General features: G+C 71.6%; 23 protein-coding genes (1 of these 23 running past the window's edge). 8 read left to right on the top strand and 15 right to left on the bottom strand.

Translation table 11 applies throughout. The features are described 5' to 3' along the window. Nucleotides 1-281, bottom strand: the 5' portion of a protein-coding gene (locus ABZS51_RS14835) for a hypothetical protein (protein ID WP_355440335.1). It extends 223 nt beyond the left edge of the window; only the first 281 of its 504 coding nucleotides appear in the window; the start codon lies at nt 279-281; its stop codon lies beyond the left edge, outside the window. Further along, the gene (locus ABZS51_RS14830; RefSeq protein ID WP_310708272.1) at nt 274-780 is read right to left on the bottom strand and encodes a hypothetical protein; all 507 of its coding nucleotides are present in this window, start codon (nt 778-780) and stop codon (nt 274-276) included. Before ABZS51_RS14830 ends, ABZS51_RS14835 begins: the two co-directional genes overlap by 8 nt. Before the next feature lie 26 nt (nt 781-806). Here ABZS51_RS14830 and ABZS51_RS14825 point away from each other — a divergent pair, with 26 nt between their 5' ends. The 6 genes from ABZS51_RS14825 (at nt 807) to ABZS51_RS14800 (ending at nt 42,305) form a co-directional block, all read left to right on the top strand. Then, on the top strand, nt 807-1,670 hold the full coding sequence (locus ABZS51_RS14825; RefSeq protein ID WP_355440331.1) for an SseB family protein: 864 nt from the start codon (nt 807-809) through the stop codon (nt 1,668-1,670). Continuing rightward, complete coding sequence (locus ABZS51_RS14820) at nt 1,667-2,050, top strand: hypothetical protein (RefSeq protein ID WP_355440328.1); 384 nt, start codon at nt 1,667-1,669, stop codon at nt 2,048-2,050. Before ABZS51_RS14825 ends, ABZS51_RS14820 begins: the two co-directional genes overlap by 4 nt. Before the next feature lie 81 nt (nt 2,051-2,131). Next, nucleotides 2,132-2,533 carry a YbaB/EbfC family nucleoid-associated protein gene (locus ABZS51_RS14815; protein WP_355440325.1) on the top strand — a complete coding sequence of 134 codons (402 nt, stop codon included), beginning with the start codon at nt 2,132-2,134 and terminating at the stop codon, nt 2,531-2,533. Further along, nucleotides 2,530-2,871, top strand: coding sequence for a hypothetical protein (locus ABZS51_RS14810; protein ID WP_310708276.1), 342 nt, complete (start codon nt 2,530-2,532; stop codon nt 2,869-2,871). Before ABZS51_RS14815 ends, ABZS51_RS14810 begins: the two co-directional genes overlap by 4 nt. Nucleotides 2,872-2,886: 15 nt before the next feature. Next, the gene (locus tag ABZS51_RS14805) at nt 2,887-41,727 is read left to right on the top strand and encodes a hypothetical protein (protein ID WP_355440322.1); all 38,841 of its coding nucleotides are present in this window, start codon (nt 2,887-2,889) and stop codon (nt 41,725-41,727) included. Between the two features lie 17 nt (nt 41,728-41,744). Continuing rightward, nucleotides 41,745-42,305: a hypothetical protein gene (locus ABZS51_RS14800; protein WP_355440319.1), complete on the top strand. Its 561-nt coding sequence runs from the start codon at nt 41,745-41,747 to the stop codon at nt 42,303-42,305. A gap of 9 nt (nt 42,306-42,314) precedes the next feature. On the opposite strand, the gene ABZS51_RS14795 is transcribed toward ABZS51_RS14800, so the two are convergent. From ABZS51_RS14795 to eccD, 8 genes are all read right to left on the bottom strand, one after another. Beyond that, on the bottom strand, nt 42,315-43,094 hold the full coding sequence (locus ABZS51_RS14795; protein WP_355440316.1) for a hypothetical protein: 780 nt from the start codon (nt 43,092-43,094) through the stop codon (nt 42,315-42,317). A 1-nt stretch (nt 43,095) separates the two neighbouring features. Continuing rightward, nucleotides 43,096-44,229 carry a hypothetical protein gene (locus ABZS51_RS14790; RefSeq protein ID WP_355440313.1) on the bottom strand — a complete coding sequence of 378 codons (1,134 nt, stop codon included), beginning with the start codon at nt 44,227-44,229 and terminating at the stop codon, nt 43,096-43,098. Next, on the bottom strand, nt 44,230-45,615 hold the full coding sequence (locus ABZS51_RS14785) for a hypothetical protein (RefSeq protein ID WP_355440310.1): 1,386 nt from the start codon (nt 45,613-45,615) through the stop codon (nt 44,230-44,232). It abuts the gene before it with no gap. Nucleotides 45,616-45,629: 14 nt separating this feature from the next. After that, nucleotides 45,630-46,040: a hypothetical protein gene (locus ABZS51_RS14780; protein ID WP_355440307.1), complete on the bottom strand. Its 411-nt coding sequence runs from the start codon at nt 46,038-46,040 to the stop codon at nt 45,630-45,632. Between the two features lie 61 nt (nt 46,041-46,101). Continuing rightward, nucleotides 46,102-46,395: a WXG100 family type VII secretion target gene (locus tag ABZS51_RS14775; RefSeq protein WP_310708283.1), complete on the bottom strand. Its 294-nt coding sequence runs from the start codon at nt 46,393-46,395 to the stop codon at nt 46,102-46,104. A gap of 10 nt (nt 46,396-46,405) precedes the next feature. Next, nucleotides 46,406-46,753: a WXG100 family type VII secretion target gene (locus ABZS51_RS14770; RefSeq protein WP_310708284.1), complete on the bottom strand. Its 348-nt coding sequence runs from the start codon at nt 46,751-46,753 to the stop codon at nt 46,406-46,408. 124 nt (nt 46,754-46,877) lie between these two features. Beyond that, entirely contained in the window at nt 46,878-47,321 is a 444-nt protein-coding gene (locus ABZS51_RS14765) for a YbaB/EbfC family nucleoid-associated protein (protein WP_355440303.1), read from the bottom strand. Between the two features lie 25 nt (nt 47,322-47,346). Continuing rightward, nucleotides 47,347-48,741 carry a type VII secretion integral membrane protein EccD gene (gene eccD, locus ABZS51_RS14760; RefSeq protein ID WP_355440300.1) on the bottom strand — a complete coding sequence of 465 codons (1,395 nt, stop codon included), beginning with the start codon at nt 48,739-48,741 and terminating at the stop codon, nt 47,347-47,349. Nucleotides 48,742-49,179: 438 nt separating this feature from the next. On the opposite strand from eccD, the gene eccCa reads away from it, so the two are divergent. Then, nucleotides 49,180-53,157 carry a type VII secretion protein EccCa gene (eccCa, locus tag ABZS51_RS14755; RefSeq protein ID WP_355440297.1) on the top strand — a complete coding sequence of 1,326 codons (3,978 nt, stop codon included), beginning with the start codon at nt 49,180-49,182 and terminating at the stop codon, nt 53,155-53,157. On the opposite strand, the gene ABZS51_RS14750 is transcribed toward eccCa, so the two are convergent. The 5 genes from ABZS51_RS14750 to ABZS51_RS14730 form a co-directional block, all read right to left on the bottom strand. After that, complete coding sequence (locus tag ABZS51_RS14750) at nt 53,151-54,347, bottom strand: transglycosylase SLT domain-containing protein (protein ID WP_355440294.1); 1,197 nt, start codon at nt 54,345-54,347, stop codon at nt 53,151-53,153. The two genes, eccCa and ABZS51_RS14750, sit on opposite strands and share 7 nt — an antisense overlap. Beyond that, nucleotides 54,344-54,631: a hypothetical protein gene (locus ABZS51_RS14745; RefSeq protein ID WP_355440291.1), complete on the bottom strand. Its 288-nt coding sequence runs from the start codon at nt 54,629-54,631 to the stop codon at nt 54,344-54,346. Before ABZS51_RS14745 ends, ABZS51_RS14750 begins: the two co-directional genes overlap by 4 nt. 50 nt (nt 54,632-54,681) lie before the next feature. Further along, the gene (gene mycP / locus ABZS51_RS14740) at nt 54,682-55,842 is read right to left on the bottom strand and encodes a type VII secretion-associated serine protease mycosin (protein ID WP_355440288.1); all 1,161 of its coding nucleotides are present in this window, start codon (nt 55,840-55,842) and stop codon (nt 54,682-54,684) included. Nucleotides 55,843-55,905: 63 nt separating this feature from the next. Then, nucleotides 55,906-56,700 (bottom strand): hypothetical protein, encoded by a 795-nt coding sequence (locus tag ABZS51_RS14735; RefSeq protein WP_355440285.1) that lies wholly within the window; start codon nt 56,698-56,700, stop codon nt 55,906-55,908. Between the two features lies 1 nt (nt 56,701). Beyond that, nucleotides 56,702-57,010, bottom strand: coding sequence for a hypothetical protein (locus ABZS51_RS14730; protein WP_355440282.1), 309 nt, complete (start codon nt 57,008-57,010; stop codon nt 56,702-56,704). A gap of 141 nt (nt 57,011-57,151) precedes the next feature. On the opposite strand from ABZS51_RS14730, the gene ABZS51_RS14725 reads away from it, so the two are divergent. Then, the gene (locus tag ABZS51_RS14725; RefSeq protein ID WP_355440279.1) at nt 57,152-57,592 is read left to right on the top strand and encodes a YbaB/EbfC family nucleoid-associated protein; all 441 of its coding nucleotides are present in this window, start codon (nt 57,152-57,154) and stop codon (nt 57,590-57,592) included. Nucleotides 57,593-57,671: the final 79 nt, after the last annotated feature.

Here is a 57,671-nt window from a genome sequence, read left to right as displayed (position 1 = left end):
TCCTCGCCGGCGGCGACCCCGAGGTCGTCGTGGACGGCCCGGCGCGCGTACTCGAGGGCGATGAGGTACCACTGCCCGGCGTCGATCAGCTCGGACAGGCCGAACCCGAATCGCTCACCGGCCCGGCGGGCCTCCGCCTCGCCGGCGTACGGGATCTCGACCTCGATCTCGCCCGCGGTCATCGTCCACGCCTCGGCGCCCTCCGTCAGCTCCGGCTCCACGTCGCCCGCGGAGAGGTTGACGAAGAGCGCGGCCTCCGTCAGCGTCCTGGCCCTACGCATCGCGGTAGGTGTCCCTCACCACGAGCAGCCGCTCGACCCGGAACCTGCCGGGCTCGGCGGCGTGCACCCGGAGCCCACGGTCGGTCCAGAACGCCTGCTCGGGGACCCTGTCCCGGCCTTCGGGAACGAACTTGAGCACCTCCTCGACCGCGGCGCGCGCCATCGCCAGCGCCCGCGCGCCTTCCTCCGGGTCGGGCGGCACGCTGCTCCCCACCTGATCGGCGACCCACAGCCACTCGCCGGCGTCGATGAGCTGGGACGGCTCCGCCCCGCCGAACGTGGGCCAGCCGTGGGGGGCCGTCTCCTGCTCCGGCAGCCCGAACACGTACTCCCGCTCGGCGCCGCAGTCGGCGCAGATGCCCGCGTAGGCGACGGCGAGCTCCTCCGCGACCCCGACCACGCCGCTCTCCCAGGGGGTCTCCACCGATCCGCATGCGCACGGGGTGAGGTCGAGGTGGAGCAGGGCCTCGTCCCGGGTGCGCGCCACTGGCAAAGTCACATGGATCAACCTACTAGGGTGACGCCATGCACGTCGCGAGCTCGTTCGAGGAGGAACTCGGCCGGGCACACGCCCGCGGCGACCTGGCCACCTGCTTGGCCCTGCTGCGCACGACCGCCTTCGCCTGCCCGGTCAGCGATGAGGCGGCGGCGGGCGAGACGCCGGTGCCCTGGCCCACGTTCAGTGACGCCGAGCGCACGTGGGTGGTCGCCTTCACCTCGCCGGAGGCGATGGGTGAGTCGGCCGGACGGTTCTTCGTCGTGACCCTGCTGGACCTGGTGGCCGGCTGGCCGGACCCGTCCTGGGGGCTGGCCGTCAATCCGGGCCGGCCGGTCTGCTTCTACCTGGAGCCCGGCACCGTGGCGCGACTCGCCGTGCCGTCTCTGCTGGAGGACGTGGCCCTGGGGCGGGCGTCCCGGGTCCCGGTCATGCAGAAGCTGCTCCGGCCGTTCGACGTCCTCGAACTGCTCACCACGGGAAGGCCGAGGGTGTCCGGTTACTGCCACATCGCGGCGGACGTGGCGCACCTCACGACTCCCACGGCGCTGACGGAGGCGCTGTTCAGGGATGAGGCGCTGACGCGCGACGGCACGGTGAACATCCTGCGCTGGCCGGCCGTCGGGCTGTCGCTGTATCGCACCCCGTACGGCGGGACGGACGAGGAGAGCATGAAGGCCGTCGCCGGTTGGGTCGTCGAGGAGCCGCCGTTCGGCGGGATGGGGCTCGTGCCCAACGCGCACGAGATGATCCGGGAGTACAAGATCGACGGCATCCTGCTCCCGTACGGGGCGGAGATCGTGGAGCTGGGCGCGGACGGCGAGGAGCGGCTGCGCGCCCAGTTCGACGCCGATCGCGGCAAGTGGCTCGTGCACGAAGAGGATCCCGCGTGACCTACCTGGCGTGCTGGGCGGGAGCCGTCTTCGAGGCGGCGCCGCAGCTCGGCGAGGGTGGCCTGTGGATGCGGCTGCGGAGCACGTCGCCCGCCGACGGGTTCGAGCGGCTGGAGGACGGCCTGTACGTCCACGCCGTCCCGGCGGCGGAGTGCGCGTGGGTGCGCCACGTCATCACCGTCTGCATGTGGCGGGGAGCGCCCTTCCTGGTGTGCGCGGAGCGGGAGGACGAGTTGCTCGTCGAGTACGTCGGTGCGCACGTCACCGTGGCGAGGGAGCTTGACCTGGACCGGATCGACCGCGGGGTCCACCGGCTGTGGGTGCGCCGGGCCGAGGTTTCGGAGCTGCAGGAGCTGGCTGTGGAGATTGATAACAAGTAACACCCATGTTAAATCTGCCCCTTTTGTGCAGAGTGGTGTTCTTGGTACGTTCACCGAAAGACGCTCTTGGGGGATGTGTCGATGGACGTTGACGCAGCTGGCCTGCAGGCTTACGCCGACGAGCTCCAGGCCCGATTCATGGCGCTGCAGAGCGAAGCGCTGGATCTGCACGAACGGACCCGCGCGGTCGAGGTCACGGAGAAGTCCGCCAACGGCCTCGTCTCCGCCACCGTAGGGGCCGGCGGCGAGCTGATCAGGCTCGACCTCGACCCTCGCGTGTTCCGCGACCCCGACGCCCGAGGGCTGGCCGACACGATCACGGACACCATCCACCGGGCCGCGGCGAAGGCCCAGGACAAAGTGGTGGAGATCTTCGAGTCTGTGGTTCCGGCCGACCAGATGCGCGCTCACCTCGACGGTGACATCGAGACCGTGATGAAGCAGCTGGCCGGGCAGATGGTCGAAGGGGACGATCGCCGGTGAGGGACGAGGAAGGCGTCGAGATCGCCGAACCCATCTCGACCGGCATCGGGCAGCTCGAAACCATGGCCGGCGACCTGGACACCGACTTCCGGTCGGACGAGGCGACGCTGCGCGGGCTGCTGGCGTCGCGAGTCTGGGGCACCGGGCCGGCCGGCACCGCTTTCTTCCAGGCCCTGCAGGTGTTCGGCGGCCCGGAACGGCTGCTGGACGACACCAAGGAGCTCGTGCGGGAGATCGGCAAGACGCCGCAGAAGTTCCGCAAGGCGATCACCCATTCCCTGAGCACCAACGAGGCGGTGGCGCGGCAGCTTGCCCATACCCTTCTCGGCCGCGACTGACGGGAACTGCGGCAGATGGCTGGCAAAAGGCCGGTAAATCCCAACTACGTGCCCGGCGAGGGCACCTCGGTCAGGCGGGTTCCCACCACCGAGGTCCGTCCCGCATGGGAGAGCTCGGCGTTGCCCGACTGGGTGAACTACACGTTCATCCCGCTGTTCATGGCGGGCGAGCCGTGGCCCGACTCCAAATCGGTGGAGACGGGCCAGGCGGCCCTCATCCTCGACTCCATCGTGGCCAGCATGGGCGGGGCGGTGGAACGGACCGGCTCGGCCATCAGCACCATCGACGCCGGATACACCACTCCGGCCAAGCCGCCGGCGTTCACCCACATCGCCCAGCAGTTCGGCGACCAGACCGGCGTGGTCGCCAAGGCGAACCTCGCCGCGCAGTTCGCCGAGCGCTTCGGCTACTTCTCGGTGGAGGACGACTACACCAAGCGGTCGATCAACATCGCCTTCTGGGTGTCGGTCATCGCGGCCGCGATCGGCGTCGTGGCGGTCAGCGCCCCGTTCGCCGCGCTGGTCATCCGTCTCGCGGCCAAGATGGGCAACGCCCGGGCCCACCTGCTGATGCAGCGGCTCATGCTCGCGGCCACCCGCATGGGGCCGGTCGTCAACAACGCCCGGAAGACCGAGCTGGCGGCCAACGCCGCCACCCGCTACCTCCACTGGCAGCTCATGACGGAGCTGCCCGAAGAGATCCTGGAAGAGCTGGCCAGCGAGAAGGCCCAGTACGACCAGATCAAAGAGGGCCTGAAGGACAAGTGGGACTGGCAGAAGACCAAGGCCATCCTCGTCGGCACCGTCGTCGGCACCGTGGGCGGTGTCTGGCTCGGCAAGCACATGGGCAAGATCGTCGACGACATGCCGGGCATCCGCTCGCTGAACCGGATGGCGGGCGACCGCACCGGAGTGCTCGCCGCGTTCCAGCGCTATCCGGGGCGCATGATGATGACCGGCCTGCCGAACATGTTCGCCTCGCCCCTCGGCAGCGTCATCGCCAACAAGGCGGTGTACGGCCAGTGGGGTGACTTCACCCTGCAGTCGATGGTGGGCGGCTTCGCTGCCGGCGCCGCCAGGACGGGCACGATCAGCCCGTTCAACGTGGACCATCTGGGCGCGGCGGCGGTGCGCCCGATCACCACGCTGTCGAACTACGCCCGGAGCGTGGGGAGCCACCTGGCGGGCGACGGGACCACCACCATCGCCTCGAACACCACCGCGGGCGGCGGCCCCAACGGATCCGGCCCGACCACGGCCGGCGACCGGCCGTCCACCGGCGGGCCCGGACCGACCGGCCCCGACTCCACATCCGCGCAGCAGCCTGCGCCGCAGCCCGTCATCCCGCACCAGCGGGCGACCTCCGACGTTTCGGCCCCGCCGGCGACGAGCACCCGCGCTGACGCGAGCCAGCAGCGGACCCCCACGGGCGACCAGCAGCGCACGCCCACGGGCGACCAGCAGCGGGCACCGGCAGGCGACCAGCCGGGGGCGCGCCGGCAGACCGCGCCCGACCAGCCCGCCGTCACGGCGCAGGCCGACCGGAGCGGCACGACGCCGGGATCGCACGCGGCGCCGGACCGCGCCACGCCGTCCGCCGCGCAGCAGTCGAGCGCCCCGGACCAGCGGACCAACGACCAGCGGACCAACGGCCAGCGGAACCCCGACCAGACGCAGGTCTCCGATCCCGCGGACGCGCACGACCAGCGTCAGGCGGCGCCCCAGGCCCAGGCCGCGCAGCCGCACACGCAGGCCCAGCCGCAGGCCACGCAGCAGCCGAGCCAGGCGCAGGACACGCAGCAGGGACCAACCCAGGCGCGGGACACGCAGAACCCGGCACAGGCGGCGCAGCCGCAGAACGCCCAGGACCAGAACGCCCAGCCGCAGACGCAGCCGCAGGCCCAGACCACCCAGCCGCAGAACGCCCAGACGCAGCCGCAGGTTCAGGCCGCCCAGTCGCCGAACGGGCAGGTTCAGGGCCAGGCCGCCGCGCAGGCGGACACCGTCACCACTCCCGCCGCGCACATCCAAGCCGTGCAGAACGGCCAGGTCGCGCCGGACGCCCGTGCCGCGGCCACCGCCGCCGTCACCGCCGCCACGGCTCCCGCGGACTCCGCGACGCCCAACGGCGCGCCCGCCCAGGCCACCCCCGGCGGGCTCACCGCGACGGGCCCGATCGCGCCGATCCGGGCCGAGTCCGGACGGCGTGCCGACTACACCCTGGTGACGGCCAGGCCCGTGCGCCGGTCGCAGGAGGAGCGGTCGCGGTTCGTGGTCAGGCGGCGGCCCGCCGGCACTCCCAGGATGACCACGGGCGAGGTCCGCGCCCAGTTCCTCACCAACGCGGACCCCTCCGACATCACCGGCGTGCGCGGATGGACGTGGAGCGCCGACGACACCGACCTCGTCGTCCACCACACCACCCTCGGCGACATCCACTTCCGCGTCGAGCGCCCCGGCCGGCTCATGGTCCGCCGCCACGGCATGCGCCTGTTCCGGCCGCTGGCCCGCACCAGGGTCCTCGCCGGCACCGCCGAGCAGCCCCACGCGCTGCGCCCCAACCGGAACGTCGCCTCCGACCAGCTCGCCCGGCTGGTCGTCCACGAGATCTCCGACAGCCTCCAGGCCCAGCAGGCCCGCCAGGCCGGCGCCCACACCCAGCGCCGCCTGCTCGCCCCGCGTACCGGCGGCCACGACTTCTGCCTCGACACCCGCCACAGCGAGTACAGGCTCCTCAGCCGGCAGCTCGCCGAGGCCACCGGCGACGCCCGCCGCGCCGAGCTCCAGCGGGAGATCGACCTTCTTGTGGCCGAGCTCCGCGACCACGGCCACCCCCTGCCCGATGACCGGCAGGACCGGGACGCCATCACGTCCCCGCGCGCGTCACAGCCGGAGCCCGGGGCCGCGCTCGCGGAGCTGCGGTCCCATCTGGAGGGGCAGCAGGCGGCCGTCACCACGGCCTTGTCCGAGCTCATGCAGTCGATGACGGACCGGGCGTCCGCTCTGGACCAAGCCGACATCGACCTGAACAGGATCGGCATCCGCCATTACGAGGCGTCCATCCAGCTGTCCGAGCAGGCCACGGCAGCCTTCAGGAACGGCGACCTCAGCACGGCCAACGCCCTGATCGCCGCCGCGCGACAGCGACACGGGACCGCCGACGCCTACCAGGCGGCGCGGGCCGCCGCGGCGACTGCCCGGGCCGCGCACCGGGCGGCGGCGGACCTGATGACCACCCGCCCGCTCCGGAGCGTGGACCTCGCCGACGCCGTCAGCAAGGCCCAGCAGGCGTACGCCGGCTACCGGCAGGCACTGCAGGACTCGTTGCCGTTCTCGGCACCGTTGCTGGACGTCGCCTCCGGCAACCTGCGGTCGGCCGTGGCCGCGCGAGCGGCCACGCTGACCGTGCCCGCGATCGACCTGTACACGGCCGCCAGGGAGAACTCCGACGCGGCGGACCGCGCCTTCGAGCAGGAGCGGACCGCCCGCACCGCCGGCGACACCGCCGCCGCGGAGGCCGCGCACGCGTCCGGGATGCGGTTCCGGCAGGCGGCGACGGCATACGGCGACGCCGCGGCCTCGGCCTACCGGGCCCGCGCGGTGTACCAGTCGCTGCTCAACCGGTTGGGGGTCTCCAACTCCGAGATCGCCCAGGCGCTCCAGCTCGGTCAGACCCTTGAGCGGTTCGCCCTGATGACGGTCGACCTGACCGCCACCACGCCGGACCCCGCGGCATCGCTGGCCGACCTGCGCGCCGCGCTGGAAAGCCGGACCAGGGCGATCGCGGAGCTGCGGCAGACGCTCGGGCGGCACATCACCGCGCTCGACCTGGCCGCCGCCGACATGCAGGAGGAGTCCGGCCGCTGGACGGACGAGTCGCTGGCGGCCTTCGGCCGGGCCCGCGACGCGATCGCCCGGCAGGAGCTCGCCGAAGCCCTGCCGTGGCAGACGGCCGGCACCGAGCTGCAGCAGGCCGCCGAGGCCCATGACGAGGCCCGCCGGCTGGCTGACCGGGCGCGCCGGGCCTATCAGGCCGCCGCCGACGTCCTGCCGTACGTCAGGGATGAGGGCACGCTCGACGTCGGCGTGCTCGCCGAGCGCATGCGGGAGGCGGAGGAGGAGCACCGGCGTTACCAGGAGGCGGTCGACGCGCTTCCGTCGCCGCAGACTCTCCCCGCAGCACCGGAGCAGCCGGTCGTCAGGGAGTTCGGCGAGCTGGCCGAGCGCCGGGCCGCGGTGCGGGAGCAGATCGCCACGCTCACCCAGGAGGCCGAGCGGCTCGGCCGGCTCGGCACCCTGTACGTGCAGCGGGGCGCGGAGGCCACCCAGGACATGCAGAAGGCCTACGAGGAGGCCGAGAAGGCGGTCGAGCAGCGCGACGACGGGGCCGCCGGACGGCGTGCCGACGCGGAGGCCGAGGCCGAGGGTCAGGCCGAGGTCGCCCGCCGGCAGTTCCGGATCGCCCAGCGTTACCAGGCGGCCGCCGAGGCGGCGCGGGCCGCCGCGCTGGCCCAGACGACGCTGCTGGCCCTGCTGAACGAGACGACCTCCGCGGGGCCGCTGTCGCCGGAGCTTTCCCGTGGCGTCGCGGACGCCAACAAGGCCTACGAGAACTATCTGAAGGCGGAGGAGACCGCGCTTCCGCCGCGGGCGGGAATGTCCGCCTGGCTGCCGGTGAACGGCCCGATCGCCAATCAGGACAGGCTGGCCGCCGTCCTCAACCGCGAAGGGGATGCCGACTTCAGCCCGGAGGACGCCGCACAGTTGCTGCGTCGCGACTTCGGCGACGTGCTCTCCCCGGACGGGGTCGTGCTGAAGCTGGACAACGGCCGGGAGATCCTGGTCCGGGGACGTGTGGGCCACCTGGCGGAGATCCCCGGGGGCCACACGGAGGCCTCGGAGCTCATGGTCGGCAACTTCGCGGAGGACGGCGCGTCGGTCTCGGCCACGGCGCGCGGCTCCGAAGACGTCACGCCGAAATGGGACGCCGCGGCCGCGGCCAAGCAGTTGCCGTCGGAGCGCGCCCAGGCGGTGGCCGAATTCGTCGTGGCCGAAGGCTCCTACGGGCGGGGCACCAGCGACAGCCAGCGGGCCTCGGCCGGCAACTACGCCCAGCGGGCCTCCGTGATGGACAACCGGGGCCCGTCGACCAGGTACCAGGGCGCCTTGGTCCTGGAGGTGAGCCACCGGACGGCCACGGGCGACTGGGCGCCTCCCACCCGGGTGACGGGCGACGAGCTGCAGGACTTCTGGGTGCCCGCTCCCCTGACGGAGCCCGCTCCGGACAACCTCGTACGGCTGGACGAGAACGCGGGTCTGGACGGCGCCTTGCCGGGGCACGTCGCGATCGGCTCGACCGGCCTCGCCGAAACGGCGGACGACATGGTCGCCCACCTGGTGGAAGCCGGCTACGGGCAGGCGGCCCAGGACCACGTGCGCACCATCATGACCGGGCAGGTCCCGGTGCACTGGTCGGAGGTCACGAGCGCGAACGGCTTCGCACGTCACTTCTCCGACGGCCGCCGGGAGGGCACCCTCCGGGTCCACGGCAGGGTGGTCCTGGAAGAGGTGGTGGGCCCGCCCAGCAACAAGCTGCACCTTGAGCAGGACCTGCCGATCGGTTTCAGCTCGGCGTGGCAGGGCCGCTCGGCGGGCACGTCCGGGCACTTCAACGTCACAGTCGGGGGGAAGCTCCCGCTGTGGAAGTGGGTCCCCAGGCTGACGTTCGGGTTCTCGCGGGCCCGGTCGCACTCCGAATCGACGAACGTGGGCGGCACCGCCGTCATGCCGAACGTTCCGCGCTGGGCGGGCGAGGTGCAGGCGTACCGCTTGCGGGTGGTGTACACGGCCGTCCTGGAGCTGCATGACGTGCCCCGGAAGGGCTTCTCCGGTGAGAGCAGGGCACTGTTCCTGCTCCCGGAGTCGCAGGCGTACCACTACAACCTGCCGGTGGACGCGGCGGCGATCGTGGGGCGGCGGCCCGACGGCACCCCCATCCTGCGCGACGACCCCTCGCCCGAGCCGCCGCCCGGCCGCAAGCTCGAACTGCCCGACCATATGAAGACCGGCAGGGTCCGCGGCGCCGGCCATGCCCGGATCGACGACGTCGCGGGCGCCGACCTGGTGTGGCAGCAGACCATCGAGGAGCTCCGCGACAAGGGGCTGCTGCCCAGACTCGTGAACGGCGTCCGCGTGTACTCCCGCGACGCGCGCACGGAGGCCAGCCAGCGCCGCAACGAGACCATCATCGAGCAGCAGCTCACCACTCACCGGCTGAAGGAGGGCTACAACCGGGCCTCCCAGCACGGCTACGGCATCCGCCTCACGCTGCAGCGGACCGGCATGGCCACCGAGCACTTCCGGCTGCGCGTCCACGTGGACCAGGACATGGACGACGTGACACCCGAGGGCGTGGTCCGGGCCCAGCCGGGGGTGAAACTGCCCATCGGCTCGCTCGGCGCCTCGCGGACGGAGAGCACGGGCAAGTCCTGGGACGGCTCCGTCGGGGCGGGTCTCGCGGCTCCGGACGACGATGGCGTCGACACCAGCGGTGGCGGGGTGGGGTTCAAGCGCTCCTCCAGCCACGACCTGAGCGTGAAGCAGGGCGTCCAGATCAACGAGGTGGGCCTGGACGAGACCGACTCCGCGGCGTTCCTGATCGGGGGCAGGCTGCGCACCACCCTCGACGGTGAGCGGCTCGCTGAGGACGAGGTCAGCGCCCGCGTGCTCATACCCGTCGCCGAGCTGCCCTACGCCGACGACCGCCCGAACGGGCCGGAGCACCGGACGTCGGTGGAGGCGCTCAAGCGCGGCAGGACCGTCGCCCTGGACCTGGACGACATAGCGGGCATCGTAGCAGCGGAGCTGAAGGTGCCCAGGGAGGCCGTGTCCCTGGACCAGGTGGACGAGCTGTTCAGCGAGCCGGGCATGCTGGCCCATCCGGAGGCGTTCTTCAGCGACCTGCGGGTCGAGGTGATCGTCGACCTGCCCGGGCACGGGAACGTGCGCGTCCCGGTGTCGCTCCGGCTGGAGGCCGGCAAGTCCCGGGTCTTCTCGGCCGGCAAGTGGGTCGGCGGCAACATCCTCATGTCGATGATCGTCTCGGGTACGTCGTCCTCCGAGTCGACCACGCACAACGTCGACGGATCGACCGGTCTGCAGCTCCCGGGCACGCCGAGCGGCGAAGCCGGTTTGTCGGGGTCGCGCACCGTCTCGCAGGGACGGGAGCAGACGGTCATCCTCGCGGGCGAGGACCTGGACATCGACACCGGCGTGCAGTACCTGTCGGAGACGGACGTCGTCGCCCACATCAGCATCGGCGCGTCCTCCCTCGGTGCGGCACGCGAGCTGACCGGCGGCGGCACGGCCGTCCGCCGCAACGCCGAGCGCGACGCCCTGGAGCTCTACAGCCGGGGCGAGATGCCGCTCTCCCTGCACCATGCGGCCGACGCGGCCGAGCGGCTGCTGAACGGCACCCTCGAGCTGAACCGCCGCGTCGCGCTCCCGTTCGTGCGCCGCTACCTCAAGGACCTGAAGCAGGCCCGCGGTGAGCTGAGCGTCCGCGAGCGGCTCATGAGCTCTGTCGGCGTGCCGCACGTCCCGCTGACCAGCGAGCACACCAAGCGGCGCTTCGCCGAGCGCATCGAGGAGCTGATCGACAAGAAGGCCACCGCGGAGCTGACCCCGCCCGGCGAGCAGCCGAGCGGCTCGCGCAAGGCGAAGCCGCACCGCAGGCTGCGCGAGATGCTGTCGGACGCGCGTCTGCTGGAGCGGCGGGCGGAGCGCGTGGTGAAGCCCGACGGCTACGACGAGGCCATCGGCATGAGCCTCCTCGGCCGCACGCGGCTGCACGCCCCCGGAGAACCCGAGCAGGAGATCGAGCTGCTCGAAGGCGTCACGACGGCCATCGACAAGGTCCTCCCCGGCGTTGTGGAGGGGGACATCGGCCTGTACCGGGAGCTGTTCGCCAGGTACGCCGGCGAGCGCTGGAAGGGCGGCCTGGACGACATGCTCGCCCCGGAGCCGCCGCCCGAGATCATTGCGGTCAGCATCGGGGGCCGCGCCCAGCAGCTCGCCATCACCATACGCGCGAGCTTCGGTGAGACCGCCGACCACGGGGAGGTCTACGACAAGGGCTCCATCAAGCAGAGATACCTCTACGGGGAGCTCAACGAGTCCACGTCCGTGAGCTGGAGCGCCGGCGGGAACGTCAAGGGCGCCGACGACGGCAGCATGGCGCTGTCGACCGACCGGGACCATTCCGGCTCCGCCAGCCGGAACAACCAGACCACCCGCGTCAACGGCGCGGCCCGCTTCAAGGGCGCGGAGCCCAGCGTCCTGGAGCACCCGACGTTCGTCATCGAGGTCCAGCCCATCATCGACGGCAAGCCCGGCCCGGTGGCGAAGGTGGCGTTGCAGGGCACGATGGAGCGTGTCCTGCTGTCCGGTCTGGCCACCCGCGAGGAGAACGCGCCTTCCCGGGCGCCGGCGCTGCCCGACCCGCGGCCGGTGTCCCTGCCGTCCCTGTCCGGCGGCATGCACGTCGAGTGGGCGCGGGTCGACGGGCTGGCCGAGGCCGTCATCGCGCGGGCGCAGCAGAAGGACGTCTTCGGCAGAGAGCTGACCTTCGCCGAGAAGGCCAAGGTGCGCAAGATGCTCGGTCGCGTAGCCGTCAGGGACAGCCTGGAGGCGATGGCCGGCTCGCGGGGGCATTTCGCCTTCAGCCTCCAACTCGACCCGAACCGGGCGGACCGGGTGGTGGACGTCTGGGTGCAGACCACCCTGACGGACCAGGACGTTGTGGTCGGCGACCTGGACGACACCGAGATCAGGACCGTGGACCGGCGGCGGGAGAAGTGGGAGGTCTCGGCCACCCGGGGACATCTCGTGCCGGTGGGCGTCTCCCTCAGCGAGGATCACAAGGCATCCGGGGCCGCCGTCAACGTGGCGCTGCACCAGCAGTCCGTCGACAACGCCTCCGTCAGCGGCGGACGCCGCACGGAGAACAGCGTCTTCGAGAAGGGCGTCGCCTCGTTGGTCGACTTCCGGGTCGACGCCGGTGTGCGGCTGGAGGTCCGGAACGTCAGGCGAGGCGAGACCGAGCGCACGGTGGAGATGCCGTACGCCGCGACGGGCAGCGCCCGCATCATGCTGTTCAGCCAGTCGCTGACCGACAACCGGGCCGAGGCGGAACGCGAGCAGGCGCATGCGGCACTGCCGGCACCGGCTCCCGCCGCCGCCCCGATGTCGCTGGAGCGGCTGCTCAACTCTCCCGCCCCGATGTCGCTGGAGCGGCTGTTCGACCAGGCCGCCCGGCACGCCGGCTTCGACCCCGCCCGGCCGTACGTGGCGGCCGCGCGGACGCTCGACGCCGGGCGTCCGGTTCGCCTGGTCGCCGACGCCGACCCGACGCGGCCGTACGGGCAGCTCCAGCAGGCTCGGCTGCTCGCCCGGGAGATCGGCGCCGACGTCACGATCGACGTCACGGCACCGGACGGGACCAGGCACACCTACGTCGCCGAGCCGGGCGGCGTGCTGCACGGCGACACGTTCGCCCCCCGGTTCGCCGCCCTGCCGTCCGAGCTGATCCTGGTCGCCGACCAGCAGGGGCTCGACCTGCACGCGCTGCACGATCGGACGGCCGGCCGGGACGGCACGCTGGCCGACCACATCCGGTCGGAGCTGCGCAGGCGCGGCATCCCCGAGCTCACGCCGCCCGCCCCCGCCTGGCCGGTCAAGAGCATCCCCGACGCGGGCGACGAATCGGTGCACAGCGTGCAGCCCGTCACGGTGACCGCCCGGCCCGTGCGCGGGTCGCGGGGTCAGCGGTCGCAGTTCGTGGTCAAGCGGCGTCCCGCCGGCACACCCAGGATGACCGTGGAGGAGGTGATCACGGAGTTCATGAACGGGGCGAAGTCCTCCGACATCGCCGGCGTGGACGGACGGGTGTGGAAGGGCAGCGGCTTCATCACCCTGCACCATCAGGAGCTGGGCGACGTCCATTTCCAGGTGGTGCCGCCCGGCCGGCTCATGCTGCGCCGCCACGGCCTGCGCCTGTTCCGGCCGCTGGCCCGCACCAAGGTGCGCGCCGGCACCGCCACGCAGCCTCACCTGCTGCAGCCCAACAAGAACGTCGCGCGCGACCAGCTCGCCCGCGTCCTCGTCCACGACCTCTCCGACGCCCTGCAGGTCCAGGAGGCACGCCAGAACAAGGTCCACACCCAGCGCCGTCTGCCCTTCCGCCGCGAAGACGCTCACGACGTCTGTCTGCAGTCCCGCCACGCCGAGCTGCGCCTCCTCACCCACCAGCTCGCCGAGGCCGACACCGACGCCCGCCGCGCCTACCTCCAGAACGAGATCGACCTGCTCCGGGCCGAACTCCACAGCCACGGCCATCTGGCGCCCGGCGACCAGATCCCGGTCAGGGTGCTCGGCGACGTGCTGGTCGCCGACGACGGGCAGCCCAGGCTGTTCGATCTCACCGTCGATGAGGCCCTCGACGCCTTCAACGCCCGGGTCAGGCTGAGCGACTTCGGCAACCGCGCCTCGGACTGGAGCTGGACCGACGACACCACCCTGCTCGTCGGCAAGCAGCACATCCGCTTCGAGGTCGGCCCGGTCGACGGCGACGCGCCCGCCCTGATCCGCCTCGGCACGGGCACCGCCCAGGACCCCCACCTGGCGAGGCTGGCGCCCAGCATGACCCCCGACCAGGCCGCCCTCGCCGTCCTGGCCGTCGCCTCCGACGCCGTCCGGCCCTCCACCGGACACCCCAACGCCGCCGACCGCAGCATCTTCCGTCTGCTGTCCCGCGAGTTCCGCTCCACGCAGAGCCCCGTCCTGCGCGCCCAGCTCGACGCCTTCTACACGGCTCTCGCCGAAGTCATCCCCGGCGTCGAGCCGACACGGCCACGCAGCATCGACTTCAACCCCGACACCCGACCGCCGCTGCTGCCGCAGTACGACAACCACACCCTGGCCGCACTGCGCGACCGCAACGCCTACGACATCGACCCGCAGAAGGCGGGCAGAGCGTCACAGTGGGCCAGACTGCGCAACGGAGTCCCAGGAGTCCGCGAGCGACTCCGAGGCGACAAGGTCGACACACGGACCCCCTGGAACAACAACCACTCCACGCTCGAGGTGCGCTCGGTGTGGTTCAACGAGGGCCGCAAGAACCACCGCATCACCGAGTTCACGTTGCGGGTGCGGTACCGCCGCCATCCTGAGCTGAGCGAGGCGGCCCTGCTCGCGGAGCTGTCGAACGCCTTCGACGCGGTGGACGTCTACTACAACCACCAGCACCGCCTGCGCGACGGCACCCAGCTGCACGTCCGGCTGGAGTTCGTGGAAGCCAAGAGGGACGAGCCCGCGGTCATGATCCGCCCGGACACAGGGGGACGGGCCAACGCCACGAACTTCTATGCGGGCGACGGACTCGTCGTCTGGGCCCACGAGCTGGGCCACCATCTGGGCTTCGCCGACGAGTACGCCGAGGCGGAGACGCGTGATCGGCGTACTCTCGCCGACGCCCTGGTGCAGCGGGACGACTCCATCATGGTGATGGATGAGCTCCTGTGGACCGATGGGACCGTCCGCGACCTCGGGGGACATCCCTTGCCCGCCCGGGTCGGCCTGCGCGACCGTCACCTCATGCAGCTGTCCGACCTGGCGGAGAAAAAGCTCGTTTCCGTCCCCGGGCGGCCCGACGATCCGAATCCCCCGGCACGGGTGGACCAGGAGGAGTGGCGGCCACGTTCCCTCTCGACCGTCATGGGTTCGGCGGCACCCGCCGTTCCCTTCGGAATCCACCGCCCGGTCATGCCCACGGCGGACAACACGCGACTGCCCGAGCACGTGCGCAGGCTGCTGAAGAGGTTCCCCGTCAGCGGGCCGGAGTTCTTCCAGCACGCGCTGCGCCTCGACCGGATGACCGCCGTGTACAAGGGCACTCCGGTCTCGCGTCTGACCCAGCGTCATCTGGATTACACCGACGCGCTGGTCTCCACCGTGACCACCGTCTACAGCGCGTCGCCCGACCACCCGTTCACCGGGGTCGACCTCAGACGGATCAAGTCCCTGGTCGACCTGCTCGCCGGCCAGGACGGCCGTCTCCCCACCCCGCATGGCTTCCTCCGCCAGGTGGCGGAAGCCATGGACCAGCACCCCGAGCTGACCGATGTGGAGGGGCTGGCCCGGTTCGTGGAGTGGTACCAGGCGACACGCGGCCGGCGTTTCCCCGGCGAGCAGGGCGTGCCCGCGCTCCAGCGCGCGGCCGCTGAGCTCTTCGGCGACGTGGAGAGCACCGAGGCCGTGGCCAGGGTCGCCCAGCTGTTCGCGAACGCGGCGCACAATTCCGAACACATCGCGCTCGGGCCCGCGGGCAAGCGGTGGACCCTCGTGGCGGACAAGATCGCAGAGGCGCTCGCGTCGGGGACCCGCGGGAGCCAGGATTTGACCGACGCGGTGGAGAACGCGTTGAAAGCCGCGAGCGCCGTCGACGTGGACGGGAGCGGCGCCCAATCCGCGCAGGAACGCGTCCAGCCCGTCACGGTGACCGCCCGGCCCGTGCGCTCGTCGGGGGGGCGACGGTCGCAGTTCGTGGTCAAGCGGCGCCCTCCGGGCACGCCCAAGATGACCCCGAACGAGGTCACCAAGGCGTTCTTCGACAACGCGGACACCTTAGACATGCCCGGCCTGACGGGGTGGAGACAGACGCCGGGTGACACCATCGTGCTGTTCACCCTCGCGCACGGCGACGTCCACTTCCGCGTGGAGAAGCCGGGCCGGCTGATGGTGCGCCGCCACGGCCTGCGCCTGTTCCGCCCGCTGGCCCGCACCAAGGTGCGCGCCGGCACCGCCGAAGACCCCCACCTGCTGCGCCCCAACAAGAACGTCGCGCACGACCAGCTCGCCCGCGTCGTCGTCCACGACGTCACCGACACGCTCCAGGTCCAGGAGGCCCGCAAGAACGGCGTGCAGACCCGGCGCCGCCTGCTCTCCCACCAGGAAGACGGTCACGATTACTGCGCGCAGTCCCGCCACGCCGAGCTGAGCCTCCTCAGACGCCAGCTCGCCAAGGCCGACACAGACGCGCGCCGCGCCGACCTCCAGGGCGAGATCGACCTGGTGGTAGCCGAACTCCGCCCCCACGGCCGCCCCCTGCCCGGCGATCAGGTCCCGGTCAGGGCGCTCGGCGACGTGCTGGCCGCCGAGGGGCGGCGGACCGGGCAGGACGACCTCACTGTCGCCGCGGCACGCGCCGCCTTCCAGTCGCGGGTCAAGCCGAGCGACTTCGGCAGCTGGCGCACGAGCTGGACCGACGTCGGCAGGTGGTCCGCGACGCGGCACTGGAGCGGCGCCGACACCCTGCTCATCCAGCGCCGATGGGTCCGCTTCGAGGTGGGCCCGATCGACGGCGGCGCACCCGCCGTGACCCTGTTCGGCACGGGCAAACCTCATGATCCGCACGTGGTACGCCTGTCCCCCCACCTCGCCCCGGACCAGGCCGCCCTCGTCATGCTGGCCGCCGTCTCCGACACCCTCTGGCCCTCCGGCGGCCGCCCCACCACCGCCCACCAGGACGTCTTCCGCCTGCTGGCCCGGGAGTACCTCGCCACGCGGGACCCCGTCCTGCGCGCCCAACTCGACGCCATGTGGACCGCGCTCGCCGACGCCACCCCCGACGCCGAGCGGCGGCCACGCAGCCTCGACTTCAACCCCGACACCCGGCCGCCGCTGCTGGCGCAGCACGACCACAGATCCCTGGCCGTGCTGCGCGACGGCAACGCCTACGACATCACCCCGCGGAAGGCGCTCACAGCGGCGCAGTGGGCCGGGCTGCGCGCCGAGCTCGAAGGCGACGAGGTCGACACGCGGAAGGCCTGGAACAAGGGCAGCTCCACGGTCGAGGTGCGTAAGCTGTCGGCCGCCGAGGTCGACGCGACGGGCGACAGCACGAACCACCACATCACCGAGTTCACGCTGCGGGTGCGGTACCGCCGCCATCCGGAGTTGAGCGAGGCGGCCCTGCTCGTGGAGCTGTCGAACGCCTTCGACGCGGTGGACGTCTACTTCAACCACCAGCACCGCCTGCGCGACGGCTCCCAGCTGCACGTCCGGCTGGAGATGGTGGAGGCCGCCAAGCATGAGCCCGCGGTCACGCTGCACCCGAACGAAGGGAAGCGGTCCGACGCCCTGAACATCTACGCGGGCCAGGGACTCACCCTCTGGGCCCACGAGCTCGGCCACCACCTGGGCCTCGCCGACGAGTACGCCGAGGCGGCGAAGCGCGATCGGCGCACTCTCGCTGACGCCCTGGTGCAGCGGGACGACACCATCATGGCCCGGCGCAAGCTTCTGTGGACTGACAGGCTCGTCACCGACCCCCAGGGACGCTTCTTCCCCTCCCGGGTGGGCCTGCGCGACCGTCACCTCATGCAGTTGTCCGACCTGGCGGAGCCGAAGCTCGTCTCCATTCCCGGGCGGCCCGACGACCCGGATCCCCAGGCACGGGTGGACCGGAAGCAGTGGCGGCCGGGTCTCTCGAGGATCATGGGAACGGCGGAACCCGCCGTTCCGCATGACATCTACCGCCCGGCCGTGCCCACCGCGGAGAACACGCAACTGCCCGAGCACGTGCGCAGGCTGCTGAAGAGGTTCCCCGTCAGCGGTCCGGAGTTCTTCGAGCACGCGCTGCGCCTCGACCGCATGGCCGCCCTGTACCAGTACCGCCCCACCTTCCTCATGACCCAGCGTCATCTGGACTACACCGACGCGCTGGTCTCCACCGTGGCCACCATGTACGAGGCGTCGCCCGACCACCCGTTCACCGGGCACGAACTCAGACGGATCAAGTCCCTGATCGACCTGCTCGCCGGACAGGACCGCCGTCTCCCCACCCCGCATACCTTCCTCCGCCAGGTGGCGGAAGCCATGGACCAGCACCCCGAGCTGACCGATGTGGAGGGGCTGGCCCGGTTCGTCGAGTGGTACCAGGCGACACGCGGCCGGCGCTTCCCCGGCGAGCAGGGCGTGCCCGCGCTCCAGCGCGCGGCCGCTGAGCTCTTCGGCGACGTGGAGAGCACCGAGGCCGTGGCCAGGGTCGCCCTGCTGTTCGCGAACGCGGCGCACAATTCCGAACAGATCGCGCTCGGGCCCGAGGGTGACCAGTGGACCCTCGTGGCGGACAAGATCGCAGAGGCGCTCGCGTCGGGGACCCGCGGCGGCCGGGATCTGGTCAAGGCCGTGGAGGACGCGTTGACGGCCGCGGGCGCCGTCGACGTGGACGGGAGCGGCGAGCGCGCCGCCGAGTCCGCGCCCCACAGCCCCGCCGACCCGCGGCCTGCGCACGCGCCGGCACCGGCACCGGCACCGGCACCGGAGCCGGGCGGACGGCAGATCCCGGTCAGGCTGCTCGGTGACGCGCTGCCCGCCGGCGGACGGCAGGCCGCCCTGGACGACCTCACCGTCGCCGAGGCACGCGACGCCTTCAACACCCGGGTCAGACCGAGCGACTTCGGCAACCGCCCCGTCACCTGGAGCTGGACCGACGACACCACCCTGCTCATCGACGGCCAACACGTCCGCTACACAGTCGGGCCCGTCGACGGCGGCGCGCCCGCACTGACCCGCCTCGGCGCAGGCACCGCCCAGAACCCCCACCAGGAGACGATGGCCCCCCGCATCGCCCCCGACCAGGCCGCCCTCGCCGTCCTGGCCGCCGCCTCCGACGCCATCCAGCCCCCCACCGGACACCCCAACGTCTCAGACCAGACCGTCTTCCGCCTGCTGTCCCGCGAGTTCCGCTCCACCCAGGACCCCGCCCTACGCACCCAGCTCGACACCATCCTGAACGCCCTCGGCTACGGCACCCCCCACCAGGCAGGCGAACAAGCGACACAACAGCTCGGCTCCCCGTCCGAGCAGCCCAGGTCCCCGGCAACCGACGGTGAGCCGGCACGGCCGAGGAGCAGCGACCTCAACCCCGACACCCGGCCGCCCCTGCTGCCCCTCCACGACGACAAGGCCCTGGACGCGCTTCGCGACCGCAACGCCTACGCCATCGTCCCGCAGAAGGCGATCAGGGCAGCGCAGTGGGCCGGCCTGCGCCAGCGGGTCCAGGGGCAGGAGGTCGAGGAGCGGACCGGCTGGAACAAGAGCCGCTCCACGATCGAAGTGCGCTCGCTCCACGTCACCGACGAAGCCGGCACCACGCACCCGGTCACCGAGTTCACCCTGCGGGTGCGCTACCACCGCCATCCCCAGCTGAGCGAGGATGAGCTGCTCGTCGAGCAGTCGAACGCCCTCGACGCGGTGGACCTCTACTACAACCACCAGCACCGCCTGCGCGACGGCTCCCAGCTGCACGTCCGGCTGGAGTTCGCCGAGGCCGCCGAGCACGAGCCCGCGGTCATGTTCCGCCCGGACATGCCGGGACGGCCCAACTCGGAGAACATCTACGCGGGCTGGGGGCTCGGCCTCTACGCCCACGAACTGGGTCACCACCTCGAGTTCGGCGACGAGTACCTCGAAGAGTCGAGAGGCGCTCGGCGCACCCTCGCCGACGTCCTGGTCAAGCGGGACCCGAGCCTCATGGCGATGGAGAGGCTCATATGGACCGCCGGCGCGACCGTGCGCGACCTGGCGGCACGACCCTTCCCTGCCCTGGTGGGCCTGCGCAACCGCCACCTCAGGGAGCTCTCCGATCTGGCGGAGAAGAAGATCGTCTTCGTCCGCGGGCGTCCCGGTGACCCGTCGCCCACGGCGCGGGTGGACCGGAGGGAATCGCGGTCACGTCACCTCCCGATCGCCAGGGGCCTCGCGAGCCCTGCCGTGCCGTACGAGACGATGCGCCTGGCCACCCCCACGGCGGAGAACACGCAGCTGCCCGAGCACGTGCGCAAGCTGCTGAAGAAGTTCCCCGTCAGCGGGCCGGAGTTCTTCCAGCACGCGCTGCGCCTCGACCGGATGACCGCCGTGTACAAGGGCACGCCGGTCTCGCGTCTGACCCGTAAGCACCTGGACCACACCGACGCGCTGGTCTCCACCGCGGCCGCCATCTACAGGACCTCGACCGAGTACCCGTTCACCGACGTGGACCTCAGGCGGGTCAAATACCTGGTCGACCTGCTCGCCGGCCAGGACGGCGGGATGCCGACCCCGCAAGGCTTCCTCCGCCAGGTCGCGGAGGCCATGGGCGATCGTCGCTACTCCGTGAGCGATGTGGACGGGCTCGCACGGTTCGTGGAGTGGTACCGCGCCACGAACGGCCAGCGCTTCCCCGGCGAGCAGGGCGTGCCCGCCCTCCGGCAGGCCGCCGCCACCCTGTTCGGTGACGCGGACAGCACCAGGGCCGTGGTCAAGGTCGCCCAGCTGTTCGAGAGGGCGGCGCAGGATTCGACGCACATCGCGTACGGGCACGGGGGCGACCGGTGGGCCTTCGTCGCGGACAAGATCGCCGAGACGCTCACCTGGCGGACTCGCAAGGCGCTGCGCGGCGCGGACCTCGTCAAGGCGGTGGAGGACGCGTTCAAGGCCGCGAACCCGCCCGGGCTCGACTCCGGCGCCAACGCGTCCGCCCCCGACGACTCCGCCGACCCGCGATCTCAGCACACGCCGGCGCCGGGCGGTCGGGAGATCCCGGTCAGGCTGCTCGGAGACGCGCTGCCCGCCGGCGGACGGCAGGCCGCCCTGGACGACCTCACCGTCGCCGAGGCACGCGACGCCTTCAACACCCGGGTCAGACCGAGCGACTTCGGCAACCGCCCCGTCACCTGGAGCTGGACCGACGACACCACCCTGCTCATCGACGGCCAACACGTCCGCTACACAGTCGGGCCCGTCGACGGCGGCGCGCCCGCACTGACCCGCCTCGGCGCAGGCACCGCCCAGAACCCCCACCAGGTGACGCTGGCCCCCCGCATCGCCCCCGACCAGGCCGCCCTCGCCGTCCTGGCCGCCGCCTCCGACGCCATCCAGCCCCCCACCGGACACCCCAACGTCTCAGACCAGACCGTCTTCCGCCTGCTGTCCCGCGAGTTCCGCTCCACCCAGGACCCCGCCCTACGCACCCAGCTCGACACCATCCTGAACGCCCTCGGCTACGGCACCCCCCACCAGGCAGGCGAACAAGCGACACAACAGCTCGGCATCCGCGGCAGGAAGCCCAAGCCCTCCGTGCCGGTCCACGGCGAGCCGGAACAGCCGCGCAGCGCCGACCTCAACCCCGACACCCGGCCGCCCCTGCTGCCACAGCCCGACGACGAGGCCCGCCAGGCACTGCGCGACGACCACGCCTTCGGCATCGAGCCGCACCAGGCGATCAGAGCATCGCAGTGGGCGCACCTGCGCACGCCGGACGCGGGACTGGAGATCCGCAAGCACGTCGGATCCAGGATCGAGGCGCGCTCGATCCATGTGGTCGACGAAGAGGGCACCACGCACCGGATCACCGAGCTCACGCTCCAGGTGCGGTACCGCCGCCACCCAGCCCTGAGCAAGGCGGGCCTGCTGGTCGAGCAGTCGAACACCCTCGACGCGATGGACGTCTACTTCAACCACCAGCACCGCCTGCGCGACGGCTCCCAGCTGCACGTCCGGGTGGAGTTCGTGGAGGCCAGGAAGAACGAGCCCGCGGTCACGTTCCACCCGAGGATGCCGGGACGGGCCGATCACATCAACATCTACGCGGGCTTGGGACTCTCCCTCTACGCACACGAGTTCGGCCACCACCACGGCTTCGCCGACGAGTACGTCGAGGCGGCGAGGAGGGCTCGGCGCACTCTCACCGACATGATGGTCAAGCGCGACGCGCAGAGCGTCATGGCGCTGGACAGGCTTGTGTGGGCCACCACCGGCGATGTACTGGACCTGCAGGGACTGCCTTTCCTCGCTCCCACGGGCCTGCGCGACCGTCATCTCATGGAGCTGTCCGACCTGGTGGAGAGCCGGGCGGCGCACCTGCCGATCACCAGTGGCGCAGCGCGGCCCGCCGTGCCGCACGAGATCCACCGCCCGGTCGTGCCCACGGCGGACAACACGCGACTGCCCGATAAGGTGCGGGAGCTGCTGAAGACGTTCCCCGTCAGCGGGCCGGAGTTCTTCCAGCACGCCCTGCGCCTCGACCGCATGACCGCCGTGTACAAGGACACGCCGATCTCGGACCTGACCCGGCAGCACCTGGACTACACCGACGCGCTGGTCTCCACCGCGGCCGCCATGTACAAGACGTCGACCGACTTCCCGTTCAGCGACACCGACCTCAGGCGGGTCCGTGACCTGGTCGAGCTGGTCGCCGGCCTGGACGGCGGAGTGCCCAGCCCGCATGTCTTCCTCCGGCAGGTGGCGGAGGCCATGGGCGAGCACGGCTACTCCGTGCGCGATGCGGACGGGCTGGCACGGTTCGTGGAGTGGCACCGCGCCACGAACGGTCAGCGCTTCCCCGGCGAGCAGGGCGTGCCCGCCCTCCGGCAGGCCGCCGCCACGCTGTTCGGTGACGCGGACAGCACCAGAGCCGTGGTCAAGGTCGCCCAGCTGTTCGCCGACGCGGCCCAGGATTCGGAGCAGATCGCGCTCGGGCAGGCGGGTGAGCGGTGGACCTTCGTGGCCGACAAGATCGCCCAGGTGCTCGCCTGGCGATCCCGCGGAAAGACGACGCTGAGCCTCGATATCGCCAGGGAGGTGGAGCGCGCGTTCGAGATCGCGCGCCCCACCGGCCTGCATCAGAGTGCCCCCGACCGTTCGGAGTCCCGCCAGGCCGCCCCGCGACGCGCCGTCCGGCCGATCGGGGACTGGTTCGTCGCCGGCGGCCGGCAGCCCGGCCTGGACGACCTCACCGTCGCCGAGGCGCGGGCCGCGTTCGACGCCGAGGTCAGGCCGAGCGACTTCGGCAACCCGTCCATGACGTGGAGCTGGACCGACGACACCACCCTGCTCATCGACGGACGGCACATCCGCTTCGAAGCCGGGCCGATCGACGGCGACCCGCCCGCCCTCACCCGGCCGGCCTCGGGCACCGCCCAGGACCCCCACCACGTGACGCTGTCCCCCCGCATCGCCCCGGACCAGGCGGCCACCGCGGTCCTGGCCGCCGTCTCCGACATCCTCCAGCCGGCCGCCGGACACCCCAGCGCCACCGACCAGAACGTCTTCCGCCTGCTGTCCCGCAAGTACCGCTCCGCGCAGGCGACCGAGGCCGGGGCCGCCCTCCGTACCCGGCTGGACACCGTCCTCACCGGCTTCGCCGCCCCGGAAGGCGAGCAGGCACCGGAGTCGAAGGAGCCGAAGTCGCCCGCGCCGGTCGCCGGTGAACCAGCGCGGCCGCGCAGCAGCGACCTCAACCCCGACACCCGGCCGCCGCTGCTGCCCCTGCACGACGACAAGACCCTGGAAGCGCTGCGCGACCGCCCGGCGAACGAGCGCCGGCGGGACAACGCCTACGCCATCAAGCCGGAGCAGGCGATCAGGGCATCGCAGTGGGCGCGGCTGCGCCAGTTCGCGGGCGAGGAGGTCACGGAGCGCGATCCGTGGGAGAGGAGCAGGTCACGCTTGGAGGTGCGCTCGCTGGGCGTGGTCGACGAGGCCGGCACGACGCACCGCATCACCGAGTTCACCCTCATCCTGCGGTACGCGGCCCATCCCACGATGAGCCAGGCGGAGCTGCTGGCGGAGCAGTCGCACCTGCTGGACGCGGTGGACGTCTACTACAACCACCAGCACCGCCTCCGCGACGGCTCGCAGCTGCACGTCCGGCTGCGATTCGTGGAAGCCCAGGGGAACGAGCCCAGGGTCACCCTGCACCCCAGGACCCCCGGCTCCCGTCCCAACGCCGAGAACCTCTACGCGGGCTGGGGACTGTCCGTCTACGCCCACGAGCTCGGCCACCATCTGGGCTTCCGCGACGAGTACATCGAGGCTGCGAGGCCGGACCGGCGCACGCTGGCCGGCCAGCTGGTGAAGCTGGACCCGACCCTGATGGGCACGGAAAGACTCCGGTGGGACGGAGACCTCGTCACCGATCTGGACGGGATCCCGTTCCCCGCGCGGGTCGGCCTGCGTCACCGTCACCTCATGCTCCTGTCGGACCTGGCCGAGACCACCGAGGTCCCCGTCCGCCGGCGGGCCGGCGGCACCCCGGATCTCTTCGCGCCGCTGGTGGAGAGGCGACCCCGCCGCCTGCCGGTCGTCACAGGCCCGGCGGAGCCCGCCGGGCCGTACGAGACCATGCGTCCGGCCGCGCCCACGGCGGACAACATCCGGCTGCCCGAGCAAGTGCGCGAGCTGCTGGCGAAGTTCCCCGCCCACGGCCCGGAGTTCTTCCGCCACGCGCTGACTCTCGACCGCATGGCCGAGACGCACCGGGAGATCGCGATCCCGGACTTCACCCGCCGGCACCTGCTCTACACCGACGCTCTGGTCTCCACCGCGGCCGCCATGTACGGGACCTCGACGGACTTCCCGTTCAGGAGCGCCGACCTCAGGCGGGTCCGCGCGCTGGTCGAACTCGTCGCGGGCCAGGACGGCGCGGTCCCCAGCCCGCATGCGCTCCTCCGTCAGGTGGCGCAGGCCATGGGCCGTGACCGCCTCACTGTCGGAGACGTGGACGGGCTCGCGCGGTTCGTGGAGTGGTACCGCTTCACCGGCGGCCAGCGCTTCCCCGGCGAGCAGGGCGTGCACGTGCTGCGGCGCGCCGCAGCGGAGCTGTTCGGCGACGTGCGGACCACCAGGGCCGTGGTCGAGGTGGCGAAGCTGTTCTCGGCCGCGGCCGAGAACTCGGAGAACATCGCGCTGGGGCACGTGGGCGACCGGTTCGCCGAGGTGGCGGAGAAGATCGCTGAGGTGCTCGCCGGACGAGCGCCCGGGGAGTTCGTCTCGGGCTACGACCTCGCACAGGCGGTGGAGAAGGCGCTCGCGGCCGCCTCCACCGACGGTGACACGCGTGGACAGGAGCCGGCCGCGGGCCGTACCGGCTCGGAGGACGCCACCACCCGGCCGGCCGGCCGGGCCCGGCCGGCCCCGGACACCACCGCGTTCGCGCCCGAGACCCCGATCGACCCGCTCACCGGGACGCGCGTGCGCGGCGCCGCGGGGCGGGCCGGAATCGCCGGGCTGCCGGACGGAGGGGTGACGTTCCACAACGCCCCGGACGCGCCCAACCCGCGCGGGTGGGAGGCCGGCGACGAGGGGTTGCGGCGGGGCCGCCGGGTCGCCGCCGACATGGGCTGGAGCGGGCTGCCGGATCTGCGGCTGCGGCAGGTGGGCCAGATCGACAGCATGTTCGAAGCCTCCCGCGAGGGTTTCCGGGCCGAGCAGAGCGCCCAGTCCCGGCTGGGCGGCAGTCGCGGCGTGTGGGAGACCGCGCTGGAGGCGCTGAACACGGGTGACCCGTCGCTCAGAGCGGCCTTGACCACGAGCGACGTCGACGTGGTGACCGCCGCGCTGGTGAACTACGCCACCGCTGCGGAGCTCCACGCCAGGGAGGGGTCGGCGCTGGCCTCCCAGGCGGGGATGGCCGAGCTGTCCGTGCAGGAGCTGCGCTCGATCGGCCTTCTCGCCATGCGGTCCGGACTGCGGACGTGGCGATCGGCGGCCGACCCGATCGTTCATCAGCTGGTCCAGCAGCGGGGGCTGCGGGCCACGCTCGAGGCGTTCCTCGACCTGGAGCGCAAGGGCGCGTACGCCGCCATGGACATGGTCCACCAGTCCGCGGACCGGCTCATGCAGTACATGGACCTGACCGGAGACGATCGGCTCCGGTGGGTGGGGCAGGCCGTGAGCCGCCTCGCCGAGTACCCGAGCGGGGTCTGGCCGGTGCTGGGCCGGCTGGCGGAGGTTGGCGGGCCGGAGCTGTTCGGCGGCCGGCTCGCTCCCGAAGGGGCCACCCCGCTCTCCCGCCTGGTCACCGGCAGAGGGCTCAAGCCGTTGGTCGACCTGTACCTCGCCGCGGTCCGCGACGGCTTCCGGCCGGTCATCGGCGCGGCCACTCCTGACGAGCTCGCCATCGCGCTGCAGCAGGCGGACGGGCGGGGGGACGCGACGACCGCACGAGGCAGGGAGATCGCGGACCGGCTGGGATGGCGAGGGCTGCCGGAGAGCTCGGCGCGCCGCCTGGGCGAGATGGCGGAGATCTACCACCCGACCGGCACGGCCATGACCGCGGAGCGCCATCGTGCGCGGTTGGCCTGGGAGCGGGCCGGATACGACCTCGGCAGCGAACGCGGTGTCTACGCGACCGCGCTGCGCGCGTTGGGCCAGGGCGATGAGGCGGTCCAGGAGGCGCTGGACGGAGGCGACCCCGACACGCTGACCGCCGAGCTGGTGCAGTACGTGGAAGACGTCGACCTCCACCTGGACGCCGGGCGGAGCCTCGCCGCCCGCGCGGGGATGTACGGCCTGACCGACCAGGAGCTGCGGGCCGTCGGCCGGCTGCACATGTGGGTCGAGTTCGGTCAGGAGGGCGCCACCGAGCCCGCCATGGACGGGCTGGTCCGGGAGCACGGCCTCACGAAGACGCTTGAGGCCTACCTGGACCTGGAGCGCAAGGGCTCGTACACCTCCGTCGACCTGATGTACGACGCGGGATCGTGGCTCAAGGAGTACATGGACCGGACCGGAGACGATCGCCGTCTCTGGCTGGGTGAGGCCGCGAACCGCGCCGTGGCCCCCTGGAACGACATCCGGGCGGAGCTCGGCCTCCTGGTCGAGGTCGCCGGGGCCGAACTGCTCGGCGGCCGGCTCGCCTCCGAGGAGACCACCCCGCTCTCCGCCCTGACCGCCGCCAAGGGACGTCTGCAGCTGATCGAGCTGTACCTGGAGGCGGTCCGGGACGGCTTCCGGCCGGTCATCGACGCCACCACTCCCGACCAGCTCGCCGCCGCCCTGGAGCAGGCCGAAAGGCGCCACGAGGCACCCGCCGTCGCCCGCTCCGAGAAGACGGCCGATGTCGCCCGCCCCGAGGAGAGGACCGGCGAGCCGGTGGCGCAGGTCGCGACGGCGCCCCGGAGCGCGACCGCGTACGACATCGAGACGCTGCTGACCCAGGGCTACCGCGTGACCGGCTGGCTGGTCAGCGAGCTGTCACTGGCCCATGACCTCATCGAGCCGTTGCTCTGGGAGGCGCACGAACAGGGACAACTCGTCTGGGAGCCCGAGCCTGGGCAGTCCGACAGGTTCACCAAGGAAGTCGCGCGTGACCTGCTGAAGGGTGTCATAGCGCAGGACCCGGACCGCTGGCTGGGCGAAGCCCTCGCGCTCGGGCTCGACCTCCACGGCCTCGAACCCGCCCAGGCCCGCGCCCTGGCATGGGTGCAGCGGGCGTACGGCGGCGGTTTCCAGACGATGGAGGAGCTGTCCCGGCAGCTGTTCGACCTCGCCGACACCGCCGGTCTGTACTACCCGCCGAACGTCTCGCGCCAGATTCTCGACGTGATCGCCGACGGGCACCGGCTGGGGCTCATCCCGTCCCGCCCGTCACGGGCGGCGCTCGAACTGGGCCTGCGGCTCCTGGCCGAGAACGGCGGGAACACCGGGAACACCGAAGACGCCGGGAACAGCCGGATCAGCGAGAACACCGAGAACGCGGAGAGCACGCGGACCGTCGAGGGCACGGAGAGCACCGCCGGCACCGTGAGCGAGCCGGTCACCCACGAGGTCGGCCACGCGTGGGCGGACGGGCGGTTCGCGAGCACCGGCCTGGCGACCCGGCAGGACGTGCGCGAGTGGCTCCACGTCACCGAGTACGACCAGCTCGTGCGTGAGCTGCGGGACCTTCAGGCCGCGGACCCCGAGCTGATCCGGCGGCACGCCGCCGGCTTCGACACCCGGCCCGAGGGCGTCGTCATGCTGCGCGCCTTCACCGCCGGACACGACGCGGAGATCAACGCGGCGATCGGTCAGGGGCTCCGCCCCGGCCGGGACCCGATCGGGGGCTCGGTCGCGGAGATGTGGGCCGCGTGGCAGGAACTGCCGCCCCTCGCCGGCCCGGTCTCCTCCTGGCTGGATCTGACGCCGCAGGAGCTCGCCGGACGGATCGCGGAGCCGGAGGTGGTGCTGTCCGAGTTCACGCTCGTGACCGCCGAGACGGACCCCCCGGCGACGAGCGTGCCCGAGGGCAAGGTGCGCGTCCGGTTCGACTTCGACGTGGCGGACGCGCGCGAACTCGGGCCCATCACGCGGCAGGCGGGCCTCCGCCAGGTGCTGGCCGCGCCGGGGACCAGGCTTCGCGTCACCTACGTCGCGGAAGAGCAGCGGGTCGTCCTGTCCGGCGGCCCCGCCGCGCCCTCGGCCGCCCTGACGTCCGCCGCACCGTCGCCGGCCCTGACCGCGCCTGCGGACGGCCCCGTGGCCGCGCCATCGGTGGCGCCGGAGCAGCCGGACACGCTTCCGGCGGCGCGGAGCGAGGCGTCAGGCGACGGCCGGCCCGTCCTCACCCCCTTCGACCCTCCCTCGTACGCGCCGATGAGGGAGGATGCGTGGAAGGAAGGCGACGGCTGGGTGGCGTCGACGGAGGGGCGAGGGGAGACGCTCCGGCTCTACCGCCGGCTGCCCACCGGCGCCGTCCTCGACATGCACATCGCCGACGGCGTCCTGCACGTGCTCCGGAGCAACGGATGGTCCCGGGTCGAGCAGACGGCCGACGGCCCGCAGCTGCGCAGAGTCGAAGACGCCCACCTCCTCCCGGAGATGTCGGAGATGGCCGCCAGGGCGCAACGATCCGGGTCGCACGGGTACTTCGGAAGCCTTTACAACTTCAACGTGACGGTGCACCAGGAGCCGGGCCTGATCAGCCGGCGCAATGCCGACGCGGACGTCATCGTCACCTTCTCCGGGGGGCACCTCGTCGGCCTCCACGTCCCGGTACGCGACGAACAACTGACGACACTGCTGACGCCCGCCACCGCCTTGGGCACGCTCACCCACCCGGCGACCGGGCTCAAGGGCGTCAGGGTCGACAACGGCTGGATGGAGTTCACCGTTCTGGAGGACGCGTCGGTCGTGGACGCCGAGATCCGGCCCGTGGACCTCACTCCGGAGCTCGTGGGGCTGGAGCGCACGAAGGTCGTCAGCGAGCCGACCGGGTTCACCGTCGGAGCCGTCAACGACGACGCGACCATCGCCCGGCTCCAGGAGTTCGGCGGCGTGCCGAAGGCCGAGATCGAGGAGCGGCTGCGGGAGGCGGCCCTCCTCGGCCGCGCCGAGGACCTGACCGACGCGCTGGTCAGGGACAACACGCTGGTGCTTGCAGCGAACCTGACGCACCATGACCTGGCTCAGCCGCTCCGCCTCGCCGGCTACGTGTTGGGGTACGTCGACGAGGCCCGGATCCGGCTCCACGGTCACGAGTACGACGTGCGCGCGGTGCACCGGTCCGGACTCGCGGACAACCCGTTCGGCGGCGCCGCGCCCGCCACCTCGATCGAGGTGGTCAACGTGGCGACCGGCGAACGGCTGACCTTCGATACGGTGATCGCCGAGACGGCCTCCTCGCACGGCTTCTACGGAGGCAGGAGGTCCCCTGCGCGGGTCTCGCCCGAGCAGATCATCCGCGTGTTCACGCACCTGAACGACGCTCTGCCGGACGGGCATCTGGACCAGCTCGCCAGGTACGCCGACAGGGACCTGGAGCGACCCACCGGCGAGGTCGTCGTCGCCGCGGCGCACACACCGCCGAGCGCCCGCGCGCCGGAGCTCCCGGCCCTGCCCGACGCGGTCACGACCCTGCCCGAGGGCCTGGAGCCCCTGGGCGGCAGGTTCGCCGGCAGCGACGACATGGTGATCGAGTTCGGCGACGACGGGAGGCGCTTCTACGCCCGGCTGGGCGAGGGTGACGCGATCGCCCGCATCGGTGTGGACCGCCTGTCCGCGGACGAGGCCCGCGTCATCGTGGAAGACGACATGCGGCATGTGACGCGCTGGTCGGTCGGTACGCACGGAACCACGACGGCCATCGACTTCGCCACGGACGACCGGCTCGTCCGACCGACCGAGAAGCAGCTGCGCCGCCTCGGTTTCGCTCCGCTGACCGACGCCGGGGAGCGACTCATGCGGTTCGAACACGGCACCACGACCGTCATCGCCGTGCTCGACCACCGGCGGCGACTCGCCGGCCTGTACTCCAGCGTCTCCTTCAGCCCCTCTCAGCAGCGGCTGGTCGACGCGGCCACGATCCGGCCCAGCGCGGGCGACTTCACGATGGAGATCAACGGGCTGCGCTTCAAACTCGCGGCGAAGCGCGAGCAGAAGTCCACGCCGGGCAGGCCGTTCGAGACCATTCTCTGGAACCACGAGTCGACGCTGGGGATCGGCGGCAGTGTCCGTGTCGACCTGCCACCGGTTTCGTCCCCCCGGCCCCGTCACGCGGTGCCCGACGAGGCGGCGGAGATCGCGGAGTCGCTCCGCCAGGTGACGGCCTCGCCCGCTCACCTGCCCGGGTTCGAGCAGCTGGGAGTCACCCCCTTCTGGCGGAGCGGGCCGTTCGTGGTCCTCCAGCGGCCGGACTCCGGCGTCGTCCTGTACCGGCAGGACGAGACCGCCCCGCGGGGAGGCCTCCGAGAGGTCCACGACGAGGCGGGCCTGAGCATCAGGACGAGCGCGGACGCCGCCACCCTGGCGATCACGGAGGACGGGCAGTCCGAGGCCCTGTACCGGATGGCCACCCCGCGGGTCGCGCAGCTGCTCGGCGGTTCCGCCGAGGGCGTGCGGATGGGCGACACCTGGCTGGAGTGGACGATCCACCCGGACGAGCCGCACACCCGCAACATCGTCGTGCAGGCCGACCCCGCCACGCTCCGCACCGCGCTGGACGCCGCGTCGACCGACCGGCTCAACGACGTGCGCAGGTTGGAGAAGCAGCTCCCCCACCAGGTTACGGAGGGCTGGCGGACCGACGTCGCGGGGGTGCTCAGGCACGACGACCACCTCGTGCAGATCGAGGGGACGACCCACGCGGACCTCGCCATACCGTTGCGCCTCATCAGGGCCCTGGACGACGAGCTGCCCGGCTTCGACCGGATCACCATCGGCGGCCAGGAGTACGAGGTGCGGCGCGAGATGCCGTTGTCCTCCGTCAGCTCGCCGTTCGGTGACATGCTGGACTACAGCCCCGACTACGTCGTCGTGCACAAGGCCTCCAGGGCGGAGCTGCGCTTCCCCGGCCGCGCCGGCGAGCTGATCGCCGCGCATGGCTTCTACGGCGACAACGTCCACATGCCGCGCGTCGATCCGCAAGAGATCAAGATCATGTTCTCGGGGCTGCTGTCGTCCGACGCGGGCATCTCCGGGCTTCTGGGCGGCACGACCTCGGATGTCGCGACGCGCCTGCCCGGCGGAGGCGGCTGGCTGGGCGCCAGCTCGTACTGGAGAGGCGTCTCCCGGCTGGTCAAGCACACCGGCACGGGCGACCCCGTCCTGTACCTGAAGAGGGAGCTCCAGCTCTACTACTCCGCCACCATCGTGGACGTGGACGCCACCGCCGAAGGCGGGCCGCTGCTCCTGGCCTACGCGAACAGTTACGAGGGTCACGCGTTCCCCATGGGCGACGTTCGGGTGGGCGCACAGAATGAGACTCGCCGAACGTACCCGTACGGGCGCTCCGAGCAGCCCCTGTCGCAGCAGCTGGAGGAGTCGGGTTTCCACCCGGTCCACGACGACGGTGACGTGCGCATCCTGCGCTACGCCTGGTCCGGCGGTGAGATGCTGGCCGTTTTCGTGGGCGACGAGCTCGACGGTTTCTTCAGCCGCGCGGAGAGCGACGAGACCGAGCAGGAACTCCCGGCCCTCCAGGCCGCCGAATCCCACGAGACCGAGCAGGGCGTGCCTGCCGCCCAGCCCGCCGAGACCGGCGACACCACGCGGACGGCAGCCGCGGCCGACACCGGCAAGGCCCGCCGGTGGTGGCGCCCGGGCACCACCGCGTTCGCCCCCGAGAACCCGATCGACCCGCTCACCGGGACGCCCGTCCGCGGCGCCGCCGGGCAGCCCGGGTTCGCCGGGCTGCCGGACGGAGCGGTGAGCTTCCACCACGACCCGGAGCGGCCCAACGCGCAAGGGTGGCCTGCCGAGCGTGAGACCGCGCACCCGATGCAGCAGGGCAGCCCTGACCAGGACGACGCCGGCGAACGGGTGGAACGGCACGAGCCGGCACCCCCGACGGGCCCGGCGCAGCCCCGCACCCGGAGCGCGACCGCGTACGACATCGAGACGCTGCTGACCGAGGGCTACCGCGTGACCGGCTGGCTGGTCAGCGAGCTGTCACTGGCCCACGACCTCATCGAGCCGTTGCTCTGGGAGGCGCACGAACAGGGACAACTCGTCTGGGAGCCCGAGCCGGGCCAGTCCGACAGGTTCACCAAGGAAGTCGCGCGTGACCTGCTGAAGGGAGTCATAGCGCAGGACCCGGACCGCTGGCTGGGCGAAGCCCTCGCACTCGGGCTCGACCTCCACGGCCTCGAACCCGCCCAGGCCCGCGCTCTGGCATGGGTGCAGCGGGCGTACGGCGGCGGTTTCCAGACGATGGAGGAACTGTCCCGGCAGCTGTTCGACCTCGCCGACGCCGCCGGTCTGTACTATCCGCCGAACGTCTCGCGCCAGGTTCTCGACGTGATCGCGGACGGGCACCGGCTGGGGCTCATCCCGTCCCGCCCGTCGCGGGACGAGCTCGAAGGGGGCCTGGGTCTCCTCGCGGAGAACGTGGAGCAGCCGGAGAGCACGGACACCGCCCGGACGGCACAGACCGCCCAGACCGCCGAGCGCTCCGAGAGCGCCGAGACTGCTGGGAGCGCCGAGAGCGCCGACGTCGTCGTGAGCGAGCGTTCCCCGTTCGAGACCGGCCACGCCTGGGTGGACGGGCAGCTGCCGGCCACCAGCGCGAGCACGCGACAGGACGTGCACGAGTGGCTGTCCATCACCGAGTACGACAAGCTCCGGCGCGAACTGCAGGACATCCAGGCCGCGGACCCCGAGCTGATCCGGCGGCACGCCGCCGGCTTCGACACCCGGCCCGAGGGCGTCGTCATGCTGCGCGCCTTCACCGCCGGACACGACGCGGAGATCAACGAGGCGATCCGGCAGGGGCTCCGCTCCGAGCCTCTGGGCGGCGCGGTCGCGGAGATGTGGGCCGCGTGGCAGGACCTGCCGGCCCCCGCCGCCCCGGTCTCGTACTGGGTGGACCTGACCCCGCAGGAGCTCCGCGCGCAAGTCGCGACGCCGGAGATCGTGCTGTCGGAGTTCACCCTCGTGACCCCGGAGACGGCGCCTCCCGCGAGCGCCGTGCCCGAGGGCAAGGTGCGCGTCCGGTTCGACTTCGACGTGGCGGACGCGCGCGAACTCGGGCCCATCACTTACCAGGCGGGCACCCGCCAGGTGCTGGCCGCGCCGGGCACGAGGCTGCGCGTCACCTACGTCGCCGAGGAACGGCGGGTCGTCCTGTCCGACGGCCCCGCCGCGCCCTCGGCCGCCCTGACGTCCGCCGCACCGACGCCGGCGTCCGCCCCTCCTGCGGCCGGCCTCCCTGAAGCGGCCGCCCTCACCTCTCTCGACGGCTTGTCTTCGCCGCTGTGGGACGGGCACTGGAAGGAAGGCGACGGCTGGGTGGCGTCGAGGGAGGTGCACGGGGACAGGCTCAGGCTCTACCGCCGGTTGACCACTGGAACCGTCTTCAACATGCGCTTCGCCGACGGCGTCCTGCACGTGCTCCAAAGCGATGGTTGGTACCGGGTCGAGCAGGCCGACGGCCCCCGGCTGCGCCGAGTCGAACAGGGTGACGTCACCCCGGAGATGGCCGAGAGGGCGCGGCGGCTGACGTCCGGCAGCTACGAGTACCGCGGAAGCCTCAACGGCTTCTTCGAGACGGTGACCCAGACGCAGTGGGAGGTCAACCGGCGCCATCCCGAAGCCGACGTCATCGCCACCCTGTCCGGGGGACGCCTCATCAGCCTGTACGTACCGGTGAGCGGCGAGCGTCTGGCGAGGCTGCTGGCCCCCGCCACCGCCATGGGCACGCACACCCATGCGGCGACCGGACTCAAGGGCATCAGGGTCGACAACGGCTGGATGGAATTCACGGTTCTGGAGGACGGGTCCGTCGTGGACGCCGAGGTCCGGGCCGTGGACATGACGCCGGAACTCGTGGGGCTGGAGCGCACGCGGGTCGTCAGCGAGACGACCGGGTTCACCGTCGGGGGGACCAACGACGAGGTGACCATCGCGAGGCTCCAGGAGTTCGGCGGCGTGCCGAGGACCGAGATCGAGCAGCGGCTGCGTGAGGCCGGGCTGCTCGGCCGCACCGAGGACGTGCGGGACGCGCTGGTCAGGGACAACACCTGGGTGCAGGCCGGGGGGCTGACGCACCACGACGTGGCCCAGCCGCTCCGCCTCGTCGCCCATGTGCTGCGCCACGTCGACCAGGCCCGGATCAGGCTCGGCGGCCACGAGTACGACCTACGGGTGCTGAGCCGGTCCGGCCTGGCGCGTAACCCGTTCGGCGGCGCCGCGCCGGCCACCTCGATCCAGGTGGTCAACGTGGCGACCGGCGAGCGGCTGATCTTCGACGCGGCGATCGCCGAGACGGCCGCCTCGCACGGCTTCTACGGCGGCAGGAGGTCCCCGGCCCGCGTCTCGCCTGAACAGATCGTCGGCGTATTCACGCACCTGGACGAACGCATGCCGGGCGATCGGCTGGTGGAGCTCACCGGCTACGCCGACAGGGACCTGGAGCGTCCCGCCGGCGAGGTCGCCGTCGTCGCGGTGCACACGGCGCCGGGCACCCGCGCGCCGGAGCTCCCGGCCCTGCCCGAGGCGGTCGCCGCCCCGCCCGCGGGACTGGCCCCCATGGCCGGCAGGTTCGCCGGTAACGACGACGTCCTGGTCGAGTCCGGCGACAGCGGGATCCGCTACTACGCCCGGCTGGACCACAAGGGCGGCATCGCCCGCGTCGGTGTCGACGCTCGGTCCGCGGACGAGGTCCACATCACCGTGGAGGACGACACGCGGCATGTGGCGCGGTGGTCCGTCGGCACGCGCGGAACGGCGAGCCTGCCCACGGACCCCTACGCGAAGCACGTGGTCGCCCGGCCGACCGAGAAACAGCTGCTCCAGTTCGGTTTCACGCTGGTGGCCGAGGACGGCCGGCAGCGGATCATGCGGTTCACGCACGGCGCCACGACGGTCATGGCCGTGCTGGACGGCAAGCGGCGGCTCACCAGCCTGTACTGGAGCGTCCCCTTCAGCCCTGCCCAGCAGCGGCTGGTCGACGTGGCGACGCTCCGGACCGACACCAGGAACAGCGAATCCGTGCTGGAGGTCAACGGGCTGAGCTTCGCGGTCAGACTGAAAAAGGACCACTACTCCGGGCCCGGTGTGCCGTTCGCGGCCGAGCTCTGCAACACCGACTGGTCGTCGTCGTACGGCGGCGCGGTGTTCGTCGAGCTGCCGCCGGCCTTGTCCCAGGCAGCCCGCCACCAGGTGCCCGAAGAAGCGGCGCAGATCGCGGAGTCGCTCCGCCGGTTGACCGCCTCGCCCGCCGACCTGTCGGGGTTCGGGCAGCTTGGCGCCACGCCGTTCTGGCGGGGCGGACCGTTCGTGCTCCACCAGTCGGCCGACTCGAGCGTCGTGCTGTACCGGCAGGTCACCGACGCCACCGCCCAGCCGGAAGAACTCCACGTGGCCCACGACGACGGCGCCGGCATGCGGATCAGGTCGGACGGCCAGGCCACCACCCTGGCGATCACGGCGGACGGGCAGGCCGAGACCCTGTACCGGATCGCCGCCCCGCGGGGCGCGCACCTGCTCGGCGGCTCCCCCGAGGGCGTGCGGGTGAGCGACACGTGGCTGGAGTGGACGGTCCGGCCGGACGACGCCCACGTCCGCCACGTGCTCGTCCACGCCGACACCGCCACGATCCACGCCATGCTGGACGCCGCGTCGCCCGGCCGGCTCGACGACGTGCGGGCTCTGGAGAAGCAGCTCCCGCACCAGGTCACGGAGGGCTGGCAGGGTGACGTCGCCGGGGTGGTCAGGCACGACGACCACCTCGCGCAGATCGAGGGGACGGGGCACGCGGATCTCGCCATGCCGCTGCGCCTCATCAGGATGCTGGACGACCAGTTGCCCGGCTTCGACCGGATCACCATCGGCGGCCAGGAGTTCGAGGTCCGGCGGGAGATGCCGCTGTTCCCCGTCCGCTCACCCTTCGGCGACATGCTCGGCTACAGCCCCGACTACGTGGTCGTGCACACGGCGTCCCGGAAGGAGCTGCGCTTCCCGGGCCGGGCGGGCGAGCTGATCGCCGCGCATGGCTTCTACGGCGACAACGTCCACATGCCGCGCGTCGACCCGCAGGACATCAAGGTCTTCTTCTCGTCGGTGCTGTCGGCGGACGCGGGCATCTCCGGGCTGCTGCCGGGCACGACCACGGGTGCCGTGCCGCGCCACCCCGGCGGAGGCGGCTGGCTCGGCACCAGCCCGTACTGGAGAGGCGTCTCGCGGCTCGTCAGGCGCACCGGCACCGGCGACCCCGTCCTGTACCTGAAGAGGGAGCCCCGGCACTACCGCGGCGTGCGCATCGTCGACGTGGACGCCAACGCTGAAGGCGGCCCCGAGCTGCTGGTCGGCTTCGACGAGGACGACATGCAAGCGTTGCCCATGGGCGACGTACGGTTGCCCGGCGGCTCGCCGCGGGAACGCCGCCGTTACCCGTACGGGCGCTGGGAGCAACCCCTGCGGGAGCAGCTGGAGGAGTCCGGTTTCCACCCGGTCCACGACGACGGTGACGTGCGCATCCTGCGCTACGCCTGGTCCGGCGGTGAGATGCTGGCCGTCTTCGTGGGCGACAAGCTCGACGGTTTCTTCAGCCGCGCGGAGAACGACGAGACCGAGCAGGAACTCCCGGCACTCCAGACCGTCGAATCCGACGAGACCGAGCAGGGCGTGCCTGCCGCCCAGCCCGCCGAGACCGGCGACACCACGCGGACGGCAGCCGCGGCCGACACCGGCAAGCCCCGCCGGTGGTGGCGTCCGGGCACCACCGCGTTCGCCCCGGAGAACCCGATCGACCCGCTCGCCGGGACGCCCGTCCGCGGCGCCGCCGGGCAGCCCGGGTTCGCCGGGCTGCCGGACGGAGCGGTGAGCTTCCATCACCCTGATCAGTCCGACCCCCGAAGCATGCAGTCCTGGCACCCGGAGGTGCAGCGCGGCTCCGAGATCGCGGGCGACGTGGGCCTGCGCGGCCTGACGGACGGCAGGCTACGGCAGCTGGCCGCGATCGCGGAGGTCTTCGGCGGCTCGGAGACCGCGGCCGCGGCCGCGGAACGGGCCGCCCACGAGCTCGGTGGCCGCAGAGGCGTGTACGGCACGGCGCTGCGCGCGCTGGAGGCCGGACACGCCGGGGTCGCGGACGCCCTGTCCCAGCGCGACGCCGACGCGTTGACCGCCGCGCTGGTGGACTTCGCCACCACGACCGACCTGCACCTTCGCGAAGGCCGCGCCGTCGCGGCGACGGCCGGGATGGACGGGCTGACCGAGCAGGAGCTGCGCGCCATCGGCCGTCTGCATCTGTGGGTCGACTTCGAGCCGGAGGGGGCGACGGCCGACGCGCACATGCGCGACCTGGTCCGGGAGCGCGGACTCGACGCGACGCTCAGAGCGTTCCTCGACCTGGAACGCAAGGGCGCCTACACCTCTGTCGACCTGAGCCACGCCCCGGGCCGGCACCTCCGGCAGTATGTGAGCCTGACCGGGGACGAGCGCCTCCAGTGGCTGGGCGAGGCGGTGAGCCACATCGGCCCCCACCCGCAGGAGACCTGGGCGGATCTCGGCCGGCTGGTGGAACTCGCCGGGCCCGAGATGTTCGGCGGCCGGCTGGCTCCCACCGGGCAGACCGCCCTGACGGCGCTGGTCGCCGCGCGGGGGCCGGCACCGCTGCTCGACCTGTACGTCGATGCCGTCCGTGACGGCTTCCAGCCGGTCGTCGCGGCGGCCACCACCGACCAACTCGCCACCGCTCTGGAGCAGGCCGAGCTGGTCAAGAACGCGTCCCGTCCCGGCCGCAGCGTGGACGACCTGATCAACAGGCCCGCCGCCCCGAACCGCGAGGCCGAGCAAACAGCGGAGGATCGTGGCCGGCCGAGCGAGGAGCGGCCCGACCCCGGCGCCACCAGCCTGTCGGCGCCGGCCCCGCGGCCCTGGCACGCACAGGACGGCTTCCGTGAGCCGACGCGGATCGGCCACTGGACCTTCCCCGGCGAACTGGTCCTCGGCCTGCTGTCCGGCGTGAAGGAGAGCGTGCGGCTCAGCGGCGGCCGGATGAACGAGGGAAACGTGTGGAAGCTCGTCTTCCACGACGGCCTGGCCGCGGTCCTCAAGGATCTGTCGGAGATCGGGACCTTCAGTGGCGAGGCGTGGCTCGCTCGGCGGCGCGCCGACTCGGAGGAACTCGCCTCACTGGTCTACGAGGTCGTCGGCGCACGGGTCCCCCGCGTCTACCGGATGGGCCCCACTCGTCTGCTCATCGAGCACCTCGACGGGTTCGCGCAGCCGAAAAGGCTGAACAACCAGCGGGACGTGCTGCTGATCGGCCTCGGTGACGCTCTGGTGCTGAACACCGACAGGTGGGGGCCCAACTTCATGGCGGCGCAGGACGGCCGGGTCGCGGGAATCGACCACGAGTTCTGCTTCGCCGAGCCGCACGACAAGCTCGTACCGAGGGGCGCTTCCCTGTGGGCGTCGCCCTTCATCGACCGGACGGAGGTGCTCGGCGAGGGCGACACCTCGTCGTTCGCCTACCACTGGACGGACGGCAACCCGCTGACCGCCGCCGACGTGGCGCGGATCACCTCCAGGCTGCAGGACCTGGAGCAGAACTTCGCGGCCAGAGGCAGGCAGGACTGGTACGCGGCGATGATGGAGCGCTGGGCGGGCATCGCCGCGCGCGCCACCGGGGGCGCCGGGTCGATCGTCGACTCTGCGGCGGGCCACGCCGATCTGGCGGCCACTCCTCTGGCGCAGCTGGCGCCCGAGCTGACAGCCAGGCATCGGGAGCTGATCCTGAAGTTCAGGCACCAGGTGGCGGCGGGCGTGTGGTACCGGGACCCGTCCGTGCCCGTCCTGCCGACGGCCGACCCGCGGCTCCTGCGGCCCACCGCCGGCGTCATCGACGTCGGCATCACGGCCGACGGCACCCACTTCCGCATCGGCGATCATCGGCTCACCGTCGCCGACCTGGCCACCATGCTCGCCCACGACCCCCTCGTGATCGCCGCCCCGGATGCCGTCCTGCGCGTGCTGGGGTGCGATTTCGCCCAGAACCGTGCCCTGCTGCAGGCACTCGCCGACATGACGGGGCACGAGGTGATCGCCGGTGACCGGCTGGTCTACATCGGCGCGGACCGCCAGGCGCACACCGCGTCCGTCCAGGAGTACACCGCCGACGGCCGGCCGGTCTTCCCGGCGAGTGACGACGGCGGCTGGCACCGTGCCGCGCCGAGGGCACGCGTCGCACCGCCCGAAGGCCCGGCCCAGGTTCCCGTCGCCTGGCCGGAACCGAGACGCGGGCTGACGGACGAGGTCATCGCCGCGGCCACGGCCGCTGCCGAGAGCAGCTGGACCACCATCGGCGAAGGCGAGGACGGCAGGGTCGACCTGCTCGTGCTGGACGAGGAGACCAGCGTGGTCAGGAAGGTGATGTGGGAAGGACGCGCCCGTCCCCTCCACGCCGAGCTGCTCGCGGCGCTGGTGGGCGAGCGGCTCGGGGCGAACGTCGCGCACGCCCGGCCCCACCCGACCATGCCCGACGCCGTTCTGATGGAGCACCTGCCGGGGCGGCTGATCCTAGGGGCGGACGCCCAGTCCAAGCGCGGAGCGCTGCTGATCGAGCTGCTCGACATCCTCGTCATCAACCACGACAGGCTGGAGAACCTGCTGGAGGACGGCGACGACCTCTACGCGATCGACCAAGCGCGCGCGTTCGACATGAAGCGCCTCGACCTCGCCTACCATGGTGAACCTTTCGGCGGTAACTTCCTGGACTATGGATCGGACGGCCGGTTCGGCTGGGTCGACAACCCTCTGACCAGGACTGACGTCGACCTTCTCACGGAGCGCCTGTACGCCCTTCGTCCCGAGTTCGCACGGCGTGGCATGCTGGCCGAGTACGACGTGATGATGGACCGGCTCTACCACGTGGGCCTGCACGCGAAGGGCGACACCCCGCTCATCGCCTCGGCCCCGGATCCGGCCGTCGCCGCCCAGCACCACTTCGGCCCCGGAACCCCGGTCACGGGCACCGTCTACCGGGAGCTGGACGCCCCGGCGAAGCGGACCCGGCCGGGCAGCGAGTCCGAGGCGCCCGACACGGTGCTCAGCATGCACGAGTACTTCCCCTTCCATGTCGCGCCCATGGAAGTCGTCATGTACTCGAGGACGGGCACCGACCTCGGCGACGGCCGGGCCAGTCACGCGCCCGGCACCAGGTTCAAGATCCTGGGCGTCCATCAGGGCGCCTACACCACCCCGAACGGCGTAGGAGGGGACAGGCTCTACACGGTGGAGCTCCCTCCCGAACCACTGCCCGTACGGCAGGCACCCGCCCTCGAAGCACGGCACCAGGAGCTCATCCGGCAGTTCAGGCACGAGGTCGCGGCCGGCGTGTGGTACCGCGACGCGGACTCCGCGGTGATGCCCACCGCCGACGCGCGGCTGCTGCGGCCCACGACCGGCATCCTCGACATGGCGATCGCGAGCGACGGCACCCACTTCCTCATCGGAACCCACCGGCTCACCGCCAGGGACCTGGGCATCATGCTCGTGCACGACCCCCGGCTCATCGCGGCCCCGGACGCGGCCCTCAGGGTGCTGAGTGGCGGGATCGGCGCGAACCCGGCACTGCTGCAGGAGCTCGCCGACACGACCGGCCGTGAGATCATCGGCAGTGAGGGGCACGTCTTCGTCGGCGACTACCTGCAGGTGCACGCGACCACGTCACAGCGCTACACGGACGACGGCCGGCCCATGTTCCCCGGCCGCGGCGACAGCGCCTGGCGCATCGCCGTCCCCGAGGCCAGGGTGACACCACCGACGGTCGCCGCCGAGGTCAGCGCGCCCCGGCATGAACCGGCGCCCGTTCCCGAGACGCTGCGGTCGCTGTTCGGCGCGGAGAACGTCACCTTCGTCGAGCTCGGCGGCGGCGAGGACGGTGTGGTGGACCTCATCAGGGTGGACGGCCGGACGCGGGGCGTCAGGAAGACGATGCACCGATTCGCGCGGCGCGCCGCGCCGCTGGAGGTCGTGGCCTCCCTGGTGGGGCAGGCGATCGATGCCAACGTGCCCCGGGCGGTCCTGGACCCGGACGACCCCGGTACCGTGATCATGGAGTACATCGAGGGCTCCGCCATGCCGGACGACGATTCCGTGCTGCGCGGCCACCGCGGCAGGCGGGATGCGATCCTCATCGGGTTGCTCGACCTACTGACCGGGAACGTCGACCGGCACTTCGGCAACCTCCTGAAGACCGAGGACGGCAGGCTCTTCGGCATCGACCACGCCCGTGTGTTCAACCACGACCGGCTCAAGGTCCATCGGATGCAGCCGTTCACGTCCGCCTTCGTCGGGCGCCTGCCTGACGGCTCGTTCGGCTGGCTCGCCGCGAACCCGCTCACCAGGCAGGACGCCGAGCTGATCACCGAACGCCTGCACGCCTTGCAGCCCGAGTTCGATCGTCACGGTTTGCAGAGGGAGTTCTCGTTCATGATGGGACGGCTGTACCACGTGGGGCTGCACGCGAAGGGCGAGACATCCCTGATCGCCACGGAGTCCGGCCCGGTGGCGGGCGTCCGTCATCACTTCGGCGCGGGATCGGTCGTCCGGTGACGGGAGCGCACGGGAAGATGAGCACGCTGAAGGTACGGGAAGTCAGGTCGGGCGAGGTGCTCGGCACGATCAGCCGGCATCCTGACGGGGAGCTGGAGTTCAGCTCGGCAGAGATCCGGTCGATGCTGGAGAGGAGGGCCTCCGCCCGCGGCTGGACGTTGGAGGAAGCGTTCGACGGGGTGCGCGGGTGGAGCAACGGCTACCTGCAGATCATGCCCGCGATGTCGGTGGCCAGGGTGTTCGACGGCGCGCGTGACGGGGTGCCGTACTTCCTGCCCGACCACCCGCGGGTGGTCGATCCGCGCCTGGCCGCCTACCTGCGGGCGGGCACCCCGGTCCTGTCGACCACCGGCACGGACATCGACCGGATCGACCCCTCGCGTGGCCAGGTGGTGCCGCTCAGCTTCCGCACCGACGGCACCTGGATCTGGACCGACACCGTCACCTACTACCTCGAGGAGCACCAGATCCGCCCCGACGAGGAGCTGTGCGCGCATGTCATCGCCCAGGGCTACAGCTGTCCCGAGGTGGACGCCGCCACCGCCCGTCACGCGGTCGAGGAGCTGCGCGCCGTGTGAGGACCGGGCTCAGGTGGCCACGCCTGCGCCTGCGCCTGTCCCGCTGCCGCCCATCATCTTCTTCATCTGGTCGCTCATGATGACCTTGGGCGTCATCATACCGGTCGCCTTGTCGTTGCCCAGGCCCAGCTGCGAGAAGTCCGCCGACGCCTGAAGCTGCTGGAGCTTGGCCTGCTGTTTGGCGCTGAGCTGCGTGACGCCCATGAACAGCATGCTGAGCGCGCCCGCGAACATCAGCGCCTTGGTCATGGCGCCGCGGGTGGTGTTGGCCGTCTGGCCCAGCGCCGGTGTCACCGCCACCTCGGCGGCGGCTCGGCCCCACAACGACACGGTGGCCACCGCCATGAAGCCCGCCCAGGCCACCATGAGCGCACCCACGGCCGCGGCGACGTAGGACAGCGCGTTGTAGAGGTCCTTGGCGGAACGGCATCCGTCGCCGACGCCGTCACGCTGCTTGGCGTCGTTCTCGCACTCCGCCACGAAGTCGGCCATGACCTTCTCGACCATCTGGAAGGTTTCGCCCTCCCACTTGACCTCTTTCTTGAGGTAGTCGAGCAGCTTGGGGATGTCCTCCTTGACCTTGTCCAGCTCGTCCGTGACGCCACCGGCCACCCTCGTCTTCCACGCGTTGACGGCCTTCGCGAAGTCGTCCGGGTCGCAGATCATCGCGGCGAGCATCGCGGCGATGGAGAAGGCCAGCGGGCGGCGAATGATCAATGAGGCGCCCGCCGCGACGGTCGAGGCGGTGATGTACCGCTCCTTGGCTCCGGTGCTCTCCTCCTCGGCCATGTCACACGTCCTCGTGGCTCAGCACGGCGGGCGCGATGTCCTCGTCGCCCTCCCACACGGCCTCGTCCGCGCGCAGCGCCGTGGAGTCGGACTTCTCCTTCTCCTCTGCCCGGCCGCCCGCCATGCCGCCCGGCATCATGGGCATCATCGGCATGCCGCCGGCGCCGGGTCCCGCGAGGGCCCGGGCGACGTTGTTCATCCCGGCGGCGCCCGCTCCGACGCCGCTGAGGCCGCCTGATCCGGTGCCGGTGTATCCGCCGCCCGGTGTGCCGTATCCGACAGTGGCCCTGCCGGGATCGGTCACCCCGCCACCGGGCAGTTGTGTCGAGGGGATCGACGGTACGGACGGCTGGTAGTCCGCGAGCGAGGTCTTGCTCGGGTCCAGCCCGTTCTGGTCGAGGCCCGGGGTGGTGAGCTCGGGACTCTTCAGGTCCGGCTGGTCGAGGTCCGGCTGCTGCAGATCCGGGGTCTTCAGATCCGGCTGGTTGAGGTCGGGGCTGTTCAGGTCCGGCTGGTCGAGATCGGGCTGCTGCAGATCCGGGGTCTTCAGATCCGGCTGCTTGAGGTCGGGGTTGTTCAGGTCCGGCTGCTTGATGTCGGGCGTTCCCAAGCCGGGATCGTTCAGCCGCGGATCCACGCCGCCCGGCATGCCGAGGCCCGGCGTCTTCAGACCCGCCGGGTCGATCCCCGGCATACCGCCCGCGCCGAGCCCGCCCGCACCGAGCCCGCCCGTGCCGAGCCCGCCCAGACCGGGAGCGCCCACCTGCGGGATGTCGCCGCCCAGACCTTCGGCGGCCTTCTTGCTCTCGTCCTCGGCCGCCACGTACCGGGCATCGGCGACCTGGAACGCGTCGTACCAGGACTTCAGCACCTGGCGGGCGACGTTGTAGGTGTCGGTCTTCTGGTCGCGCATCGTGTCGTGCGAATTGTTCAGGCCGTAGCCGCTGGCGCCTGTGAACCCGAGCGTGATGGTGCCGGTGCGATGCAGGAGACCGGACATGTGCTCGCGGTCGCCTTCGATCCTGCCCCCGCTCTTGGCGATCTCGTCCTCGGTGAACGACACCATGGAGGACGGCTGCGGCATGCCCTGCCGCAGGAGCTGCTGGCTGAGCTGCTGCGACGGGTCGGTCGCCATCTAGGCCCTCTCCCCCACCGTCGGCGTGGTCACGTCGAGCTGGACCGCGAACGGGTTGCGGTCCTCGCGCAGGTCCGTGGTGTACTCCTCACCGCCGCCGTCGGCGCCCGCTCCGCCCAGCACCGGCGGGATCATGCCCATGCCGCTCGCCGTCCCGCGCGGGACGGCCGAGGAGGCGGACGCCGCCGCGCCGTACTGGGGACCGCCGAGCACGGACGGCACGCCGTATCCGGGCTGCAGCGCCTGCGGCTGCCCGCCCACGACGAGGTTGGGCGAGTACTGGGTGGTGGGCGTGGTGATGGGGGTGCTGATGGCCGTGAGCGGCTGGTGCTGCGGGAAGTAGGAGGCGGAGTCCGTGCTGCGCGGGTCCGGGTCCTTGCCGATCACCGCGGGAGTGGTCTCCCTGTCCCCTCGCGCGTCACCCTGCCCGTCGTCCCGGCCGGAGGGCTGCTGGTCCTGGCCGGTGCCCGGCGTGTCCGTTCCGGGCGTGCCGTCCGTGCCGTCGCCGCGGTCGCCCGGCTGCGAGCCGTCCTGCCCGTTCGGGCTGTCCTGGCCGTTCCCGGGGTTCTGCCCGTCCTGCCCGGTTCCGGGGTTCTGCGGGTCGCGGGCGTCGGGGGAGCCGCCCGGGTCGCGGGCGTCCGACGAACCGCCGACCGTGGCGCCGGGGCCGCTGGAGCCGTCGTGCCCGGCCGAGGTCCCGCCGCCGTCGAATCCGCCTCCGCTGTACGAGCCGCCGCCCCCTGACGATCCGCCGAGGCCCGCGCCGAACGGCGTGATGGTCAGATCAGGGCCCTGCTTCGGCCCCCCGGTGTCCGAGGGGATGTCCACCTCGGGCACCTCGTAGAACACGTGCTGGGGGATGTACATCGCCCACAGATCGACGATGCGCTTGTTGAGGTCCTGCAGGACCTTCTGCGCCTCCTTGTCGGGGTCGCGGTCCTCCCCGGTCTCGGAGCGCGGAATCCCGGTGGTCCCGCCGCCGGTGTTCTCCTCCGTGCCGGCGGGCTTCTCGGCAGGTATCGCGGCGATCTTCTGGCGCGCCTGGGGGAGGTATTCGTTCCCGTACAGGCTCAGCGACGTGGACATCAGCCCCATGGCGGAGGCGAGCTCGAGTCCGGTGGCGTTGAGCATCTGCAGGGCCTTCTGCACGTGCGGCGACGTCTCGCCGCCCCACTCGGCCGCCAGCCGCTTGGCGATCTTGGGCAGTTCCTCGGCGGCCTTGCGCACCGCCTGCTCCGCGTCCGCGAAGGTCTGCCCCGCCTTCGTCACCTCACCAGGCGAGGTGCTCTCCAGCCACGCCTTGATCTGCTCGCGTGGAGCGGCGACCGGCCCGTCCTCGGGGATGCGCGACGCGTCCCTGATGAGGAGCAACTCCGACTTGGCCACGACTTGCCTTCCCCTCAGGACTTCGGCCGGACCCCGTCCGGGTCGTACTTCTCGTAGGTGTCGGCATGCGAGCGCAGCGCTTTCGCGACGTCCTCGATGCCCTTGACCATGAGTCCGTAGACGTGGGCGAGCCCGGCGGCTCCTCGGGGAGCCTGACCGCCTCCGGTGTTTCCGACGCTGTGCGCCAGGTCGCTGGCGGCCTTCCACTTGCCGATCTCGGCCTCGCCGAGCTGGATGCCCCGCACCGTCTCGACCGTGCCCGATCCGCTCTTGAGCGTGGTGAGCAGCGTTTCGAGTTCGCCGGCGAATCCGCGCAGCTTCTCGACGTCGTAGAAGAGGACGTCCTTGTCGACCTTGAGCCCGGGCCAGTCAGGATCGACGTAGAGCTCGTCCTGGCCGCTCTCCATGGCGTCTTTGCTGGTCATGCTCCTCCCCGAAAAGCGCCGGCGGGCCCTGCCCGGCAGTCGGCCCGCCTGTCAAGATGTGCTACCTGGTCCAGCTCGCCCGGTTCCTGGCTTCTGCGGCCATGTAGTTCTCCTTGGCGGTCTGCACCGCTGCGGCCGCCTCGCCGAGCTGCCGGCGCATTTCAGCCTCGGACTTGTTCCACATCTCCTGGTTGTCGATGAAGTCGCCCTTGGCGCCACCCTCCCACGCCTCACCGAGGATCTTGGAGAGGTCCGTGATCATCTGGTCGGTCTCCGTGCTGAGGTCGGTGACCACCTTGGCGAGCTGGCCCACCGCCGCTTCCATCAGCGGCCAGTTGGCGTAAACCTGCGACATGACGGTCTCCTTACTGCGCGTAGCGGTCGCCGGAGGCGCCCGTGTTGATGAGCATGTCCACCCGGTTCATGGCCTGCTCGACCTCACCGCGCACCTGCGCGTAGGTCTGCGCGTTGGCCCCCATGGCGTCGGCGATGCGCCGCAGGTCGGCCTCGATCTTGCCCGCCTGCGCGTCCCAGTTGTCCATCGCCGTCTTGAACTTGCCTGACGCGGCGCCCCGCCAGGCCGCCACGGTCAGCTCGTCCACCTCCTGCTTGACGCCCTTCCGCATGCCCATGATCCATTCAATGGTCTGGACGACACGGATCTGCGCCTGTTGGATCTGCTCGTCGTTTGCCCCGTAGCCCTGGAGATCCATCGCGTTCCTCCGCGTTCTCTAGCTTCACCACAGCCGCAACAGAGGCGGGCAACAGCGGTGTTCTGACACAAGAGCTTCACCCGGCAATTTAGCACCGTTGACCCCATCCAGGGCAGGTTTACGGTCAAAGATCCAGACGACGGCTGATTGCCGTTAACTCGCCCATAACGCTGTCGAAAGTTCGGTTATAGGCCGCTTCCGCGCTCCGCAGCCGGTCCAGGGCGGCGTCCGGGTCCTTGACGAGGCGCATCGGGTTGTCCTCCTCGCCGTAGACCTCCACCATCGCCTCCTCGACGCGTGCCTGGTGGTCGGCGACGGCCGCCTGGATGGTGGCCTTGATCTTCTCGGCCAGCTCCTCGGAGCCCAGCCGCATCGCCTTGGGCCGCAGCTCCAGCTCCCGCAGTCCTTGCCCGCCGAACTCGACGTGCACGAGGTTGTCCGCGTCGCTGGCCCGCCCGACGACGGCGGACAGCGCCTTCTGCGCCTCCTCGGCCTGCGCCACCTGCTGCTCAGCGATCTTCAGCAGCCTGTCGACGTCGATCCCGGGGAAGTTCTGGTAGTCGTCCACTGACCCTCCTTCGACAACGGGTACCTCAGCCGGACAGGCCGCGGACCCACGCGTACACCTCGAGAACCCCCAGCGCCAGCGGGAACAGGCCGCCGATCAGGATGAGGTCCACGATGTCGCCCGCCCTCCCCCAGAACGGCGAGGGCTTGCTCGTCTGCAGCCAGACGCCGATGCCGGCCGCCATCAGCGCGAGCCACAGCAACCCGGTGGCCACGAGCGCCCCGGTGACTCCGCCGGTGCCCAGGCTCATCGAGACCGCCAGCACGGTCAGCCCGGCCAGGCCCGCGATGTTGAGCCACAGCCGGGCGCCGAAACCGCTGAAGACCCGGGCGCGCATCAGCAGCGTCAGCGAGATCACCACCGACATGATCCTCGCCAGCATCCCGCCGTCCACCACGAGGAAGATCTGGGCGATCACTGCCGTCAGCGTGATGCCCGCCACCATCCCCGTCACGTAGCGCCTGGCCCGGCCGGTGCGCTCCCTGACGCCCACCGCGTCGAGCTGCTGGTTGTCGCTGCGCAGCTCGTCCGCCGTCGTCGGCATGCTCGGCAGCGGCACCCCCGCCAGGCGGAACGCCAGCGTCGGGATGAGCGGGGTGAAGGCCAGCAGCACGGTGACGGTCATCGCCGCGACCCCGGCGGCGGGCAGGGCCGAGAACATCAGGACGGCGGTCATCACCACCCCGGCGACCGAGGCGATGGCCACCCCGAGGAAGCCCGGGCTGCCGTCGGCGATCAGCGTGCCGCCGAACGTGGCGACCAGCGCCGTGCACGCGAAGGCCGCCAGCAGGCTCGGGACCCCGGCGGCGCCGAACCCGGCATCGCCGACCGGGAACAGCAGGCCGGTGAGGAACGCGTACGGCAGCGCGGCGTAGCCCATGGGGGCACCGGAGCCCGCCTGGCCCATCGCCCGCGACATGATCGTGCCCGTCGCGACGAGCAGCAGCGCGAAAACCCCCGCCACGATGACGGTCAGCGGCCACGGCGCCCGCGAGAGCATCAGGGCCAGTGCCCCCGCCGCCAGGAGGGTGCAGGCCGCGCCGAGGCCGAACCGCCGGGTGTGGGACGACAGCCACTCGCCGCCGCCATCCTTCACGCCGGTGGCGACCACGTCGGCCACGTCGTCGAACAGCGCGGGCGGCAGGATCGCGTCGCGCGGCCGCAGGTACAGCACCTCGCCGTCGAGCACGCCCACGGCGCCGAGGCTCTGGCCGAGGTCGAAGGGCTGCCCTCCGAGCCGCTGCAGCACCCAGCCGGGCCCCGCAGCCGCGTCGCCGTCCACCTCGCCGACCGCGCGCAGCAGGCCGGGCAGGACGTTGGGCAGCGGGATGTCCGCGGGCAGCGCGAGGTCGGCCCGCTTGCGCGGCGCGACGACGGTGACATGACAGAGCGGCGGCAGCGGCGCCGAGACCTGCGGCAACGCTCCCTGCCGCGCCGGTCCGGACGGGGGATGGCCCAGGCCCATGGGTCCCTGCGGGGGCAGAGGGACGGGACCGTGGGGTCCCTGCCCCGGCGGGAGCCCTCCCGGCGGCAGCGCTCCAGGGGGAACGCCTCCGGGCGGAACGGCCCCAGGGGGAACGCCTCCGGGCGGAACGGCACCGGGGGGAACGCCTCCGGGCGGGACGGCCCCAGGGGGAACGGCTCCGGGCGGCACCGGACCAGGGGGCATCGGCCCCGCGTGCGTCGGCCTGGGCATGAAGGGGCCCTGCACCGCCCCCTGCGCGCCCGGTCCCGGCTGTTGCCTCACTGCTCCCCTTTCCCACAACCCCGTGTGGTCACTTATGGAAACATATCGGGCGCACCTCATTCTCGAGTGCCAGGCGAGAAAGTCATCGCGGAACACCAGGAGGCCCATCCGGTGGGAATCGTCATCGTGCGCCGTCCCGAACGCCGCCCACCGCCCAAGCCGCCGCGCGGCGAGGTGCTGCTGGAGTCTCCACCGGAGATCCCCGAGGTGCAGAGCCAGGGCTTCATGGGGGTCCTCACCTACCTGCCGATGGTCGCGGGCGGCGCCGCCATGGGGCTGATGTTCACCGCGGGCGGCAACGGCAACCCCCTCATGTACGTGGCGAGCGGCCTGTTCGCCTTCTCGATGGTGGGCATGACGCTCGGTCAGATGGGCCGCCAGTCGAGCGACCGCAAGAACCGGCTCAACAACCAGCGGCGCGACTTCTTCCGCTATCTGGGGCAGATCCGCAGGAAGGCCCGCAGCGCCGCGAAGCAGCAGCGCGAGGCCCTGGAGTGGAGTGGGCCCGCCCCCGACTCGCTGTGGTGGGTGGCGATGGGCCCGCGCCTGTGGGAGCGCAGGCCGCGCGACGAGGACTTCAGCACCGCACGGCTGGGCACCGGCGTGCAGAAGCTGGCCGTCCAGCTGGTGCCGCCGGACTCCAAACCGGTCGAGGACCTGGACGCGCTGACGGCAGGAGCGTTGCGCAGATTCGTCAGGGCCCACTCGACGGTGTCACGGCTGCCCGTCGCGGTGGCGCTCGGCTCGTTCGCCCGCATCAAGCTGAGCGGTGATCTCGCGGCCATGCGGTCGCTCGTCAGGGCGATGGTCTGCCAGCTCGCGGTGTTCCACTCGCCGGACGATATGCGGATCATGGTGTGCGCCGGCGAGGACTCGATGCCCCACTGGGACTGGGTCAAGTGGCTGCCGCACGCCCTGCATCCGGAGGAGGTCGACGCGGCAGGCCCCGTGCGCCTTCTGTCGGACGACCTTTCGGCCCTCGACAGGCTGGTCGGCGGCGAACTCAAGGAACGCGCCCGGTTCAAGCCCGGCGCGCCCGCGGACGCGCTGCCGTACCACGTCGTGATCATCGACGGCGGGCACGTGCCGCACGAGTCGCAGATCGGCGGGGACGCCATCCAGGGACTCACCGTGATCGACCTGTCCGATGCCGCGGGGCACGTCGAGGAACGGATCATGCTGCGGCTCGACATCCAGCACGACGGCTTCCACATGGTCAAGATCGACCACGCGGGCAAGGAGCAGCGGACGCGGCTGGGCGACCCCGACGCGCTCGACTACGCGCGGGCCGAGGGCCTGGCCAGGCAGCTCGCGCCGCTGCGGCTGTCCACGGCGGGCGGCGAGACCCAAGACGTGCTCGCCGTCAACACCACTCTGACGGACCTGCTCGGCGTCGGCGACCCGACCCGACTCGACCCGGCCGTGACCTGGCGGTCGAGGGCGGGGCGCAACCGGCTGCGCGTACCCATCGGGCTCGGCGCCGACGGCCGCGTGGTCGAGCTGGACATCAAGGAGTCGGCGCAGGGCGGCATGGGACCGCACGGCCTGGTCATCGGCGCGACCGGCTCGGGCAAGAGCGAGCTGCTGCGCACCCTGGTCCTCGGGCTGGCCGTCACCCACTCCTCGGAGATTCTCAACTTCGTCCTCGTCGACTTCAAGGGCGGCGCGACGTTCCTCGGCCTGGATGCGCTCCCGCACGTCTCGGCGGTCATCACCAACCTGGCCGACGAGCTTCCCCTGGTCGACCGCATGCACGACGCCCTGCACGGCGAGATGGTCAGGAGGCAGGAGCTGCTGCGCGCGGCGGGCAACTACGCCTCGCTGCGCGACTACGAGCGGGCCCGCGAGCAGGGCGTCGATCTGGCCCCGATGCCGACGCTGTTCGTCGTCCTCGACGAGTTCAGCGAGCTGCTGACCGCGAAACCCGAGTTCATCGAGCTGTTCGTGATGATCGGCCGGCTGGGCCGATCGCTCGGGGTGCACCTGCTGCTGGCCTCGCAGCGTCTGGAGGAGGGCCGGCTGCGCGGCCTGGACACGCACCTGTCCTACCGGATCGGCCTGCGCACCTTCTCGGCCATGGAGAGCCGCGTGGTGCTGGGTGTGGCGGACGCCTACGAGCTGCCCTCCGCGCCGGGCAACGCGTTCCTGAAGTTCGACACCACGGGTATGACCAGGTTCAAGGCAGCCTACGTGTCCGGGCCGTACGCCCCCGCCCAGCACCTCGCAGCGGGCAGCGGCGGCGGGGGCCCGAGCGACAACATCGTGGAGTACGGCCCGGCGTACGTCCCCCTGCCCGCCGTGGAGGAGGCCCCCGAGGAGAAGGCCCCGGCCGAGGAGCCTTCCTCCCAGACGAGCCTCCTCGACGTCGTGGTCGGCCGGCTGCAGGGCCAGGGACCGCCCGCGCACCCCATCTGGCTGCCGCCGCTGGGCGAGCCGCCCCTGGTCGGTCACCTGCTGCCCCCGCTGTCGGTCACGCCCGAGCACGGCCTGTCCACCACCGGCTGGGAGGGCCGCGGCCGGATGTGCGCGGTCGTCGGCATCATCGACAAGCCGTTCGAGCAGCGCCGCGACCCCTACTGGGTGGACCTGTCCGGAGCGGCCGGGCACGTCGGCGTCGCGGGCGGCACGCAGAGCGGCAAGAGCACCGTGCTGCGCACTCTGATCACCAGCATGGCGCTCCTCCACACACCCCGCCAGGTGCAGTTCTACTGCCTGGACTTCGGCGGCGGGTCGCTGGCGGCGCTGGAGGGCCTGCCGCACGTGGGAGGCGTGGCCAGCCGCCTCGACGGCGACCGGGTACGGCGGACCGTGGCCGAGATCGCCGGCATCCTCCAGGACCGCGAGCGGACCTTCGCCGAGCTGGGCGTCGACTCGATCGCCTCCTACCGCAAGCTGCTGGCGAGCGGGCAGATCGATGGCGACGGCTGGGGTGACGTCTTCCTGGTCGTGGACGGCTGGCTGACGATCCGGCAGGAGTTCGAGGCGCTGGAGCCGGTGATCACCGATCTGGCGGCCCGCGGCCTCGGCTACGGCATCCACGTGATGGCCGCCACGAACAAGTGGTCGGAGTTCCGGGCGAGCATCCGCGACCTGTTCGGCACCAGGGTCGAGCTGAAGCTCGGCGACGCCTACGAGTCCGAGGTCAACAGGAAGGCCGCACTCGCCGTGCCCGAGGGCGCTCCCGGCCGGGGACTGACCAAGGAGGGGATGCACTTCCTGACGGCGCTGCCGCGCATCGACGGCGTGCAGAGCGCCGACGACCTGGCCGACGGCCTGCGCGCGCTGGCCGACGCGGTCAGGGAGGCCTGGACGGGGCCGGTGGCTCCGCCCGTGCGGCTGCTGCCCGCCATCCTGCCGGCCGCGCAGCTGCCCGGACCCGACCAGACGGGCAAGCGGATTCCCATCGGGATCGACGAGAACACCCTGTCGCCGGTGCTGCTCGACTTCGACGTGGACCCGCACTTCGTGGTGGTCGGCGACACGGAGAGCGGCAAGTCCAACCTGCTGCGCCTCATCTGCGAGGGCCTGGTGGCCCGGCAGACACCGCACGAGGCCATGATGATCGTGATCGACTACCGCAGGTCATTGCTGGACTCGGCCGTCACCGACCACCGCATCGGCTACGCCGCGTCGAGCACGGCCGCCGCGGCGCTGATCAACGACGCCAAGGCGGCTCTGCTCAAGCGACTGCCCCCGGCCGACCTGACCCCGGAACAGCTCAGGTCGCGCAACTGGTGGCAGGGGTCGGACCTGTACATCGTGGTCGACGACTACGACCTCGTGGCCACCTCCTCCAACCCGCTGCAGCCGCTGGCCGAGCTGCTTCCGCAGGCCCGCGACATCGGGCTGCACCTGGTGCTGGCCCGGCAGATGGGCGGGCTGGGCCGGGCCATGTTCGACCCGGTCATCACGAAGCTGAAGGACATGGCGAGCCCGGCCCTGGTCATGTCGGGCAACAAGGACGAGGGCCAGGTGTTCGGCAACATCAGGCCACACCCGCTGCCCGCGGGCCGCGGGTACTTCGTCGAGAGGCGGACGGGCACCCGGCTCACCCAGAGCGCCTTCCACACGACCGAGGAGGGTCAGTAGGGACGGTAGGGACCGCCGTGCTCCACGGACTCGATGCCGGGGTGGTTCGCCAGGTTGCCGTAGCGGCTGTAGGTGTGGAGCACCCCGGCGATGATGTTGTCCACCGGGTTGAGGATCTCGTTGTGGCCGGGCAGCTTGTGGGCGTTGAACGTGGGCGGGATCGTCTGCATCAGCCCCTGTGACGGCACGCCGTTCTTGGCGTTGATGTCCCAGTTGTTGATGGCGTTGGGGTTGCCCCCCGACTCGTGATGGATGACGGTCCAGATCCGCTGGATGTCCGTGGGATCGTTCGGGTCGAGATCGCTGACGTCGATGCCGCGCTGGGCGAGGACGTCGGCCATCTCGGGCGACGTGATGATCTTCAGCGCTTCCTTGATCCAGTCGACGACCTGCGCCTTGGGCGCGGGGGTGCCGCCGTTGGCGGAGGTGCCGCCGTACTCGTAGCCCGGCTCGCCGTGCGCGCCCGCCGCGCCGGCGCCGCCCTGGCCTCCGCCGGAGCCGCCCGAACCGCCCGAACCGCCCGAACCGCCCGAACCGCCCGAACCGCCCGAACCGCCGTCCGCCTGGTAGCCGGGCGTGCGCAGCCAGCCGTTCGCGGTCGCGGCGAACTGCTCCGGCGTCGGCGCCTTGAAGTCGGAGAAGCTGTAGATCTTCGCGTCGCCGATCCTGGCCCCGATGGTCGTGGCCGCTCTGGAGATCTCGTCGTGGACCGGCTTGAGCTTCGGCTCGGCCTCGTCGGCGGCGTCATCGGCGAGCTTGGCGATGGCCTTGTCGAGCTGTGCCTGGGTGCCGTCGGGATTCTGCTTGTAGAACCGCCGCTGGTAGGCGCCCGCGTCGTCCAGGAGGCGGCCGGCGATGGCGTCGATCTCGCGCTGGGCCGTACGCAGGTCGTCGGCCACCTTCTCCAGGGCGGACGCGCACGCGACGAGCCCGTCGTCGACTCCCTCGCCCGCCCGGCGGAACTTGCCCATGTACGACACGAACGCCTCGGAGGAGGGGCCCTGCCAGGCGTTGTCGACCTTCGTCACCGCGTTGCCGACCCCGCCGACGTAGTCGAGGGCCGTGGCACCGGCGTTGCGCCAGCGGTTGGCGACGTTCTGGACGGCCGTGGGGTCGCCGTCCACCTTGTCGATGATGTCGGTCAGCCTGGCGCCGCCGGACAACTCTCGGATGACCGAACTGGCGATCACGGCGTGTCGGCTTCCTTGACGTTCTGCTCGACCTTGTCCAGCGCCTTCTCCACCGCCCGCAACCGCTCGGCGGCCTCGCCGAACTCCTTCTTGATGGTCTCTTCGTCGACCTTCTTGATCTGGCCGACGAGGGCCGCGGCGCCGTCGAGCTTGCCGAAGAGCTTGGCGGCGTCGGTCTCCGCGGCCGGCTTCAACTCGCCGTAGGCCCGGTCGAAGTCCTTGGCCAGCCTGTAGGCGGCTCTGCCGCACTCCTCCAGGGCTTTGTAGTGAACATCGAGCACCACCACCGAGCGGCTCCTTCCCTCAGATCGTGATCACGGTGTCATGGCCGGCGCTAGCCCGCGCGCCATCCGCGTCTCCTGCCCCTGGGGCCGAACACCCGCCCCGCCACGGTGAGACCCGCCAGCACGAGGGCGCCGACGGCCACGGAGCTCGCCATCGTGATGGCCCGCTGGTCGACCGGTGGCGCCTTGGTCACCACGTCCGCCGGCAGCGGCGCGGGCTCGGGCTGGGCCAGCGCGAGCTCCTCCGACACCAGCACCTGAGTGACCGCGAGCCAGGGGTTGACCACCCCGGCCCCGGTGCCGTTGCCGAGAGCGCCGTCCGCCGTCCTCTCGATGCGCCAGCGCACCTGCTCCTGGGTCAGCCGCGGATACCGGGCGCGCACCAGGGCCGCGACCCCGGCCACGTACGGTGCGGCGAAGCTGGTGCCCTCCTGCTCCGTCCTGTAGAGGCCGCCCGTCCAGGTGGTGACCAGGTTCTGGCCCGGGGCCAGCACCGAGACCTTGCCCTGGGCGTTGGAGAAGTCCGACCGCCTGCCGTCCTCGGTGACCGAACCGACCGACAGCACTCCCTCGTACGCCGCGGGGTAGATGCGCGGTGACTTCTCGCCCGGGTTGACGTTGCCCGCGGCCGCCACCACGACGATGTCCTGGGACAGCGCGTACTGCACCGCCGCCTTCAGGTCCGGCTGGTCGGACGTCTGCATGGAGATGTTGATCACGTCGACGCCCAGCTCGGCGGCCTTGACGATGCCCTTGGCCAGGAGCCCCACGTCGCCGGTGGTGCTGTTGGCCTGCTTGATGGAGATGAGCCGGACGCCGGGTGCTATGCCGTAGAACGGGACGCCGGTCCTGGGCCGGGCCGCGATGATCCCGGCGACGGCCGTGCCGTGCCCGACGCAGTCACGGTGTCCCGTGCCGGTCAGGTCGTCCTGCTTGCTGACGGCCAGTTGCGGGTGATGTATGTCCACGCCGCTGTCGATGACCGCGACCGTGACGCCCTCGCCCCTCGTCAGCCCCCACACCCTGGTGAAGTCCAGTCGCCGGAGGGCCCATGACTGGCTGATCTTGCCGGTTCCGGCCTCCGGTGTGCATCGCTCAGGGGCTGCGTCCTGTCGCACGACCGCTTTGGCCTGCGGGAGCGGCGCCGCCACCGCGGGGGCGGCGGCGCTGCCCAGGAGGAAGAGGGCAGCCAACCCCACTCGTACGATCATGGCATTTCAGAGTAGCTGCACCATTTGCCCGATGCCACTGAAGGTCGCACTCCAAGACTGCGACTACTTCCCGGGCGCCACCCAGTCGAAGTTCTGGTAACCAGGGGGCAGCTCGCCCGGCCTGGTCGGTTCCTGGTACGACGGGTAGAGCTTGGTGTCGATGGTGGCCTGCTTGAAGTTCACGGCCGCGCCGGCGCCGGGAAAGACGTAGCCGAACTGGTGGTCCTTCTTCATCATGGTGCCGAGGATGTCGCCCGCCGCCTGCATCCCCCCTCGCAGGAGAAGGGTGAACACGGCCACCGCCCCGTTGGTGGCCGTGGCGATGATCTTCTCGTACAGCATGCCGGCGGCCGCCGTGTGCGGCATCCGCTGGAGGAGTTTGGCGGTCAGCAGGGCGGTGACGCAGCCTCCAGCCGTGGCGGCCAGTTTGAGCCAGTAGCCCCGGTAGCCCGCCGCCACCTCGTCGATCATGCCGCCGATCTGCGTGAAGGCACTGCGGAGCGCCTCCATCTCCGTGTCGAACATCCACAGGACCCGCTCGTACTCCCCCCTGTCGGCGGCTATCCAGCTGTTCTTCTGCGCGCTGGCCAGCTGCGACAGCAGCTGCTTCACGCCGCCGTCCATGCGGGCGGCCATCCCGCTCTTCCAGTTGGCCGCCGCCTGCGCCATGCCGGGTTCGTTGGCGATGGCGGTGCTCGCGATGGCGACGCCGGGCAGCAGCCAGAGGGAGATCTTGCCGAGCGCCTTCAGCGCCTCCAGCACCCTGGGCCCGACCGGCTCGACCGGGGGCCGCGGGTATGGGCTGTACTCGCCCAGAACGGGCAGAGGACCGTAGGCGGAGCTGGCGAAGGGTCCCATGTCAGCGGGACTTCACGATGCTGTGGTCCTCGGCTGCCCGCCAGTTCCGCTCGCACACGGTCAGCGCCTCCACCCAGCTCTCGACCGCCTGCTCGGCCTGCAGCAGCACCTCGTCGGCCTGGCGGCACACGCCGCGGTAGGTGTCGCCCAACACCCACTCACCGCAGAGGCCGAAGCCGGCCCCGTCGACGTCGAGCGTTCCGGCCAGGCTCCGGAGGAACTCCACATGCCCCTTCAGCTCTTTGTCGACCCGTCCACGGATGTAGAGGATCGCCTCGGAGGTGACGTGGATCTGCGTACCGGGCGCCATGGGTGCTTGTACTGTCACATGTACGAATTCTTCCTGTTTCGCCGCCCGAGATCACCGCTTCGCGGCAAACTTAATGATCAGTTGGCGGATCGGTCAGCCGCCGGTCCCCGCTCGTTAACCGTAGGTCGATGGCGTGATGCCATGGACCACAACCAGCCTCCGTTCGGAGACCCCCGCTTCCAGGAACTCGACCGGCTCGTGCGGGAGAGCGAGCGCTCGATGCGCGAGCTCGAGCTGGCCATGCGCGACCTGCGCGAGCTGACGGGACAGGGGGAGAACCGGGCCGGGACGGTGTCCGCCCGGGTGGACGCCGACAGCCGGCCGGTCGAGGTGAGGATCAGCGCCCGCGCCATGCGGCTGGACCCGGAGGAGCTGGGCCGCGAGGTCGTGGCGGCCGTACGGGCCGCGCAGGAGGACCACGAGCGGCGGACCCAGGAGCGGCTGGCGGGCGTGGCCACCCCCGACGAGTCGCTGCTGAGCACGTTCAAGCGGGATCTGGAGGAGCTGCAGGACTCCTACTCCAGGGAATGGGACGAACGACTCGACGGCATGCGCCGCGGGCGGCGCGGCCGGGAGGACTGACCCTCCCCGGCCGGGGGCCCCCCGCCGGCCACGACCGGGGGCTCCGGCAGCTCAGCCACACGCCGAATGGTCACCGCCC

It is taken from the genome of Nonomuraea sp. NPDC005501 (assembly GCF_040605905.1).
In the GTDB taxonomy this organism is placed as follows: domain Bacteria; phylum Actinomycetota; class Actinomycetes; order Streptosporangiales; family Streptosporangiaceae; genus Nonomuraea.
The sequence above is the reverse complement of the archived record's forward strand: the minus strand, read 5'-3'. Positions and strand labels throughout refer to the sequence as shown.

Excerpts from the sequence above, each read along its gene's own strand:
- ABZS51_RS14825 (WP_355440331.1), top strand. The coding sequence starts at position 807 with ATGCACGTCGCGAGCTCGTTCGAGGAGGAACTCGGCCGGGCACACGCC.
- ABZS51_RS14815 (WP_355440325.1), top strand. The coding sequence starts at position 2,132 with ATGGACGTTGACGCAGCTGGCCTGCAGGCTTACGCCGACGAGCTCCAG.
- ABZS51_RS14805 (WP_355440322.1), top strand. The coding sequence starts at position 2,887 with ATGGCTGGCAAAAGGCCGGTAAATCCCAACTACGTGCCCGGCGAGGGC.
- ABZS51_RS14800 (WP_355440319.1), top strand. The coding sequence starts at position 41,745 with ATGAGCACGCTGAAGGTACGGGAAGTCAGGTCGGGCGAGGTGCTCGGC.
- ABZS51_RS14795 (WP_355440316.1), bottom strand. The coding sequence starts at position 43,094 with ATGGCCGAGGAGGAGAGCACCGGAGCCAAGGAGCGGTACATCACCGCC.
- ABZS51_RS14790 (WP_355440313.1), bottom strand. The coding sequence starts at position 44,229 with ATGGCGACCGACCCGTCGCAGCAGCTCAGCCAGCAGCTCCTGCGGCAG.
- ABZS51_RS14780 (WP_355440307.1), bottom strand. The coding sequence starts at position 46,040 with ATGACCAGCAAAGACGCCATGGAGAGCGGCCAGGACGAGCTCTACGTC.
- ABZS51_RS14775 (WP_310708283.1), bottom strand. The coding sequence starts at position 46,395 with ATGTCGCAGGTTTACGCCAACTGGCCGCTGATGGAAGCGGCGGTGGGC.
- ABZS51_RS14770 (WP_310708284.1), bottom strand. The coding sequence starts at position 46,753 with ATGGATCTCCAGGGCTACGGGGCAAACGACGAGCAGATCCAACAGGCG.
- mycP (WP_355440288.1), bottom strand. The coding sequence starts at position 55,842 with ATGATCGTACGAGTGGGGTTGGCTGCCCTCTTCCTCCTGGGCAGCGCC.
- ABZS51_RS14735 (WP_355440285.1), bottom strand. The coding sequence starts at position 56,700 with ATGGGACCCTTCGCCAGCTCCGCCTACGGTCCTCTGCCCGTTCTGGGC.
- ABZS51_RS14730 (WP_355440282.1), bottom strand. The coding sequence starts at position 57,010 with ATGGCGCCCGGTACGCAGATCCACGTCACCTCCGAGGCGATCCTCTAC.
- ABZS51_RS14725 (WP_355440279.1), top strand. The coding sequence starts at position 57,152 with ATGGACCACAACCAGCCTCCGTTCGGAGACCCCCGCTTCCAGGAACTC.